This is a genomic window from Pedococcus ginsenosidimutans (assembly GCF_039544395.1).
Lineage (GTDB): Bacteria > Actinomycetota > Actinomycetes > Actinomycetales > Dermatophilaceae > Pedococcus > Pedococcus ginsenosidimutans.
Window position 1 is genome coordinate 680552 of the sequence record NZ_BAABLO010000011.1, and the last position, 57473, is coordinate 738024.

The following is a 57473-nucleotide window of genomic DNA, read 5'->3' on the forward strand; positions in this document are numbered from 1 at the left end:
GCGCAGGATGCGGGGGTAGATGGAGCTGCGTGCCGGCGAGGCGACGGCGAACGCACCGTTCCACAGGGCCACGAGCAGGTAGAGGACCCAGACCTCGGTGTTGCCCAGCCAGGCCTGCGTGGCACACAGGATGCTGGTCGCGAACGCGACACCCTGGGCCACCAGCCCGACCACCCGGCGGTCGAAGTGGTCGACGAGGGTGCCCCCGTAGAGCCCCATCACCACGAGCGGGACCAGGGCGCACAACCCCACGATGCCGACCGCCGCGGTGGAGCGTGTGAGCTCGTAGACCTGCAGGCCGATCGCCACCACCGCGAGCTGCGAGCCGACGTTGGAGAGGGTGAACCCGGCGTACAGGCGGCGGTACGGCACGTTCTCCCGCAACGGGGCCAGGTCGAGCAGCAGCGGCACGACACGGACCCTATGCCGCCCCGCGTGCCGTAGCGTCGCCGCCATGGAAGCCCGTGCGCGCATCGCGCTGCTCATCGACGCCGACAACTCGTCGGCCAAGAAGCTCGACATCATCCTCAGCGAGCTGTCCAAGCACGGGGAGACCAGCATCCGCCGCGCCTACGGCAACTGGACCAAGGCGAGCCTGCGGCCGTGGACGGAGATCCTGCACCCCAACGCGATCCTGCCGATGCTGCAGTTCGACTACAGCCGCGGCAAGAACGCCAGCGACATGGCGATGGTCGTCGACGCGATGGCCCTGCTCTACACCGACCACCCGGACGCGTTCGGCATCGTCTCCTCCGACGCCGACTTCACGCCGCTCGTGATGCACCTTCGGGCCAAGGGCGCGCAGGTGTACGGCTTCGGCGACAGCAAGACACCCGAGGCGTTCCAGTCGGCCTGCACCACGTTCCTGCTGCTCGACCAGCTGCCCGAGCCGGACGAGGACAGCTCCAACGGCGTTGCCGAGGAGATGCAGCCCGCCCAGGCGACGCGCCCGGCGGCTGCGAAGGCCAGGGCTGCGGTGAAGTCGGCGGCGAAGGCCGCCTCCGCGAAGACCGCAACGGCGTCGTCGGCTCCCGCGGCTTCCACCGCCCCGGCGACGACGACTTCCACCGCCTCGACCGCGTCTGCGGCCAAGGCGACGAAGGCGACCAAGGCCGCCACCGCGGCGCGCAAGACCGCCGCCGAGCTGAAGGGCGACGCGAAGCTGGTGCGCCTCCTGCGCAACGCGGTCGATGCCGCTGCCGACGACGACGGCTGGGCCTCGGTCAGCACCGTCGGCAACCGCATCGCCAACCAGTCGTCGTTCGACTCGCGCAACCACGGCTACGCGTCGCTGACCAAGCTGCTCAAGGCGATCGAGCTGTTCGACCTCCGCGACGAGGGCACCTCCAACCTCGCCGTGCGCGACCGTCGCCAGTCCCGGGGCTGACGACAGGGGCACGCCCACCGGGGTCTGCCCGGCGAGCTGGAGCCGACGGGAGGGTCAGTCGACGACGGTGAGGTCGAGCTCCACGGCGAACGCCTCCGCGAGGTCGATGAGCTGCAGCCGGGAGATCCGCGCGCCGGCGAGCCCCGAGACCCCGCGGGGCGCGGTCACCAGCGAAGCGCTGAGGTCGACGTCCTTGAGCCGGGCCCGCCCGAAGTCCGGCGTCACGACCCGGCCCCCCTCGAAGCGGACCCGCGTCATGGTGGCCTCGGCGAAGTCGGGCTCCACGAGCTGGCAGTCGACGAACTCGACGTCGGTCAGCCGCGCCCCGCGGGCGTTGAGGAACTCGATCTTGCACCCCTCGAACCGCACCCTGCGCAGCTCCGCGCCGTACAGCTGGACGGCCCCGAGCCGCGCTCCACGGATGGTGCAGTCCTGCCACGACGTCTCGGCGAGGTCGGTGCCCGCCCCGTGCACCCCCTCCAGCCGGCAGTCGCTGAAGCGTGCCCGCGGCGCCGACAGGCCGGTGAGCCCGCAGCCCTCGAACGTGCAGTCGAGGAACCTGGCGTTCGCCGCCCGGGCCTCGGAGAGGTCGTCGCCGAACGTGTCGCCGTCGTAGTCGCCGTCGGGAGTGAGCATGACGACATGGTGGCCCATGCCGCCGACGGTGCAGAATGATCCGCACCGGGCCGACGGCGCAGCACCACCGCACCTCGCCCTGCCCCATCCCTCGCCGACGACGCCGACCAGATAGGGGACCCCGTGTCCGACAGTGACTTCAAGCCCGGGCTCGAGGGCGTCATCGCCTTCGAGTCGCAGATCGCCGAACCCGACAAGGAGGGCGGCTCGCTGCGCTACCGCGGCGTCGACATCGAGGACCTCGTCGGGCGCATGTCGTTCGGCCGGGTCTGGGGGCTGCTCGTCGACAACTCGTTCGACCCCGGCCTGCCGCCGGCCGAGCCGTTCCCGCTGCCGGTGCACTCGGGCGACGTGCGCGTCGACGTGCAGTCGGCCCTGGCCCAGCTGGCGCCGCTGTGGGGGTTCAAGCCGCTGCTCGACATCGAGCCCGAGGAGGCCCGGGACAACCTGGCGCGCGCCTCGGTCATGGCACTGTCGTTCGTGGCACAGTCCGCGCGCGGCCAGGGGCAGCCGATGGTCCCGCAGCGCGAGGTCGACAAGGGCCGCACCATCACCGAGCGGTTCATGATCCGCTGGCGCGGTGAGCCCGACCCGGCGCACGTCGAGGCCGTCGACGCCTACTGGGTCTCCGCCGCCGAGCACGGCATGAACGCCTCCACCTTCACCGCCCGTGTCATCGCCTCCACCGGTGCCGACGTCGCCGCCTGCCTCTCGGGCGCGGTGGGCGCCATGTCCGGGCCGCTGCACGGCGGCGCCCCGTCCCGTGTGCTGCACATGATCGAGGGCGTCGAGGAGACCGGCGACGCCACCGCCTACGTCAAGGGCGTCCTCGACCGCGGCGAGCGCCTCATGGGCTTCGGCCACCGGGTGTACCGCGCGGAGGACCCCCGCGCCCGCGTGCTGCGCGACACCTGCAAGCGGCTCAACGCCCCCCGCTACGAGGTCGCCGCCGCCCTGGAGCAGGCGGCCCTCACCGAGCTGCGCGAACGCCGCCCCGACCGCGTCCTGGAGACCAACGTGGAGTTCTGGGCGGCGGTGGTCCTCGACTTCGCCCAGGTGCCTGCCTCGATGTTCACCCCGATGTTCAGCTGCGCCCGCTCGGCCGGCTGGTCGGCGCACATCCTCGAGCAGAAGAACACCGGCCGCCTGATCCGACCGAGCTCCCGCTACGTCGGCGAGGCCCCCCGCGGCGTCGAGGCCGTCGCCGGCTACCGCCCCTGACCCTCACCTGCCGCTGGGACCCCGGGCACGCCGGGGTCCCAGCGCGGGACCGGGACGACGCGGGTACCGCGCGCTGCACCGGATCCTCACTGGCGTCCGTTTGGTGGACCTGACGTCCCACGCCTCGGGACGTGGTGCCAGACTGTGCCCGTGACCCAGACTGCCGCCCAGACGATCCCCGCCGACCTGCTCCCCAAGGACGGGCGCTTCGGCTCCGGCCCCTCGAAGGTGCGCCCCGAGCAGGTCGAGTACCTCGCGAGCCTCGGCACCACCCTGCTCGGCACCTCCCACCGCCAGGCCCCGGTGAAGAACCTCGTGGGCGCCGTGCGCGAGGGCCTGTCCGAGCTGTTCAGCCTCCCCGAGGGCTACGAGATCATCCTCGGCAACGGCGGGTCGACCGCGTTCTGGGACATCGCGGCGTTCGGGCTGGTGCGCGAGCGCGCCCAGCACCTGGCGTTCGGCGAATTCTCCAGCAAGTTCGCCAGCGTCACCGGCAACGCACCCTTCCTCGGCGACTCGACGGTCATCAAGGCCGAGCCCGGCACCCTGGCCAGCCCCGTCGCCGAGCCGGGCGTCGACGTCTACGCCTGGCCGCACAACGAGACCTCCACCGGCGTCATGGCACCGGTGAAGCGCGTCGAGGGCGCCGACGCCGACTCCCTGGTGCTCATCGACGCCACCTCAGGCGCAGGTGGCCTGCCGGTCGAGGTGAGCGAGACCGACGTCTACTACTTCGGCCCGCAGAAGTGCTTCGCCTCCGACGGCGGCCTGTGGCTGGCCGCCTTCTCCCCCGCCGCGCTCGCCCGCGTCGACGAGATCGCGGCGACCGGCCGCTGGGTCCCCGACTTCTTCAGCCTGCCGACCGCCATCGACAACTCGCGCAAGAACCAGACCTACAACACCCCGGCGCTGGCGACCCTGGCGCTGCTGCGCTCGCAGATCGACTGGATCAACGGCAACGGCGGCCTCGACTGGGCGGTCGCGCGCACCGCCGACTCCAGCGGCCGCCTCTACGACTGGGCCGAGCGCACGAGCTACACCACGCCGTACGTCGCCGACCCCGCCGCCCGCTCGCAGGTCGTGGCGACCATCGACTTCGACGACGCCGTCGACGCCTCGGCCATCGCCAAGACGCTCCGGGCGCACGGCGTCGTCGACGTCGAGCCCTACCGCAAGCTGGGCCGCAACCAGCTGCGCGTGGCCACGTTCCCGGCGACCGAGCCCGACGACGTCTCTGCCCTGATTGCGTGCATTGAGCACGTCGTGGGGTGATTGGCGCGCGGTGACGCGCCACCCCGCGTAACCTCGGCCTCCACCACTCGTTGTCCCCGTAGACCACCCGAGTGGTGGGGGATGACGGAGCCGAGGAGCCGAGGACATGACCCGCGTGACGCGACTGCACTGGCGCAGAGCCGCCGCCGCCCTGCCTGCCGTGGCGCTCGTCGGGACGGGTATCGCGCTCGCATCGACCGGGGGCCACCCCAGCACCGACGTGGTCGCCGACTCCAGCCCCCTCATCACGGTCCCCAAGGTGGCGGTCACGCAGCCGGAGTCCCCGACCGTGCCCGCCCTCCCGGAGCTGCCTGCCCCGGCTGAGGCCGCACCGACACCGGTGGTGGCAGCCGCGGGCCTGCCCGCCTCCTCGGTCGCGAGCGCCAACGGCATCCCCGCGGCCGCGCTCGCCGCCTACCGGCGCGGTGCCCAGCTCGTCGACGCAGCTGACGCCGAGTGCAAGGTCGACTGGGCCCTCGTGGCCGCCATCGGCAAGGTCGAGTCCAACCACGGCCGCTACGGCGGCAACGGCATCGACACCAGCGGCACCGTCCGCCCCGGCATCTTCGGCATCCCGCTCAACGGCAGCAACGACACCGCCGCGATCCGTGACACCGACCGCGGGGTCTTCGACCGCGACACCACCTGGGACCGTGCCGTGGGGCCGATGCAGTTCATCCCTGGCACCTGGCGCTCGGTCGGCGTGGACGCCAACGGCGACGGCAGCAAGGACCCCCAGAACATCACCGACGCCGCCACCGCCACCGCCGTGTACCTCTGCTCCGGCCCCGGCGACCTCAGCACGGAGAGCGGCGCCCGCTCGGCCGTGCTCCGCTACAACCAGAGTGACGCGTACGCCGACCAGGTGCTCGCCATCGCCCGCGCCTACCGTGGCGGCTTCACCGTCGTGCCGGACTTCGCCCTCACCGACCACCAGCGCACCGACGCACCGTTCCTGCCCTCGGGCGTGGCCCAGCCGGCAGGTGCCCGGGCTACGGCCGCCGGCAAGCCCTCGACGAAGCCCTCCTCGGGCAAGCCGTCCTCCAAGCCGTCCGCGGGCGGCGCAGGCAGCGGCTCCGGCAGCGCGGCCGCAGGGTCCGGTGGCACGGCCTCCGGCGGCTCGACCCCCGCGCCGTCGTCCACGGCCGGCACCGGCGTCGTCGGGACCGTGACCGGCGTGGTGGGTGGCGTCGTCGGCGGCCTGACGGGCCAGACCCCGACGCCCAAGCCGTCCCCCTCGACCCCGGCGCCGAGCACGACGACGACCCCGGCCCTGCCGCTGACCGTCCCCCTGCTGGGCAACGGGACGTGCCCGGCAGGTTACGAGCCGGTCCTGCAGCTGGGCATCCCGATCCTCTGCACCCGCTCCTGACCGAGAGCTGAACCGCCCGTCAGGCCGTCGGACCGCTGGTCGAGCGGCACACCCCGCGGCGGTCGGCCGCAGCCAGGCTGCCCGCGCCGACCTCTGAGTCCTCGAGCTCGGTGCCCGAGCTGTCGAGCACGGCGACGTGCCCTCCCCCGCCGTCCGACAGGTGAAGGCTTGCCCAGCGTCGGGCCCCCTCCAGCGTGGCGAAACGGCGCACGACGCCGGGCCCCGAGACCTGCCAAGCCCCGGGCCCCAGCGGCCGGACCCTCAGGCATGCCGGCGACGGTTCGCCTGCCACCCCGACAGCATCCCGCCGACCCCGGCGCCCCGCCTCAACCAGATGGCGGAGGCAAGCGGGTCAGCGGACCAGGCTGGCGACCACCGCGACCGCGACGACGATCACGAGCACCGCGATGGTCACGCGACGGCGGAAGACCGGCGTCACCGTACGGCCTCGGGCACCGGCTCCGACACAGGGGCCGGCACGGTGCGGATGCGCAGGCGCGGGCGGCGCTGGGACTCGTACGTCACCTGCACATTCTCGTGCCTGACGAGCCAGCCCGACACCACCACGGTGATCAGGCCGACGGCGATGGTGCCGATGCCGATCGTCCACCGCGGTCCCCACACGTCACCGACCCAGCCGATGACCGGCGCTCCGAGCGGCGTCCCGCCCATGAAGATCGCCATGTAGAGAGCCATCACCCGGCCGCGCATCGCCGAGTCCACGCTCAGCTGGACCATGGCGTTTGCCGTGGTCAGCGCGGTGAGGGCCGACAGGCCGACCGGGACGAGCGCCAGTGCGAAGAGGGCGTAGGTCGGCGCGAGGGCCGCGAGCCCGCTCGAGATGGTGAACCCGGCGAAGGCCACGAGCAGGATGCGCAGGCGGGGTCGGGCACGGCGGGCCGACAGCAGGGCAGCGGTCAGGGAGCCGATGGCCATGATCGAGCCCAGCAGGCCGTACTCCTCGGGACCCTTGCCGAACTCCCGCGTGGCCATCAGGGCGGTGGTGATCTGGAAGTTCATCCCGAACGTGCCCAGGACGAACACCAGGGCCATGACGAGCATGATGTCCGGACGGCTGCGGACGTAGGCGACGCCCTCGCGGATCGCGCCGCTGCGACGGCTGAGCATCGGTGCCGGGCGCAGCTCGGCCCGGGCCATCGAGGCCAGCGCGACGAGCACCGCCACGAAGGTCAGCGTGTTGAGCAGGAGCGTCCAGCCGGTGCCGAACGCCGCGATGGTCAGGCCGGCGACACCGGGGCCGATGAGGCGGCCGGCGTTGAACGAGGCGCTGTTGAGCGAGACGGCGTTGGCGAGGCGGTCGCGCGGCACCATCTCCGAGACGAAGGTCTGCCGGGCTGGGTTGTCGACGGCCGTGGCCACGCCGGTGAACAGGGCGATGGCGTAGACCATCCAGAGCTGGGCCGTGCCGGTGACGGCGAGCAGGCCGAGGGCGAGCGAGGACACCGCCAGCGCCGACTGGGTGATCGCGAGGATGACGCGCTTGGGATAGCGGTCGGCGATCATCCCGGCCCACGGGGCCAGCAGGAGGAACGGCAGGAACTGCAGGCCGGTCACGATGCCGAGGGCGGTCGAGGAGTGGTTGGTCAGCTCGGTGAGCACCAGCCAGTCCTGGGCCACCCGGCCCATCCAGGTGCCGATGTTGGAGATGAAGGCACCGGTCGCGTAGATCCGGTAGTTGCGGACGCGCAGGGAGGAGAAGGTCGGGCTCACTCGTTGGCCACCCTCGTGAGGATCACGGCGGCCTGCCGCAGGATGTCCTGCTCGGCGGGGGTCAGGTGGCCGACGCGCACCGACATCCAGGCGTCGCGCTTGCGGCGGATGTCCTTGAGCAGGGCCGTCGCGGCGGGGGTGAGCGACAGGATCACCTGCCGCCGGTCGGAGGGGTCGTCCGTGCGCTCGACGAGCCCGAGCTCGACGAGGCGGGCCACGGTACGGGTCATGCTGGGGGCGCTCACCCGCTCGATCTCGGCCAGCTCACCGGGGGTGCAGGGTGTGTGCTCCAGACGGTTCAGGACCGAGAACTGGTGGGGCGCAAGCTCGTCCGTGCTCTCGAACCGGACCCGTCGGGAGATGCGCATGCACGCCAGGCGGAGCTCGCCGGCGAGACGCGACACTGCAGCGGGGGTGAGACCGGCCTCAGCGGTGCGGCGGGTGGCGCGCGCAGGCGGTGGGGTCATGGTGTCTCCTAGGTCAGGTACTTAGCATAACTCATTACCTGTGCTAAGTATTTCCCCGCCTCTGACAGACCCCCGGACGACGTGTGCCGCGTGACCCCGGGGAGAGGTCACGCGGCACACGGTGCAGCGGCTGGGTACGGGGGTCAGGCCCCGAACAGCTCCTTGATGGGCGTGATCGCGAAGTACAGGACGAACAGCGCGGACACCGTCCACAGCAGCGGGTGGATCTGGCTGCTCTTGCCACGGACCGCCTTGATGACCGTGTAGACCACGAAGCCCGCGCCGATGCCGGCGGTGATCGAGTAGGTGAACGGCATCAGGACGATGGTGAGGAACGCCGGGATCGCGATCTCCAGGTCCTCCCAGTCGATGCCACGGACCTGCTGCATCATCAGGAAGCCGACCACGACCAGCGCCGGGGTGGCCGCCTCGTACGGCACCACCTTGACCAGCGGGGCCAGGAACGTCGCGAAGAGGAACATCACGCCGGTGACCACCGAGGCCAGACCCGTGCGCGCACCCTCGCCGACCCCCGCCGCGGACTCGATGTAGGAGGTATTGGACGACACCGAGCCGGCGCCACCGGCGATCGCGGCGACCGAGTCGACCAGCAGGATCTTGTCGGAGTTCGGGGGGTTGCCGTTCTTGTCGAGCAGGCCACCCTCGGCACCGACGGCGACCATCGTGCCCATGGTGTCGAAGAAGTCGGCCAGCAGGAGCGTGAAGACCAGCAGCACCGCGGAGACGACGCCGATCTTGGAGAACGAGCCCAGCAGGTTGAAGTGGCCCAGCAGCGAGAAGTCGGGGACGTCGACGACCTGCTTCGGGAGCTTCGGGACGTTGAGGCCCCACCCGGCGGCGTTGACGAACTTGCCCGTCTGGTCGACCTGCGGCCCGATGCCGGCGATGGCCTCGACGATGATCGCGAGCACCGTGCCGCCGAGGATGCCGTAGAGGATCGCGCCCTTCACGTGCAGGACCAGCATGATGATGATGGCCAGGACACCGACGACGAAGACGAAGGTCGGCCAGCCGTTGAGGGCGCCACCGATGCCGAGCTCGACGGGGACCGGGCCGGTGCCGGTGCGCCGGACGAACCCGGCGTCGACGAGGCCGATGATGGTGATGAACAGCCCGATGCCGACCGAGATCGCGGTCTTGAGCTCGGCCGGGATGGCCCGGAACACCGCCTGCCTGAACCCGGTGAGCACCAGGACCAGGATGATGATGCCCTCGATGACGATGAGCCCCATGGCGTCTGCCCACGTCATGTCGGGCAGCTTGGCGATGCCGAACGTGACGAACGCGTTGAGCCCCAGACCGGTCGCCAGGGCCAGGGGGTAGTTGGCCACGACGCCCATGAGGATGGTCATGACGCCGGCGATGAGTGCCGTGCCGGCAGCCACGAGCGTCTGCGCCTTGACGATGTCACCCCCGCCGAGGAAGTGGCCCGTGCCGTCCTGCTGGGTGCCGATGATGAGCGGGTTGAGGACGACGATGTAGGCCATCGTGAAGAACGTGACGAGGCCACCGCGGATCTCCCGCCCGGTCGTCGAACCGCGTTCGCTGATGCGGAAGAACCCGTCGAGGCCACCGGCCCGCGGGGCCGTTGCCGGGGTGGGGGATGGCCGGGGGGACGTGGGTGAGGGCTTCGCCATGGGCAGCAGAGTAGGGCCTGCGTGTTGCCGGGGTGTGAAAGATAGGCTGGCGCCGTGAACGAGTCGCCGGGGGAGCTGCAGCCGCTGTCCGTGAGCAGCGCGACGGTGACCCTGTGGGGGCTCGCCTGCTGGGCCGTGGCCCTCGTGGTGACCCTGGTCGTGCCCTCGCTGCACGAGGGCGACCGGCACTGGTGGCCGTGGACCTGCGTCGCCGCCATCGTGATCGGCTCGCTCGGGTACGGCTTCATCCGCCGCGGCCGCGGCAACGCCGCCGGCGCCACCTAACCCCGCTCCGTACCCAACTCCGCGCCCTCCCCGTACCCACGCCGCCCCGTACCCGCCCCTCCCGCCCCGGCCCCGCCCGGTAAAACGCTGGTTGCCCGGCAACCCGCGGGACGACAACGCGAGGTGTGCCGGGCAACCAGCGTTTTGCGGGGCCGTTCCGTCAAGCGGCTGTACGGCGCAGAGCCAGCTCCACGCGTCGGCGGACCTCCTGCGGCCGGTCCAGGTCGGCCCACGTCAGGCGGACGACCACGTACCCGAGCTCCCGCAACCTGTCCTCACGCACCTTCTCCGCGACGAGTGCTGCCTGACCTTCCGCGCCGGCATACTTCACGGCCCCGTCGAACTCGACGACCACCCTTCCCGCGACGAGGAAGTCGACCCTCGCCACGAGCCGGCCCCATCCGTCGCGCACCTCGTGCTGCGGCTCGACCGGGAGCCCCAGGGCCGACAGCACGAGGCGGGTCCGGCTCTCACCCGGTGACTCGCTCGACCCGTCGACCGCTGCCAGCACCCGCCTCGCCCGGGCCCGTCCGCGCAGCCCGGGGAGCAACCTGTCCCCCGCGTCCTCGAGCTCCTCCGGTGAGCACAAGCCGTCGCGCAGCGCCGCGTCGGCGGCGACCACTGCAGCCTCGACGCTGAAGGACGCCGTGGTCACGAGGGCGTCCGCGACGGCCTGGACCTGGAGGCCCTCCACGGGCTCACGCGCCACCAGCCCCCGGAGCGGGGTGACCCGCAGTCCCGACCGAGTCGCCACCTCCTCGACGTCACTCGACAGCACCACCAGCCCCCGGTCGACGTCCCACAACGGCAACCGCCACAGGGCCAGCGCACTGTGGCGGCTCACCACCTCCGACCCGCCACGTGCTCGGGCCACTGCCATGACGGTCAGGCGGTAGCGCTCGTCGACACCGGCCTGCGACCACAGGTCGCCGTCGACGAAGGCGCCTCGACGAACGCGGACGAGCAGGCCACGGCGCACCCACGCTTCGCGGTCCTCGGGGGAACAGCCCAGCGCCTCGACCTCACCCGCACCGATGACGCCGCCGTTGGCCGCCATCCGGGTGATCGCCTGTCGGTCCATGGCTGCACCTTGGCGCCGTTCGGACGCGCCATACCGAGTCGTGCCGCCTCCTGTGGACGGCGGACCAGGGCATGGCACTCCTGTGGACACGCAAGACGCCGGTTGCCCGGCGAAGCGCGCGGAATCGTCCCGAGGAAAGCCGGGCAACCGGCGTTTTGCCGAAGCCGGCAGGGGCAGAGGGGTCAGACGAGGTCGTAGCTCAGCTCGTCGACGATGGGCTCGCCGGTGTGGACGTGCTCGGCGGGCTCGGCGTCGACCTCGGAGTGGGCGCCGCAGCCGTGGTCAAGGCTCACGACGCGACCGTCGGAAGGCGACCAGGCGTTGGCGCACACGCCGAAAAAAGAGCGCAGCGCACCTGCCATCGGCAGGAAGTAGCCGCAGGAGGAGCACGGCGCCGGCGCCTTCTCGGCGACGTCGGCGTGCGGGCCGTTCTCACCCTCGTACCAGCGCTGGGCCGCCGCCTCGCGACCCTCGGCCGACAGCACGCGCTTCCGCCCGAGGCCGAGCTCGTAGGTCGCGAGCTCGTCGACCTCCTCGTCACCGGTCGCCTCGAACCCGGGCTCGAGCAGGGGGTCGTCCTCCTTGTAGGGGAGCACGTCGCCGGCACCGAGGTCGCCGGGGGCGATGCGGTCGGCGTAGGGCAGCCACTCCGGCGACAGCAGGGCGCCGTCGCCGGGGACGAGGTTGGTCTCGCAGACCGTGGCGACCTTGCCACGCGGCACCCTGGCGACGGTGATGGCCCAGCGCCAGCCGGGGTACGACCGCGCGGTGCAGTCGAAGTAGTGGGTGGCGAGGCGCTCCTCGTCCATCTCCATGCCGAGGTGCTCGCCGACCGTGCCGGACTCGGCGATGGACTCGGCGGCCTCACGGGCCAGGTCGACGGCGCCCTGAAGGACCAGGTCTCGCTTGACGGCGGCCATCCTCACGGCTCCAGCTGGTCGGCGAGGAACCGCAGGACCTGGGCGACCTTGGTGCCGTGCTCCTTGTCGAGGCGACGGCCCCGGCGCAGGGAGTTGGACGCGTTGTCGAGGAGCTTGATGGCGTCCTCGACGAGCGGCGCCAGGTCCTCGGGCGACTTGCGGGACTGCTCACGCTTGCCGGCGGCGACGCTCGGGGCGGGCTCGAGCAGGGTCACCGCGAGCGCCTGGGTCCCGCGGCGCCCCTCGGCCACGCTGAAGTCGACCCGCGTACCGCCCTTGAGCGTGGAGACGCCCTCGGGCAGCGCGTTGGCGTGCAGGAACACGTCACTGCCGTCGTCGCCGGAGATGAAGCCGAAGCCCTTCTCCGCGTCGTACCACTTGACCTTGCCAGTGGGCACTGTCCACCTCTACATCGAAAAAGTCTGGGTGCGCTCGGTGCGCATCGCAAGGCTATCTCGTGGTGCCAAATCCTTTACCGTGCGCGCTGGCGCCCGAGCGGATATCCGATGTCGGGCTGTCGGTGGGGTGCGGGAGGATGGGCGGGTGAGTGAGTCCTCGACCCCGAGACCGGGCGTCCGCCAGTTCTGGGCCGACCTGCCCGTCGAGGGCCGCTGGCTGCTGTCCACCGTGGCGGTGCAGACGCTCGGGCGCGGCCTCACGCTGCCGTTCACCGTCATCTACCTCAACGAGGTCAGGGGCATCTCCCTCGACCTCGCCGGCGCCCTCATGGCGTTCATCGCCGTGGTCGCGCTGGTCGTCACCGGCCCCGGCGGCGCGCTGACCGACCGGGTCGGGGCGCGGCGGATGCTGCTGCTGGCGACGGCCGCCCAGCTCGTGGGCTGCGTCGTGCTCGCCTTCGCGACCACCCCCGTCACCGTGGCCCTGGCGTTCACCTTCCTGGGGTTCAACTTCGGGGTCTCGTGGCCTGCGTTCAACGCGCTCGTCGCCGCCATCACCAGCGGGCCGGCCCGGCAGCAGTACTTCGGCATCAACTTCGCGCTGGTCAACCTCGGCATCGGCCTCGGAGGGATCGTCGGCGGCCTCTACGCCGACGTCCACCAGCCCTCGACCTTCACGGTGATCTTCCTCGCCGACGCCGCCAGCATGCTCGTCCCCATCGGGCTGCTGCTCGGTCCGCTGCGCCACGTCCACGGGCGCGCCGAGAAGCCCGAGGGCACGCAGGGATCGGGCGGCTCCTACCTCGAGATCGTCCGCAACCCCGTCGTCATCTGGATCACGGTGCTCACCTTCCTCGGCACCTTCGTCGGCTACGGCCAGATGGAGGCCGGGTTCCCCGCCTTCGCCCGCAAGGTCAGCGAGGTGCCGACCGAGGTCATCGGGTTCGCCTTCGCCCTCAACACCGCGGTGATCGTGGGGCTGCAGTTCGCCGTCCTCCACCGCATCAGCGGACGCCGCCGCACCCGGGTGCTCACCGTCATGGCCGGCCTGTGGGCGCTGGCCTGGGTGGTGCTCGGCTCGACCGGGTTCGCCCCGGGCACGATGCTGGCCGCGGCCGGGGTCCTGGCGTTCCACGCGTTCTTCGCGCTCGGGGAGACGCTGCTCCAGCCGACCATCCCCGCGATCACCAACGACATGGCGCCCGACCACCTGCGTGGCCGCTACAACGCCGTCAGCGCCGGCGCCTTCCAGGGCGGCACCATCCTCGGTCCCGTGGTGGCGGGCTTCATGCTCAACCACGGGTGGTCCACCGAGTTCGTGGTCATGCTCGTCGTCAGCTGTGGCCTCATGGTCCTGCTGGCCAGGGTGGTCGAGCGGCGCATCACGCCGTTCGTCAACGGCATCCAGCCCCCGCTCACGTCGACCGGGGCCGCCGAGGCTGCGCCGGCGCCCTCACCCAGCCTGGCTGCTCAGCCCAGCGCCGCCGGCGCGATGCCCCACGCGGCCGACCACGACTGACCGGGTTCGAGCACGACGAGCCCGTCGCCGGAGTTGAACGCGTTGCTCGGGCACGACATCGGCTCGACCGCGATGCCGCGGGTCCCGTCGACGCCCGAGTCGGCTCCCTTGGCGGTGAAGACCTGGGCCCAGTCCAGCCCAACACCACCCCAGACGGTCACGTCACCCGTGGCGAGGCCGCCCACGACGACCTCCCACGCGCCGTCGCGTCCGGTCCGTTCCAGGTCCGTGTACGCCGTGTCCAGGCTCGTGCCCCCCAGCGCCCGCCCGGCGCGGAAGTCCATCTCCGTGCGGACCGGCGCGGTGCCGGTGGGGATCATCTGGTCGTCGACGAGGACCTCGCGCTCCGCCGGCACCGTCAGCACGACGTCCGCGAGCCTGGTCTCCCCGAGCGCGATGTACGGGTGCGCGCCATACCCGAACGGCGCCGGGACGTCGCCGACGTTGGCGGCGTGCGCGCTCACGGTGAGGCCGTCGTCGTCGAGGACGTAGTTGACGCTCAGGTCCAGCGTCCAGTCCCACCCGGGTGAGGGGTGCAGCCTGGTCCGGACGGTGAGCGCCGACCAGTCGTCGGAGTGCCAGTGGAGCTGCCACGGCAGCCACCTGACGAGGCCGTGGTTGGAGTTGGACAGCGGGACCTCGGTGATCGCGAGCTGGTGGTCGACCCCGGCGAAGCCGTAGCGGCCGTCCCGGATCCGGTTGGGCCACGGCATCAGCACCTGGCCACGGCCCGACAGGCACACCTCGTCAGCGGCGTACCCGGCGAGGACGTCGACACCGTCGAGCGTGTAGGTCCGCAGCCCGCCCCCGACCTCGACGACGGTGGCCTCCTGCCGACCGCTGCGGAGGGTCCACTGCTCGCCACTGGGGAAGGTGCTCACCCGGCCCACGCTAGTGGCCGGGAGCCACCGCCGCCCCCGGCCACTGCGCCCGCTGGTGGGGCGCCCGCTGGTAGGGGACTCAGGGCGTGCGGATGACCCGGACGAGCACCGCGGAGCCACCCGACTTCTTCGCGACGACGAGCGCGACGTCGCCCTTGGCCAGCGACCCGCTCGCACCACGGGTGGTCGACTCCAGCGAGTAGGTGGCCGTGAAGCCGTCGGCGCTCTTCACCGTCACCGACGAGGCGCTCGCCGCGGTCACCGTGCCCCGCTGGACCGTCATCACGACGGCGGAACCGGAGCTGTCACGCACCGTCACCTCTCCGTGCTGCACCGTGCCCAGCGCGCCACCGAGCCGCCCGCCTCCGAGCGGGTCGGCACCGGCGCCCGGACCACGGCTGCCGTTGCCCATCGGCATGCGCCCCGGGCCCTTGCGCCCCAGGCCGCGCTGGCCCGGGCCGACCTGCTCGACCTGCGTGCCACGGTCGTGACCAGCCCAGTGGCGGACCGCGACGGCCGCGCCGAGACTGAGCACCCCCACCACGAGCAGCAGGCACAGGCTGGCGGCGACGATGACGGCGACGAGGCCACCGGTCGTCGAGGTCGCCTGCCGCCAGAAGCCCGGTCGCCCGGGTCCGGACGCCGGCGCGCCGTATGCCGCGGCCTGCGGCTGGGGACCCGCGTGAGGCGGCGTACCCGGCGTGGGCCACCCCTGCTGCGCGCCGGGCGGTCCCTGATGCGGCCCCTGGGGCGGCCCCTGACGGGGCCCTTGAGGTGGTCCCTGAGGCGGCAGCCCCGGGGGCGGCCCCTGGGGCGGTGGCCCCTGGGGCGGGTTGGTGGGTCCTGTCGGCTCCGACATCACGGCTCCTCTCGCGAGCACGAGTCTGGATGGGGAACCTGTGACGGTGCTGGGAAGCGGCTGGGACCTCGCGGCGAGAGATCGCCGGGGAACGCGAAGGGCGGCATGCTCCTCACCCGGGCCCCCTGCGCGTGACCGCGCCCGACGCGGGGTGCTCGCGCGGACTACCGTGGACCGGTGCCCACCTCGACCCGACCCACGCAGGTCGCCGCGCGGTCGATGGCCGACGACGTACGGGCACGCACCGACGCCGAGCTCCACGACCTGCTGCACCGACGCCAGGACCTGGCCCGGCCCGCCCCCGCCGACCTGTCCGCGCTCGCAGCCCGGGCGAGCACCCGCGCCAGCGTGCAGCGGGCCGTCGACGCCCTCGACCTCGCGCACCTGCAGGTCCTCGAGGCCGCGAGCGCCACACCCCAACCGGTCACGGCCGAGGCGGTCGCCGCCCTCCTCGGCGCCACGACCCGGCTGGTCTCCCCGACGCTGGAGGACCTCTGGTCGCTCGCCCTGCTCTGGCGAAGCCCCGAGGGGCTCCGGGTGGTGCGGACCGTCGGCGAGGTGCTCGTGCACCCGGCGGGGCTGGGCCCGAGCACCACCGACCTCGCGGGCCGTCCGACGCCGCCGGACGACGTGGTCGCCCTGGTCGACCAGGCACCGCCGGCAGCCCGGGCCATCCTCGACCGCCTCACCTGGGGACCCCCTGTGGCCGTCCTGCCCGCCGGCACACCCGAGCGGGTGGCCACCGGCGCCCGGTGGCTGCTCGAGCACCACCTCGTCGCCTCGGTGGGCACCGAACAGCTCGTCCTGCCTCGCGAGGTCGCCCTCGCGCTCCGGGGTGGGCGCAGCCACGCCGAGCCCGCCCTGACGGCACCCAGCCCGGTCGGTGACCAGCGCGAGATGGCCGCCGTCGACGCAGCAGCCGGCCAGCAGGTCACCGACCTGCTCTCCCTCGTCGACGAGCTGGCGGCCGAGTGGGGGCTGAGGCCACCGCGCGTGCTGCGCTCGGGTGGCCTCGCCGTGCGCGACCTCAAGCGCCTCGGGACGGTCCTCGACGTCGACCAGCTCCGCGCCGCGTTCGTCGCCGAGCTCGCGTACACCGCGGGGCTGGTGGCGGACGACGGCTCCCTGGAGCCGTCGTGGGCGCCCACCCCGGCGTACGACGAGTGGCAGCAGCAGCCGGGCGACCACCGGTGGGCCGTGGTGGCCCGGGCCTGGTTGCTGACGACCCGTGCGCCCCACGTCGTGGGCACGACGCCTCCCGGCGCCACGAGCACCGTCAACGCCCTCGGTCCCGACGCCCACTGGCCGCCCGCCCGCGGGTTGCGCCGCGACGTCCTCGACCTGCTGGCCACCGTCCCCACCGGACTCGCGCCACGGTCGGAGGAGGTCGTGGCCAGCCTCCGGTGGCACCGCCCCCGCCGCGTCCCCGGCACCGTCGACACGGTGGTCGCCGCGGTGCTGCGCGAGGCCGAGTGGCTCGGCGTCACCGGGCGCGGCGCGCTCTCCAGTGCCGGGCGCGCGCTCCTCGAGGGCCGCGACGAGTCCTCCCTGGCCGCGGCCATGCACCCGCACCTGCCCACGCCCGTGGAGCACGTCCTGCTGCAGGCCGACCTCACGGCCATCGCGCCGGGTCCGCTGGCCGGTGGCCTCGCGACGTTCATGCGCCTGGTGGCGGACGTCGAGTCGCGCGGCGGTGCCACCGTCTACCGCTTCACCCCGGACTCGGTACGGCGCTGCCTGGATGCCGGCTGGTCGGTCGACCAGGTCCTCGGAGGCCTCGGCGACGCGAGCCACACCCCGGTCCCCCAGCCGCTGGACTACCTCGTCCGCGACGTGGCCCGGCGCCACGGACAGGCACGGGTGGGCGCCATGCGCGCCTACATCCGGTGCGACGACGAGACCACGCTGGGGGCGATGCTCGCCGAGCGGGAGCTCTCACCCCTCCAGCTGCGCAGCGTGGCACCCACGGTGCTCGTCTCCCCCGTCGCTGCAGAGACGGTGCTGGACTTCCTGCGGGAGAACGGTTTCGCCCCGGCAGCCGAGACCCCCGACGGCGGCATCGTCGTGCCTCAGGCGGGACGGCACCGTACCCCGCTCCAGCGCCGCTCCGCGCCCGTCACCGCGACGGGCGTGGACGACGAGCTGGTGACCACCCTCGTCGGCGCGCTGCGGGCGGGCGAGGAGGCCGCGCAGTACCACCGCGACCAGCTCGCGAGCCGGCCCGGACCCAGCCTGCCCAGCACCGACCCGACCACCACGCTCGCCGTGCTGCGCGACGCCGCGGCCGAACGCCAGCCGGTGTGGATCGGGTACTCCGACGCCGACGGCCGAGTCCAGCGCCTGCTGTTCCAGCCCGAGCGCGTCGAGGGCGGCCGGGTGCACGGGACCGCGGAGGGTACGGCGCGCACGCTGTCGATCCACCGCGTCACCGGCGCGGTCCCGGGCTAGCGCCGGCAGCGGTCCAGCCCCACCCGACGACCCAGGATCGACGGGCCCTTCGACGGTCAGTCGTCGCTGCCGGCGAGCGCCTTGACCACCCGCGAGGGCGACGGCCGCCCCAGCTGCCCGGCCATCCACACGCTGGTCTCGACGAGCGCGCCGAGGTCGACCCCGGTCCGCACACCGGCTCCGTCGAGTGCCCAGACCAGGTCCTCGGTGGCGAGGTTGCCGGTCGCGCTCTTGGCATAGGGGCACCCGCCCAGTCCCCCGGTCGAGGCGTCGACGACGGTCACGCCGTGGCGCAGCGCCGTCATGGTGTTGGCGAGCGCCTGGCCGTAGGTGTCGTGGAAGTGCACCCCGATGCGTTCGACGGGTATGCCGCGGGCCATCAGCGCGTCGAGGAGCCGGCTCACGTGGCCGGTCGTGCCGACCCCAATCGTGTCGCCCAGGGAGAGCTGGTCGGCGCCGAGGTCCATGAGGCGGGCAGCGACGTCGACCACCTGGTCCACCGGCACCGGGCCCTCCCACGGGTCGCCGAAGCACATCGACAGGTAGGCCCGCACCCAGAGGCCCGAGTCGCGGGCGCGGGCGACGACCGGGGCGAACATGTCGAGGGACTCCGCGACCGAGCGGTTGAGGTTCTTGCGGGCGAACGTCTCCGTGGCACTGCCGAACACCGCGACTGCTCCGACCCCCGCCTCCAGCGCCCGGTCGAGCCCACGCTCGTTCGGCACGAGGACCGGCCGGCGCGGGCCGAGGCCCTCGGCGCCGAGGAGGTCGAGCACCTCGGTCGCGTCGGCCAGCTGCGGCACCCAGCTCGCAGGCACGAACGAGGTCGTCTCGATGGTGTCGAGCCCCGCCGCCGCGAGCCGTCGCACGAACTCCGCCTTCACCGTCGCGGGCACCACCGTCTTCTCGTTCTGCAGCCCGTCCCGGGGACCGACCTCGTAGATGGTCACGGTCGGGGGCAGGTCGGTCGCAGGCTCTCGCTGGGGCAGTCCGGTGCTCACGAGCCGATCCTGCCACTCCCCGCGGACGGGCACGGACCGGTGCGGAGCTGCGCGGGTGGGCGGGGTGGGAGCCGACTGGGCACGCGAAGGCAGGGGCGCAGGTTAGATTTGGCGCAGTACCGGACCAGCGAAGGACTGCTCATGAGCGACACCCCCAGGCACGACGACCACGAGGGTCAGCCGTACCGCGACCCGACCGCCCCCGCCGACGAGTCGTTCACCAGCAGCTCCTCGACCAGCGACTCCAGCAGCTCCTCGGCGGGCGACTCCCAGGGCGACTCCCCCGAGGACGCCGGAGCGGTCGACGAGTCCGGCACCGAGCACACCGAGCAGCTGCCCACCAGCGGCGACACCCAGCAGGTCCCGACCACGGCCGGTGCCGACGTGCCGCCGCCCAACCCGTACGGGCAGGCGTACCCGACCCAGGGCGAGGTCCAGCAGCGTCGCGCCGAGGACCAGGGCGCCGCACAGCCGGGGTACGGGCAGACCGCTCCCCAGGGGAGCTACCCGCCCCCGCCGCCCCCGCCCGGGTACGGCTCGGCGTCGCCGTACGGCAGCGCCCCCGGCGCCCAGCCCCCGCCCGGCGCCCAGCCGGGGTACGGCGCCACGCCGTACGCCAGCGCGCCCCAGCCCGGGTACGCCCCCGCTCCCGGGTACGGGCCCACACCCGCGCACGGCAGCCCCGCGTCCCTCAGCGGCAGCACCATCGCCCTGCTCATCGTGTCCGGACTGCTCACCATCGGTGGCTGCGGCACCGGGATCCCGGCACTGGTCTTCGCGGTCCTGGCCGTCACCAAGAAGGACCAGCCGGCCGAGGCGTCGAAGTGGACCCGCTGGGGCTGGATCGCCCTGGGCATCAGCATCGCCCTCGTCGTCATCGCCCTGGTCGGCGTCTTCGCCCTGGCCCTCTCCACCGGTTCCACCAGCTCGGGGTACTGACGCGTGCCCGACGGCCCACTGATCGTCCAGAGCGACAAGACGCTCCTGCTGGAGGTCGACCACCCCAGCGCCGAGGAGGCGCGGCGGGCCATCGCGCCGTTCGCCGAGCTCGAGCGCGCCCCGGAGCACATCCACACCTACCGCGTCACCCCGCTGGGGCTGTGGAACGCGCGGGCCGCCGGGCACGACGCGGAGCAGGTCGTCAACGCGCTCATCACCCACAGCCGCTACGCCGTGCCGCACGCCCTGCTCGTCGATGTCGCCGACACGATGGACCGCTACGGCAGGCTCACCCTCGAGAAGGACCCCGAGCACGGTCTGCTGCTGCGTACGACCGACCGCCCGGTCCTCGAGGAAGTGTTGCGGCACAAGAAGATCAAGCCCCTCGTCGGTGAGCGGATCGACCCCGACCGCGTGCTCGTGCACCCCTCGGAGCGCGGCCACCTCAAGCAGGAGCTCCTCAAGGTCGGCTGGCCGGCCGAGGACGAGGCCGGCTACGTCGACGGCGAGGCCCACCGGATCGACCTCGACAACAGCGACTGGTCACTGCGGCCCTACCAGCAGCAGGCGGTCGACGGGTTCTGGCACGGCGGGTCCGGGGTGGTCGTGCTGCCGTGCGGCGCCGGCAAGACCCTCGTGGGGGCCGGGGCGATGGCGCAGGCGAAGGCCACCACCCTCATCCTCGTCACCAACACCGTCTCGGCCCGGCAGTGGCGCGACGAGCTGCTCAAGCGGACCAGCCTCACCGAGGACGAGATCGGCGAGTACTCCGGCGCCCGCAAGGAGATCCGGCCCGTCACCATCGCGACCTACCAGGTGCTCACGACCCGCCGGAAGGGTGTCTACACCCACCTCGACCTGCTCGACGCCCGCGACTGGGGCCTCGTGGTCTACGACGAGGTGCACCTGCTCCCGGCCCCGATCTTCCGCATGACGGCCGACCTCCAGGCGCGACGCCGGCTCGGGCTCACCGCGACCCTCGTGCGTGAGGACGGCCGCGAGGCCGACGTGTTCTCCCTGATCGGCCCCAAGCGCTACGACGCGCCGTGGAAGGACATCGAGGCGCAGGGCTACATCGCGCCCGCGGACTGCGTCGAGGTGCGGGTCACCCTCCCCGACTCCGAGCGCCTCGCGTATGCCACCGCGGAGCCCGAGGACCGCTACCGGCTGGCCTCGTGCAGCCCGGTCAAGATCCCCGTGGTCGAGAAGCTCGTCGCCCGCCACCGGGGTGAGCCGACGCTCGTCATCGGGCAGTACCTCGACCAGCTCGACGAGCTGGCCCAGCGCCTCGGGGCCGACGTCATCACGGGCGAGACCCCGGTCGCGCAGCGGCAGAAGCTGTTCCAGGCGTTCCGCGTCGGGGAGATCGACCTGCTCGTGGTGTCCAAGGTCGCCAACTTCTCGATCGACCTGCCGGAGGCCAGCGTCGCCATCCAGGTGTCCGGCACGTTCGGCTCGCGCCAGGAGGAGGCCCAGCGCCTCGGCCGCGTGCTGCGCCCCAAGGGCGACGGCCGCACCGCACACTTCTACACCGTGGTGTCGCGCGACACCGTCGACGCCGAGTTCGCCGCGCACCGCCAGCGGTTCCTCGCCGAGCAGGGCTACGCCTACCGCATCGTCGACGCCGACGACCTGCCGACCGCGAGCTCCTGACGCCCCACGCAGGAGGGGAGCACTCCCCTCCTGCGTGCCGCGGAGTCGAATGCGTAACGAGCAACGTTGCACTGCAACGTATTTCGCTCTTCCGACATGCGTCACACCGTCGCGGGGCGGGGAGCTCTCCCCATCGCCGGGCCGACCACGTCGCCCCTACCTTCGGGTCAGCAGCCGGCCGCACGAGCCGGCTCCACCACACCGAGGGGACACCGCAATGCTCAGCACCGTCATCACCCGCAAGCCCGTCCGCGTCGCCGTCGCGTCGATCGCCGGCCTCGGCCTGGCCGGAGGCATCGCCCTCGCCGCCGACGCCGCCACCGGCACGATCAGGACCTCCGGCGCCAGCCTGGCGGTCCGCAAGGGCCCGGGCACGAGCTACGCCAAGGTCGGCACGCTCGCCAAGGGCACGAAGGTCGACATCATCTGCCAGACCACGGGCAGCAGCGTCAAGGGCACCTACGGCACCTCGAACATCTGGGACAAGATCGGCACCGGCCGCTTCGTCTCCGACGCGTACGTCTACACCGGCTCCGACGGCCGGGTCGCCCCCAGCTGCGGGTCCACCCCCGCCCCGAGCACGCCGGGCGGTGTCATCGGCAACAACTACCCCTACAGCGGCCAGACCTCGGGCGTCGACCCGTGGAACTTCTACAAGGGCCAGTGCACCTCCTTCGCCGCCTTCCGCGCCCGCTCGGTCAAGCACGTCGGCTTCACCAACTCCTACAAGGGCCAGCACTGGGGCAACGCCAACCACTGGGACGACGCGGCCCGCGCGGCAGGCGTGACCACCAGCAGCGTCCCGCACGTGGGCGACATCGCGCAGAGCGACGCCGGCAGCTTCGGGCACGTCGCCTACGTCGCGAAGGTCAACAGCAACGGCACCTTCGTCGTCGAGGAGTACAACTGGGCCCACCCGGAGCACTACGGCACCCGCACGGTCAGCCGCGGTTCCGCCCACGGCCAGTTCGACACCTTCATCCGCTTCTGAGCCGTCGAACCACTCGCGGCGCCCTCCCTCCCGGGAGGGCGCCTTGCGCGGCCCCGACGGAAGGGCGCCGTGCCAGGCTCGACGGGAGGGCGCCGTACCGGGTTCGACGCGCCCAGACGACATACAGGGAACTCCCAGACTCGGCACGGACACTGGTGGTCGTGACCACCGCAGAACCCGAAGCACGCCTGCTCGTCGTCGAGGACGAGCCGAACATCCGTGAGCTGCTCGCGACCTCGCTGCGCTTCGCGGGGTTCGAGGTCCACGTCGCCGGCGACGGCGCCACCGCCCTCAACGTCGCCTCCGCGCACCAGCCGGACCTGGTCGTCCTCGACGTGATGCTGCCCGACATGGACGGCTTCACCGTCACCCGCAAGCTGCGCGACAGCGGCCGGCAGGTGCCGATCGTCTTCGTGACGGCCCGCGACTCCCTCGACGACAAGATCAAGGGCCTCACCGTGGGGGGCGACGACTACGTCACGAAGCCGTTCAGCCTCGAGGAGGTCGTCGCCCGCATCCGCGCGGTGCTGCGGCGCACCCGCGGCGAGGTCGACGAGTCGGCGGCGCTGCGGTTCGAGGACCTCGAGCTCGACGAGGACTCCCACGAGGTGCGCCGGGGAGGCCGCTCGATCGACGTCTCCCCCACCGAGTTCAAGCTGCTGCGCTACCTCATGCTCAACCCCAACCGGGTGCTGTCGAAGGCGCAGATCCTCGACCACGTGTGGGACTACGACTTCCGCGGCGAGAGCGGCATCGTGGAGTCCTACATCTCCTACCTGCGACGCAAGATCGACGTCGACGGCGTCCCCGCCCTGATCCACACCAAGCGCGGCGTCGGCTACGTGCTGCGTCGGCCACCGGAGGCCTGACGGATGTCCCACCCCACGCCGTCGGTCGCCCCACCCGGCCGGCCCGAGGCGTCGCGACCCGTCGTGCCCGAGCGGTTCACGCGGCACCTGGAGGCGCTCCCCCTGCGGCTGCGGCTCATCGCGATCATGCTCGTGCTGCTGCTGCTCGCGCTCACCCTCTCCGCGTCGGCCACGGCAGTCCTCATGCGCCGAGACCTCCTCGGCCGGGTCGACCAGCAGCTGCGCCTGGCCGCCGACCCCGTCGCCGAGCAGGCCTTCAACGACCTCGGGTCGGCCATCAGCGAGGGCATCCCGAACGGCTACGCCTTCATCGTGCTGCCCAACGACGGCCGTGCGCCCATCACCGCCAACCCCGTCGGCGAGTCGATGCACCCCCGGGTGCCCTCGCTCACGGCGTCGAGCACGCAGGTCCGGTCCGGCCAGCCCTTCACCATCGGGTCCTCCGACGGCCCCATGCAGTGGCGCGCCGTCGCCGGCCAGATCCGGCGCACCCAGGCGGTGGTCGTGGTCGCCGTGCCACTGGGCAGTGTCGACCGCACGGTGCGCAAGCTCGTGCTCGTCGAGCTGCTCATCGGGCTCGCGGTCCTCGTCGCGTGCGCCGTGGGCGGGTGGTACGCCGTGCAGCGCGCCTTCCGGCCCCTGCGGCAGATCGAGGACACCGCGGCAGCCATCGCCGACGGCGACCTCACCCGACGCATCCCGACGCGCACCGCCAAGGACGAGGTCACCTCCCTGTCGCGCTCGCTCAACGTCATGCTCGCGCAGATCGAGCAGTCGTTCAGCCAGCGGGAGGCCTCCGAGGAGCGCATGCGGCAGTTCGTGGCCGACGCCTCCCACGAGCTGCGTACCCCGCTCGCGGCCGTGCGCGGCTACGCCGAGCTCTACCGCCAGGGCGCGGTCCGTGAGCCCGCCGACGTCGCCAGCGCGATGGCGCGCATCGAGGGTGAGGCGGGACGGATGGGTGGGCTCGTCGAGGACCTGCTGATGCTCGCCCGGCTCGACGACCAGCGGCCCCTGCGGTTCACCGACGTCGACCTCATCGTCCTGGCTGCCGACGCGGCGCAGGACGCCCGCGCGATCGACCCGCAGCGCGCGATCACCGTGACCGGCCTCGACGGACCACTCGCCCCCACCCTGGTGCCGGGGGACGAGGCCAAGCTGCGCCAGCTGCTGGCCAACCTCATGTCCAACGCCCTGAACCACACCCCTGCCGGCACCCCCCTCGAGGTGGCGGTCGGCGTGCGCCGTACCGATGGCATGGGCGTCCTCGAGGTGCGCGACCACGGTCCGGGCGTCGACCCCGACAAGGCCAAGAAGGTGTTCGAGCGGTTCTTCCGCGCGGACCCCTCCCGGGTGCGCGGGTCCGGGGGCGGCAACGGCCTCGGACTCGCGATCGCGGCGGCCATCGTCGCAGGCCACCGTGGTCGTATCGGGGTCGCCCAGACGCCCGGCGGCGGGGCCACCTTCGTCGTGGAGCTGCCCACAGCAAACTCCCAGCCGGCGCCCAGCACCCCTTGACGTCGGCCGGGTTGACTGACGTCACCAAGCCACACCGAGGAGTGCGAGAGCCATGACCCAGACCCACCACGACACCCACACGGGCGCGAACGGCGAGGGCGAGCAGCCTCCACAGCAGCCCGTCCCCGACCAGGGCACCACCCCCGCGTCTGCGCCGAGTGGCTTCCCGGGTGCGCACGAGGAGGCGGCCCGCCCGGACGACACGGCGCCGGTCTGGTACGGCCAGACCCAGTCCTTCCCCCACCAGGGCGGCGTCTTCGGTGACCCCCACCTCGGCGGGTACGGCGCCGGCACGACCTACCCCCCGACCGCACAGCCACCGGCTGGGCCGCCCCCTTCCGCGTTCACACGGGATGGTGCAGAGCCTGCCCAGCCGGGCAAGCGGCGCCGCTGGACGGAACTCACCACCGTCGCGGCGCTCGCCGCCCTGCTCGCGAGCGGCGGCACCTATGCCGCGGCCCAGCTCACCCACGACACGCAGTCCTCCTCCGCTGCGTCGTCGACGGTGCTGGGCCGCGGCACGAACAGCGCCCCGGTCGTGCAGGCTGACGCCACCAACCCCAACTGGACGGCCACGGCCGCCGCGGTCTCGCCCAGCGTCGTGTCCATCACCGTCGCGTCGAGCTCGGCCGAGGGCCAGGGCTCCGGCGTCGTCATCGACGGCAAGGGCCACATCCTCACCAACAACCACGTCGTGAGCGGTGCCGGCCAGAACGCCAAGCTCACCGTCACGCTCAACGACGGCCGCACCTACGCGGCCACCGTGGCGGGCACGGACCCGAGCACCGACCTGGCCGTCATCACCCTCACCAACCCGCCGAGCAACCTGACGCCCATCGCCATCGGCAACTCCGACGACATCAAGGTGGGCGACCCGGTCATGGCGATCGGCAACCCGCTCGGCCTCGCCGGCACCGTCACCACGGGCATCGTCAGCGCGCTGAACCGCCCGGTGACCACGGCTGCCGAGGACGACAACAGCCAGCAGCAGAACCCCTTCGGGCAGGGCCAGCCGCAGACGCAGACCGGCGGCACGGGTGACGTGGTGACGAACGCGATCCAGACGTCCGCGGCCATCAACCCGGGCAACTCCGGTGGCGCCCTCGTCAACGCCTCGGGCCAGCTCATCGGCATCAACTCGGCCATCGCCAGCCTGGGCCAGTCCAGCGGCAGCAGCCAGAGCGGCAGCATCGGCATCGGTTTCGCGATCCCGGCCAACGAGGCGAAGTCGATCGCCGGCCAGCTCATCGACAAGGGCACCGCGGAGCACGCGTTCCTCGGGGTCAGCCTGGCCGACGGCACGGCCTCCGACGGCACGAGCCAGCGTGCCGGCGCCGAGGTGTCGCAGATCTCGCAGGGCACCCCCGCCGCCCAGGCCGGGCTGCAGAAGGGTGACGTGGTCGTGGCGGTCGACGGCGAGCGCGTGGACTCGGCCCTGGCCCTGGTCGCCAACATCCGTGAGCGCGGTGTGGGCGACAAGGTCTCCCTGACGGTCCTGCGCGGCGGCAAGCAGCTCGACCTGACCGCGACCCTCGTGGCCAAGTCCGGCGCCACCCAGTAGGCCGGCGCCACCCAGTAGGCCGGACAGGCCCTCAGCCCGACCCAGCCCCACCGCACACCTCCTCACTTTGGGGGCGGGAGCGCGCGCCACGTGCACGCGCTCCCGCCCCCAAAGTCGTGTGTGAGGGTGAGACGGCAGAACCCGTTCGACCTGGCGGCCCTCCGGTGGCAAGGTGGACCCTTGTGTCTGCGGTCCCGGAGCTGAAGCGAGAGCAGGACTACCTCAGCACCGCCAGGGCAGCCCTGGCCCGCATGCGGGAGCAGACCCTCTCCCTCAAGGTGCAGGCCCACGACCCGATCTCGGCCGAGCACCTGGCCCGGACCCTGCACCTGCGGGCGGCGTCCCTCGAGGACGACCCGTCGACCACGCTGTTCTTCGGGCGGATCGACACCGACACCGACGAGCGCTGGTACGTCGGCCGGCGCCACGTCGCCGACGATCGGGGCGACCCGCTCGTCATCGACTGGCGCGCGAACATGTCCACCGCGTTCTACCGCGCCTCCCGGACCGAGCCCATGGGAGTGGTCCTGCGGAGGCGGTTCGGCCTCGACCGCGGCGCGATCACGGCGTACGAGGACGAGCACCTCCAGGACCGCGCCGAGCACGAGGTGCGCAGCCAGATCCTCGCCGAGGAGATCGAGCGTCCCCGCGTGGGGCCGATGCGCGACATCGTCGCGACGATCCAGCCCGAGCAGGACGAGATCGTCCGGGCCGGGGTGGAGCAGACGATCTGCGTGCAGGGGGCGCCCGGCACCGGCAAGACCGCGGTCGGCCTCCACCGGGCCGCGTGGCTGCTCTACGCCTTCCGCGACAAGCTTGCCCGGTCCGGTGTCCTGGTGATCGGCCCCAACCGCGCCTTCCTCGAGCACATCGGCGCGGTGCTCCCCGCCCTGGGCGAGGTGGCGGTCGGCCACACGACGATCGAGGAGCTCGTCGCCTCCGTACCCGTGCGCGGAACGGACTCCACCGCGACGGCGGTCCTCAAGGGTGACGCGCGCCTGGCGGAGGTGCTCCGGACCGCGGTCTGGTCCCAGGTCCGACCGGCCACGGAGGCCCTCGTCGTACCCCGCGGGGTGCGCAAGTGGCGCGTCCCCGCCTACGAGGTCAACGAGATCCTCGACGAGCTGCGCACCCGCGGGGTGCGCTACGACGCGGCCCGGCAGATGCTCCCGCAGCGCCTCGCCCACGCCGTGCTGCTGCAGATGGAGCGCGCCGGGGACTCCCCCGACGACCGCGTGCAGGACACCGTGGCGCGCAGCGCGGTCGTGAAGAAGTACGCCGCCTCGCTCTGGCCCGCCCTGGACGCGAAGGCCGTGCTCTTCTCCCTGCTGTCAGACGCCGAGGAGCTCGCGCAGCACGCCCGGGACCACCTGGCTCCCGAGGAGCAGGCCCTGCTCGTGTGGTCGGCGCCTCCCCGCAGCAAGGGCGCTGCCCGCTGGTCGCGGGCCGACGCGGTGCTGCTCGACGAGCTCGCCGACCACATCGCCCGCACCCCGTCCCTCGGCCACGTGGTGCTGGACGAGGCGCAGGACCTCTCCCCCATGCAGCTGCGGGCCGTCGGCCGCCGCTGCTCCACCGGCGCGGCCACGGTGCTCGGCGACATCGCCCAGGGCACCACGCCGTGGGCCACGGACTCGTGGGAGTCCTCACTCGCCCACCTGGGCAAGCCCGGCAGCCACGTCGAGGTGCTCGACCGCGGCTTCCGCGTGCCCGCGAGCGTGATCGAGTACGCCGCGCAGCTGCTGCCACACATGGCCGCCGGGCTCGGTGCGCCGGTCTCGGTCCGCGACAACCCGGGGCGCCTCGACGTCGTCGAGGTGGCGGAGCGCGAGGTGCACGACCGGACGGCCTCGGTGGTGGCCACCGAGGCCTCCGAACCGGGGTCCATCGGTGTGATCGTGCCCGACGAGTGGGTCTCCAAGGTCTCAAAGGCTCTGCAGCACAAGGGGATCGACCACGGCGTCCTCGGCCAGGACCACGGCGACATCGACCACCAGGTCGACGTCGTGCCGGCCACGGTGGCCAAGGGCCTCGAGTTCGACAGGGTCGTGGTCGTGGAGCCGACCGCCATCGCCGCGGCGGAGCCCGACGAGAGGACGGGGTTGCGCCGCCTCTACGTCGTCCTCACCCGAGCGGTCTCCGCACTGACGGTCGTCCACTCGCAACCTCTGCCCGCGGCACTGGCCTCGGCTGACGGCTGAGGCCCCAGACGAGCGGGACACCGACGGAGACGAGCACCGCGGCCCCTGCGAGCAGGCGGTGGGCACCCGCTGCCACGACCGCCCCCGCCACGGCTGTTCCGGCAGACGAGAAGGCCACCTTGGTGCCGGCGACGGTGACGAAGACGGAGCCCCGCACCTCCCGCGGGGCGAGCTCCTCCCGGGCGGCGAGGCTGAGTACGGTCTGGGGCGCCACGAGCAGGCCGAGCAGGACATAGGTGGCCAGCAAGCCGGCGAAGAGCCCCGCGCAGACGACCACCATGAGCAGCGCCGGGGCCAACAGGGCCGTGAGGACGGCCATGCCGCGCTCGGGCCGCACCCGTGGCGGCACGATGCTGAGCAGGAGCGCGCCGGTGAGGTTGCCGAGTCCGAACGCGCCCGCCACCCAGGCCCCGCAACCAGTCCCGTGCGACTCGCCGAGGCTGACGCCGGCGAGCACGGCGGCGGCGACCACCCCAGCCGCCAGCCACGTGAGCAGCGCCACGCGTCGCAGGGGACGACGCCGCCACACGGCGAGCAGCCCCGCCCGGACGCCGGGTCCGCGACCAGCCGTCGCCGGTCCAGGACCGGCGCCCGGGAGGCCGAGCACGCCCAAGCCCCCGACCACCCCCGCAGCACTGAGGGCCAGGAGGCCACCGAGCGCCGAGAGGGCACCGGACGCGGTCGCGACGAGGAGGGGCGCGGCGGCGCCCGCCACGCCGTAGGTGAGGGCGTCGACGGCCTGGATCCTGCGCGGTCCACCGGCTCCCCTGCTGCTGGCGACCACGCTGCTGAGGCCACCGGTGAGGAGGGGCCCCAGTGCTCCGGCGGCCAGCACGAGCAGCACGACCAGCAGCAGGGAGACCGTTCCGAGGAGCAACCCGGCGCCACCCAGCAGGACCGCGAACACCACGGCAGCGACGGCCACGACCACACGCGGTTCGCGTGCCCGGTCGAGGACCGGCGCCACCAGGAACCCGAGGGCGTGCGGAGCGGTCAGGGCCGCCCCGAGCAGGCCCGCCGTCCGCAGGGGCGACGCCAGGTGGGCCGCCGAGCACAGCAGCACCAGCGCCACGGTCGCGCCAGCATCCATCGAGCGGACCAGCACCGCCGCCACGACGAACCCGGAGACCTGCCGCCTGTGCATGACACTCCTCTGACCGGTTACACCGACGACATTGCCACCGCCTCGGTAACCAGTCAAACTGGTGACATGTCGATGGTGCACGTGGCAGGCAACCCCGCGCTCGACCTCGTGGGCACGGTGACGAGCCGGGGGACACTCGACGCCGACGAGCTCACGACGCCGGACGTCCTCGCGCAGTGGTACGTCGACGCGGGGATCGTCACGCGGCGCCCCATGGTCGACGAGAGGCACCTGGCCGCGGCCGTTGCCCTGCGCGAGCACCTCTTCCCGCTCGTGGAGAGCCTGGCCGGCGGCACCGCCCTGCCTGATCGGCACCGTACGGCGCTCAACCGCGCGGCGCGCGGACCCGTACCGGTGGTCGCAGTCGGCCCGGACGGGCGCCGGACCACGAGCGGCGACGCCGACGCCTGCCTCGTCGCCGTGGCGCGGGCGGCGGTCGAGCTGTTCGACCGGGCCGATGGCGCGGTGGTGCGGTTCTGTGCCGACGAGACCTGCACGCACCCGTTCCTCGACCGCTCGCGGACCAGGCGTCGCCGGTGGTGCGACATGGCCTCGTGCGGCGACCGCGCCAAGGTCCGCCGCTACCGCGCCCAGCCGTCCGGCTGACTTCCGGCTGTCGGGGCGGCGCCTCTGCGACACTCGTCCCCGTGCCCGCGCTGATCACCTGGTGGAAGCTCGACCTCGCCGAGCTGGCCCCCGACGCCCACCACGACGCCGTGCTCGCGATCGGCTCCGACCTGCTGCAGCGGTGGACCGAGCCGCACCGCCGCTACCACTCCACCCGCCACCTCGTCGAGGTCTTCTGGGCGCTGGAGGACCTCGAGGAGCGGCACGAGATCTCGGCTCGGGAGGGCGCGCTGGGTCGGGTGGCGGGGTGGTTCCACGACGCCGTCTACGACCCGGCTGCGGGCGGTGGGGCCAACGAGGCCGACAGCGCCGACCTCGCCGTACGCGACCTGCAGGCCCTGGGACTCGCCCGGGGCGACGTGAACACGGTGCGCGACCTCGTCCTCGCCAGCACCACCCACGATTCGCCGACCGACGGCTTGCCCGCGGCGTTCCACGACGCCGACCTGTGGATCCTCTCCTCCGAACCGGCTCGCTACGCCGACTACACCGCGGCCGTGCGCCAGGAGTACGCCGCCGTCCCCGACGACGCGTTCCGGTCCGGCCGTGCGTCGGTGCTGCGACCTTTCCTGGAGCGGGACGCCATCTACGCGACCCGGACGGCGCGCAAGCTGTGGGAGGACGCAGCCCGGGCCAACCTTGCCCACGAGCTCGAGGCCCTGACCTCGATCTGACCCCGCCCTGCCTGGGCCTGGGCCTGGGCCGTGGCCTGGGTCATGGCCTGGGTCAGGCCGCGAGCCCTGACCCGGCCCCGGACGTCAGTCGCGAAGGGCCGCCTCGACCAGCGGCCACCAGAACTGCCGCCCGGATCGGGCCCGGAACTCCTCCGGGGTCACCCACTGGGGGTCGCGCGCGTCGTCCTCACGCGCCTCGAGGCGAGGTCCGACCTCGGGCCAGGTGGCGGCGTACAGCTGCATGTGACCACCCCGGCGCGGCCAGCGTCCGGTGCTGCTGACCGGCTCGAAGAGCTCGTGCCCGACCGGCACCAGCAGCGAGGGGTCGAGGTCGAGGCCCACCTCCTCCGCGACCTCCCGCAGGACGCACTCGGTCACCGACTCCCCGGGCTCACGCCAGCCGCCGGGAGGACCCCACTCGCCCCGACGCGGGCTCCAGGTGACCGCGCACCAGCCGCGGGCGTCCCGGAGCACGACCATCGCGGCGAAGACACCGGCCTCGGGTGCGGGGTCGGCCGCCGGGGTCAGGACGACGTGGGCGACGGAGCCGTCGGCGAACTCGACCCCCTGCAGCCGCACCGGGAGCCCGGTCACCGGGGCGACTCGTCGAGGTGGGTGACCAGCGGCCACCAGTGGCGCTCCCCCAGGACCGCGGCCGCCTCGTCGCGCCGGACCCAGCGACCCACGCCGGTGGCCAGGTCGTCGCCGACCGGGATCGAGTCGTGCCAGACCGCGAAGCAGGCCTTCGGCACCGGCCACGGGTAGCCGGCGTCGGGCTGCGGCACCGTGTTGCGGACGTAGCCGAGCAGCTGTGGGGCCAGCCCGTGTCCCGGACCGGCGACCACCTCGAGCAGCCGCGTGAGCGCACCGCCCGGCGTGAGGTGGCCCACCGGCGCCGAGGGCAGGTCGAGGCCACCGGTGAGGCGCTCGAGGACGAGCAGGTCCGGGCCGCGCAGCAGGGCCAGCCGCACCACCACGGTGCTCGCCGGCGGTTCGGGTTGGCGGGAGGCGATGACGTCGGCCCGCGACCCGGCCGGCAGCCAGGGGGCGTCGGGGACGGCGCGGACGACCCGCTCGTGCTTGCGCTTCTGGACCCGCAGGCCGCTGCGCTGCAGGATGCGGACGATCTCCTTGCCACCCACCTCGACCGCTCCTGCGGCGACGAGCGCGGCGTACCGCTCCTGTGGCACGTCGTAGTGGTCGCCCTCGAACCCACGCCGCGGGATGCCCTGGGCCTCGGCGAAGTCGTGCAGCTCGGCGTACGACGTGTCGCTGACCAGGTGGGACCACAGCCGTCCGTGGGCGGGCCACGCGGGTGGGTCGATCCAGATCGTCACGGGCCGACGCTACCCCGGGCGGGGCAGCCCTGTGGAAAACCCTCCGGCCGGTCGGGCGGTCCGTCCTAGCCTCCCGGCAGGAGGTGTCGCACCGGCACCCGAGACCTTTCAGGAGGAGCCATGGCGGCACAGTTCCAGGTGGACACCGAGCAGATCCAGGCCGCGTCCGGCGACATCGCGCGGATCTCCGGCGAGATCGACGCGCAGGTGACGGCGATGATGGGCCGCCTCAACGGCCTCCAGGGAGCGTGGACCGGCACCGCGTCGGCGAGGTTCCAGGCGCTCGTCGCCGAGTGGCAGGGCACCCAGCGACAGGTCCGTGCCTCGCTCGACTCCATCGGCGGCGTGCTCGCCGCGGCGGGCGCGCAGTACGCGGAGACGGAGGCCCAGACCCTGCGCATGTTCAGCTGAGCGAGGCGGTGGGGTGGCGGTGCCGTGGCGCCCGCCACCCCATCGGCTACTCGGTGGTGATGGCTCGCAGCACGTCCAGACGTGCCGCCCGGCGACCCGGCCACAGGGCGGCCAGCACCCCGACGAAACCGGCCAGCACGACGAAGACGGCGAGCTGCAGACCCGGGATCGACAGCACGTCGATCCCGTCGTCGGCGAGGCTGCGCTGCAGGGCCCAGCCGGCGGCCAGCCCGAGGACGACCCCGAGGACGGCTCCGAGCAGGGCGATGGCGACCGACTCGAGGCGCAGCATGGTCCGCAGCTGCCGCCGGCTCAGCCCGACCGCGCGCAGCAGCCCGATCTCCCGGGTGCGCTCGATCACCGACAGGGCGAGGGTGTTGACGATCCCGAGCACGGCGATGACCACGGCGAGCCCCAGCAGCGCGTAGATGATGTAGAGCAGCTGGTCGATCGGCTTGCGCTGCTCGGCGGCGAACTCGTCCTGGTTCTTCAGGGTCACCGTGGGCACGTCGGCGATGACCTTGTCGATGCCGGACTCCACGGCCGAGGCCTTCGCACCCCGGTCGCGCACGACGAACACGGCGCTGTCCTGCACCGGCACCCCGGCCTTCTCGGCCGCCGCCAGCGTGACGAGGATCGAGTTGGGCAGGGCCGCGGAGCTGACGAAGACCCCACCGACCTTGGCCGTGCCCTGCTGGCCCGAGATGTCGGTGCGGACCGTCGAGCCCACCACGAGGTGCTGCTTCTTGGCGCGGTCCTCGGACACGAGCACGGTGCCGTCCTTCAGCCCGGCGAGCGAGCCGCTGCGGAACTCGACCGGCACGGCCTTCCCGAACGTGCCCGGGTCGACCGCTGCCGCGAAGCCCCGGTCCTGGTCGACCGACACCGGCAGGTAGCGGACCGCGGCGACGGTGGCGACACCCGGCACCTTCGCGACGTCCGCGGTCACCGTGGTCGAGAACGGCAGGCCGACGGCGTTGGACAGCACGTAGTCGGCAGCGAAGTTGGCGTTGATCGACTTGTCGACGCTGGCCTTCGCCGAGGCGCCGAAGACCGACATCATCGACACCAGCGTGAGGCCGATCATCAGCGCCGAGGCGGTGGCTGCCGTGCGCCGGGGGTTGCGGGTGGCGTTCTGCTCGGCCATGACGCCGACCGCACCGAAGCCGCGGCGGTAGCCCCAGCCGAGCAGGGCGATCACCGGACGGCCCACGACCGGGCTCGTGAGGATGGCCGCCAGGACGATGCCGAGCACACCACCGCCGACCCAGTAGGCCGAGTTGGAGACGGACGTGAAGGCGCCGAGGTAGCCGGCGACGAGCCCACCGGCGAAGAGCACGGCTCCGACCCACACGCGTTTGTGCAGCGCCGACTCCGGCAGCGCCACGTCGTCGCGCATGGCGGCGACCGGAGGCATCCTGCCCGCGCGGCGAGCCGGCAGGTAGGCGGCGACCATCGTCACGACCAGCCCCACGGCATACGCGATGAGGGCCGTGCTCGGGCGGAAGACGAGCGGCGACCCGCTCAGGTCCAGCCCGAACTGGGCGAACAGCTTCTGGATGCCGATGGCCAGGCCGAAGCCGAGTCCGAGGCCGACGGTGGACCCGACGAGCCCCACGACGAACGCCTCGAACAGCACCGACCGTGTCACCTGGTGGCGGCCTGCGCCGAGGGCACGCAGCATGGCGAGCTCGCGGCTGCGCTGCGCGACGAGGATCGAGAAGGTGTTGATGATGAGGAACGACCCGACGAACAGCGCGATGCCGGCGAAGACGAGCAGGAAGATGTTGATGAAGTTGAGGGCCTTGTTGATACCGGTCGCCGACTCCTTGGCGACGGAGGCGCCGGTGACGGCCTCGTAGCCGGCCGGCAGCTTGGCCTGCACCGCCTTGGCGAGGTCCTCCGCGCTGGTGCCGTCCTTGGCGGTGACCCAGGCGTCGCTGTACTCGTCCTTGCCGCCGAGGAAGAGCTGCTGGGCGGTCCTGGTGTCGAAGAAGGCCAGCGTCGCCCCGACCGTGCCGCCCTTGAACTCGGCGATGCCGACCAGCCGCGCGGTGACGACCGGCTGCGCGCCGCTGGTCACGAGCTTCACGGTGTCGCCGACCTTGTACCCGGCCCGCCTGGCGGTGCCGGAGTCGAGGGCCACCTCACCCTTCGTGGTCGGCCAGCGACCCTGGGACAGGGAGGCCGGCGGCTCGCCAGCGGAGGTGGGGGCGTCGTTGTGGCTGAGGCCGAGGCCGGGCGGGCCACCCCCGCCGACGAGCTTCCCCTTCGTCGACACGACGAACGTCGTGGGGTTGCTGACGTTGCCGTCGGCCCTTGCGACCCCCGGCAGGGTGGCGAGGGTTCGCACGAGGGAGCCCGGCACCGTCTTGGAGGTCTGCCCGGAGTCGAAGTCGGAGCTCGCCACCTCGGGGCGGACGACCACGTCACCGACCGTGTTGACGATGCCGTCGAACGCGCGCGCGAGGGTGTCGGTGAAGATGAACGACCCGGAGACGAACGAGACGCCGAGGATGATCGCGAAGGCGCTCATGAACAGCCGCAGCTTGCGGCCGAGGAGGCTCTTCCAGCTGGCCTTGAGCACGCTCAGTCACCCGCCACAGGCGTGCCGTGGCCGGACAGCCGGGTGTCGAGCCGCTTCATGCGCTCGAGGATCTTCGCGGCCGTGGGCTCGCGCATCTCGTCGACGACCTTGCCGTCGGCCAGGAAGACGACGCGGTCGGTGTGGGCCGCCGCGACGGGGTCGTGGGTCACCATGACGATGGTCTGGCCGAACTCGTCGACGCTGCGGCGCAGGAAGTTCAGCACCTCGGTGCCCGAGGTTGAGTCGAGGTTGCCGGTCGGCTCGTCGGCGAACACGATCTCGGGCTTGCTGACCAGGGCCCGGGCGCAGGCCACGCGCTGCTGCTGGCCACCCGAGAGCTCGCTGGGGCGGTGGTCGAGGCGGTCGCGCAGCCCCACTGTGTCGATCACGGTGTCGAACCAGGCCGGGTCCGGCTTGCGTCCGGCGATGGCGAGCGGGAGCAGGATGTTCTCCTGCGCGTCGAGCGTCGGGATGAGGTTGAAGGACTGGAAGACGAACCCGATCCGGTCGCGGCGCAGGGTCGTCAGCTCCTTGTCCCGCAGGGCGGTGATGTCGACGTCGCCGACGAAGACCTCCCCCGACGTCGCGGCGTCGAGCCCGGCCGCGCAGTGCATGAGCGTCGACTTGCCCGAGCCGGACGGGCCCATGATCGCGGTGAACTCGCCGCTGGCGAGGTCGACGCTGACGCCGTCGAGGGCGCGGACCTGCGCCTCCCCCTTGCCGTAGACCTTGGTGAGGTCACGCACCCTCGCCGCCGGGGCGGCCTTCTCGGTGGGCTCCGTGGTGGACACAGGCGTGCTGGCGGTCATGGGCTCTCCCGGGGACAGGGCGTGGGGTCTCACGGGTGTCAACGCTAGGGGCGCCCACATTGCTCCGCCCTCAGGTGACTCCCCCATACGCCCCTGACCGGACCCTGAGGGGTCGGCTCAGGAGATGACGACGCGGGCCACCTCGCGCAGGTCCGGTTCGTCGTACTTGTCCCCCTCGACGACCCCGAGGTCCCAGCGCATCACGAGGCCACGGCCGCGCACCTGCAGCGTCGCGAGGTTGTTGTCGAACCACGGGCCTTCGGTCATCGGCCACTGGTACGGCGCATTCGGCACCTTCGAGGTCCGTCCCACGAGGAACTGCAGCGGGCGGGCCAATCCCTTGCCCAGCATCGCCTGGGCGATGCGCGCCTGCCGGGGCAGCGGGTTGCGGATCGGTGAGCACACCGCCTGGATGATCCGGCTGGCCCCGGGCCCCAGCTGGTCGTGGTCGATCTCGGTGACGTACGAGTTGTGCACGTCACCGGACAGGAACGTGATGGTGCCCGGCGCCGCACCCCGCTCGCCGTGCGCCACCTCCACGACCATGGCGAGCACCTTCGCGAAACCGTCCTGGAACGCGGCCCAGTGCTCCAGGTCGAGGGCGCGGCGCATCTTCTCGCCCCACTTCGCCACGCGGGGCCCCCAGGCGCCGTTGGACATCGCCTCGTTGATCGCCTCCAGGTCGTGGATGCCCTGCGCCATGAGGAAGGGCAGCGACGTACCGATGAACAGGTGGTCCACGTCGCCGCGCAGCTGGCCGTCGAGCCACGCCATCTCGTCGTCGTCGAGGATCGAGCGGCGGTCGGGCGTGAGCAGCCGGGCGGCCCGGGAGTCGACGACCACGAGCCGCGACTCGCCCAGGTCGCGGGCGTAGCTCCAGCGGTAGGTCTCCGGCTGGGCATCGACGCGCGCGGCCAGGCTGTCCAGCACCTCGGTGAGGTCGAGCTCGCCGGCGGCGCCCGAGGCGGCGTACTCGGTGATGAGCTGCCACACCTCGTCCTGCGCCAGGTCCTCCGGGCTGAGGTTGCCCACGTGCTGGTAGACCCAGTAGGACGACAAGCCGCCCACGATCCGCTCGTGCCACCAGGGCTTGGCGTTCATCTCGCGGTGCCAGTCCTGGGAGGTGTTCCAGTCGTCGCGGATGTCGTGGTCGTCGAAGATCATCGCGCTCGGCAACGTGGACAGCAGCCAGCGGTTGAGGGGGTCGGTCCACGCGAGCCGGTAGAGGTGCGCGTACTCCTCGTAGTCCTTGAGCTCCTCGCCCGGGGGCTCCTCGAGGCTGCGGCGGGAGGCGATGAACTCGCGCATCGCCTCCGAGGTCTCGTCGGCGTAGACCTGGTCGCCGAGGAAGACCACGAGGTGCGGCCACTCGGACGGGTCGGTGCGCGACATGTGGAAGGCGTAGGCACGCAGGGCGTCGACGCCGTTGCTCTTGTTGCCCTCGGCGTCGTGCGGCACGGAGGTGCGGCACGAGCCGAACGCCATGCGCGTGGGCTCGCTGTGCGCGTGGGTCGTGATCCGGCTCGGCGGCAACGAGGCCGTCACGGCGTCGACCCCGGGCCCCTGCGGCGGCCAGGCCGTCGCGCCGTCGACCTCGACCTCGTACTCGCTCGACGCCCCCGCCTCGAGGCCGTCGAGGACCACGAGCGCGTAGTGGTGGCCGTGGGCGGTGAAGGTGGGCGCGTCCCACGACCGGCCGAACGCCCGCACGGTCACCTTCGCCCGGTCACGGGTCTGCACCCACACCGTGGCGCTGGTCTCACCCACGTAGCGCAGGAGCGGGCCGAGCGTGAGCGGGTTGTCTTCGAGTTCGGGCACGCACTGTTTCTACACGTCGCCCCTGTCCCGTGGGTGGCAAACCCCCTGAGCGCCACCTGTCCGGACGTGCGGTACGGCGCCCGCACGTCCCCACGGGTGGCGGGCCGTACGGCGCCCGCACCGGGTACGCCGAAGGGCGGCTCCCCTGGTGGGGAACCGCCCTCCGTCAGTGCGTCGTGCCGGTGAACCTGCTGACGCGGTGGGGAGCCGGGCTCAGAAGCCCATGCCACCCATCTCGTCGCCACCGGGCGCGGCGGGAGCAGCCTTCTCGGGCTTGTCCGCGATGACGGCCTCGGTGGTGAGGAACAGCGCGGCGATCGACGCGGCGTTCTGCAGCGCCGAACGCGTCACCTTCGCCGGGTCGATGATGCCCGCGGCGATGAGGTCGACGTACTCGCCGGTCGCGGCGTTGAGGCCCCAGCCGGACTCCAGGTTGGAGACCTTCTCGGAGACCACACCGCCCTCGAGGCCGGCGTTGATCGCGATCTGCTTGAGCGGGGCGGACGCAGCGACGCGGACGATGTTCGCGCCGGTGGCCTCGTCACCCTCGAGCTCGAGCTTCTCGAACGCGGCCTTGGTCGCCTGGAGCAGGGCCACGCCACCACCGGCGACGATCCCCTCCTCGACGGCAGCCTTGGCGTTGCGCACGGCGTCCTCGATGCGGTGCTTGCGCTCCTTGAGCTCGACCTCGGTCGCGGCGCCGGCCTTGATGACCGCAACACCGCCGGCCAGCTTGGCCAGCCGCTCCTGCAGCTTCTCGCGGTCGTAGTCGCTGTCCGACTTGTCGATCTCGGCGCGGATCTGGTTGACCCGACCCTGGATCTGGTCGTTGTCGCCAGCACCCTCGACGATCGTGGTCTCGTCCTTGGTCACGACGACCTTGCGCGCACGGCCGAGCAGGTCGAGCTCCGCGGTGTCGAGCTTGAGGCCGACCTCCTCGGAGATGACCTGGCCACCGGTGAGGATGGCGATGTCGGCCAGCATGGCCTTGCGACGGTCACCGAAGCCCGGGGCCTTGACGGCGACGGACTTGAAGGTGCCACGGATCTTGTTGACCACCAGGGTCGACAGGGCCTCGCCCTCGACGTCCTCGGCGATGATGAGCAGCGGCTTGCCGGACTGCATGACCTTCTCGAGGAGGGGCAGCAGGTCCTTGATGCCGGAGATCTTGGAGTTCACGACGAGGACGTAGGGGTCCTCGAGCACGGCCTCCATGCGCTCGGTGTCGGTGACGAAGTAGTGGCTGATGTAGCCCTTGTCGAAGCGCATGCCCTCGGTGAGCTCGAGCTCGAGGCCGAAGGTGTTGCTCTCCTCGACGGTGATGACGCCTTCCTTGCCGACCTTGTCCATGGCCTCGGCGATCATCTCGCCGATCTGGGGGTCAGCGGCGGAGATCGAGGCGGTGGAGGCGATCTGCTCCTTCGTCTCGACGTCCTTGGCCATCTCGAGCAGCTGAGCGGAGACGGCCTCGGTGGCCTTCTCGATGCCGCGCTTGAGGGCCATCGGGTTGGCGCCGGCCGCGACGTTGCGCAGGCCCTCCTTGACGAGGGCCTGGGCCAGCACGGTGGCGGTGGTGGTGCCGTCGCCAGCGACGTCGTCGGTCTTCTTGGCGACCTCCTTGACGAGCTCGGCGCCGATCTTCTCGTACGGGTCGTCGAGCTCGATCTCCTTGGCGATGGACACGCCATCGTTGGTGATCGTGGGGGCGCCCCACTTCTTCTCGAGGACGACGTTGCGGCCCTTCGGGCCGAGGGTGACGCGGACGGCGTCGGCGAGGATGTTCATGCCTCGCTCGAGACCGCGGCGAGCCTCTTCATCGAATGCGATGATCTTGGCCATTCGGGTGGTTCCTCCCACGCGAATCGTGTGTGGCGGCCTCGCCGTGCCCGCGACGGACGGCCCGGTTCCCGCGGCTCACGTCGCGCACGTTCCCCGGACCTCACTTTGAGGCCATGATTGTCACTCTCATGGCGAGAGTGCTAACGCCATTATTGGCACTCCCCCCGGGAGAGTGCAAACGCCTCCCAGCCCGCGATGGTGGTGCGCGTCCCCCTCCCCCTCCCCCTTTTGCGGCTCCCCCTCCCCCCTTGCCCCCTGACCCTTGCGCCGAAGTCTGGGACTTCGGGCCATACGGGCCGGGCTTGCGCCGAAGTCTGGGACTTCGGGCCACACAGGCCGGGCTTGCGCCGAAGTCTGGGACTTCGGGGCACGGCGCACCACCGCGTGGGCGGCTACCGGGCCCGGTACGCGGCCGGACCTGTGGACAACTCGAGGGACGTGGGTACGGAGCGCGGCAGCCTGAGTACCGTGCCTCTCTCGCTCCCACCGCTGCCCGCCTCCCTGCAGGGACGCGCGTTCACGCTGGTGGAGGCCCGGGCGGCGCTGGTGAGCCAGGCGCGGCTCGAGGCGGCGGACCTGGTGCGGCCCACCTGGGGCGTCCGTGCCCACGACCACGCCCGCACCGTCGACGAGCTCGCCCACACCGTCGGCCTCGCCCTCGAGGGCACCTACGCGTTCTCGCACCTGACGGCTGCCCGGCTCTGGCGGCTCCCACTGCCCACCGCGTGGAGCCGCGAGGAACCACTCCACGTCATGCGCGACGCCACGCCGCTGCGCCGTGCCGGCGTCGTCGGGCACCGCGGCCTCGCCGGACGCCGTCACGAGACCCTCCGCGGCCTGCCGGTGACCTCACCCGTCGACACCTGGGTCGACCTCGCGAGGGTGCCGGGCCTCACCGCCGAGGACCTGGTCATCGCCGGAGATGCCTTCGCCACCCGCACACCGGACCTCCTGGAACCCCTGGTGCACGCGGCGGCCGAGGCAGCCGGCCGTGGGCGGCGCCTGCTCAGTGAGGCCTGGCCACTGCTCCGTCGCGGGAGTGGCTCGCCCATGGAGACCCGGGCCAGGCTGGCGTTCGGTCGGGCCGGCCTCCCGGAGCCCGAGCTCAACGCCGACGTGTTCGCCGAGGACGGCCACTTCCTGGCCAGGGTCGACTTCCTGTGGCGGGAGGCGCGGGTCATCGTCGAGTACGAGGGCGACCAGCACCGGACCGACCGCCGCCAGTGGCAGAGCGACATCCAGCGCACCCGGTTGCTCGAGTCACTCGGCTGGCGGGTCGTGCGGATGACTGCCGCCGACCTGTACGGCGCCGGCCTGTCCCGGTTCGTCGCCGAGCTCGCGACCCTGGTCGCCTGACCGAGGTCCCAGACTTCGGCGCAAAGGGAGTCGTGTAGGCCCGAAGTCCCGGACTTCGGCACTCAACTCGGGGTCTTGCCCCGAAGTCCCAGACTTCGGGGCTCAAGTGGGGGTCTTGGGCCGAAGTCCCAGACCTCGGCGCTCAAAGTGGGGGTCTTGGGCCGAAGTCCCAGACTTCGGGGTATGGCGCGGCCACGCGACCGGGTGGGAGCCTGAGCCATGCCCGGTACGGTGCACGGTCCGGTCGCAGCCTCCAGCTTCCTGGTGGAGGTCGGCGGACTGGCCAGCGCCTTCTTCTCGCGGGTCGAGCTGCCCGAGGCGGTGGTGACCGAGGTGACCCACCGGTCGGGCGGCGGCCTCTCCCCCGCGTCGCACCTGGAGCCGGGCACGTCGCACCACTCCCACCTCGTGCTCAGCCGCAGCCTCACGGCCGACCTCGAGCTGTGGAACTGGTGGAAGCAGGCCCGCGACGGCGACATCGGCATGCACCGCGAGGTCGTCGTGCGGCTGCTCGACGGCGCCGGCGAACCGGTCATGGCGTGGAGGTTCCGGGGCGCCTTCCCGGCGGTCCACCGGCTGAGCCCGCTCGACACCACGACGCGGGCCCCCGTCATGGAGACCGTCGAGCTGGCGTTCGACACGATGGACGCTGAGACCTGACCGCCGCTCGGCGAACCGGGCTCAGCCGCGGGTGAGGCGCAGGGTCACCACCTGGAACGGGCGCAGGGTTAGGCGCGCCCCGCCCTCGACCGGCTCGACCCCGGCGGTCTCGAGCGGGCGCTCGATGAGGTCGACCGCCTCCACCCCACCGAGCTCGAACCCCGCGCGCACCGTCGCCGCGGACCGGGCACCCAGTGACTCGTAGAGCCGGACCACGACGTCGCCCGAGCCGTCGTCGGCGAGCTTGACCGCTTCCACGACCACCCCGCCACCGTCGACCGACACCAGCGGCTCGACCACGCCACCCGAGCCCCACACCACGCGCAGCGGGAGGTTGACCCGGTACCCCTCCCGGATGGCGTCGGCGATCCCGGCGCCGGGGACGACGGCGTACCGCATGCGGTGCACACCGAGGTCGGCGACGGGGTCGGGGCTCTGCGGCGCGCGCAGGAGCGACAGGCGCACCTGCGTCGTCGTGCCACCGCCGTCGCGGTCGCGCCGGCTGACGTCGTGGCCGTAGGTCGAGTCGTTGACCACGGCCGCGCCGTACCCGGGCTCGCCGACGTGCACCCAGCGGTGCGCGCAGATCTCGAACTTGGCCGCGTCCCAGGAGGTGTTGGTGTGGGTGGGGCGGTGGACGTGCCCGAACTGCACCTCCGCGGTGGAGCGGTCGGTCGTGACGTCGAGGTCGAAGCCGGCCTTGAGGATCTTCTCCCGCTCGCGCCAGTCCACCTCGGTGTCGACGTCCACTCGCGCCTCGCCCACGGGCACGGTGACGACCTGGGTCACCGTCGAGTCGCCGAAGCGCCGCACCACGCGGACGCCGCCGTCCACGGGCGTCACCGACTCGGCCTCGGTGAGGTCGGTCCAGGTGCGCCGGTAGTAGGCGTCGACGTCCCACGCGTCGAAGTCGACGGGGGTGTCGGGGTGCAGCTGGAGCAGGTTGCCGACCGACCCCGGGGCCAGCGCCTCACGCCCGGTGGCCGTGTCGACGACCGACGTGAGCAGGCCGCGGGCGTCGACGACCGTACGGACGAGCCCGTTCGACAGGACCCAGCCGTCCCCGTCCGGAGAGACCTCGACCTCGGCGTCGTCGGCCGACCGGGGTCCGGCGCCCAGCGCCGCCACGCCCGCCCGCGCACCAGGGCTGGCGTTGAACACCATCTCGGTGTCGCCCTCCCCGGCGAGGGCAGCCTGCGCCGTCTCGATGATCGTGGTGAGCTCCCGGGCGACGGCCTCGTAGTCGGCGACGGCCTCGCGGTGGACCCAGCCGATGGACGAGCCGGGCAGGATGTCGTGGAACTGCAGCAGCAGCACCACCTTCCAGATCCGGTCCAGCGCCTCGGCCGGGTATGCCGCCCCGGTGCGGACCGTGGCGGTGCTCGCCCACAGCTCGGCCTCGCGGAGGAGGTGCTCGCTGCGGCGGTTGCCCTGCTTGGTCTTGGCCTGCGAGGTGTAGGTGCCGCGGTGCATCTCGAGGTAGAGCTCGCCGACCCAGACGGGCGCGTCGGGGTACTCCGCCTCGGCCTGCTCGAAGAAGGCGTCGGGCCGCTCGACCTCGACGCGCGGCGAGCCGTCGAGGTCGCGGAGCCGCTTGGCCCGGGCGAGCATCTCGCGGGTGGGCCCGCCACCGCCGTCGCCCCACCCGAACGGCAGGAGGGAACGGGTGGCGTCTCCCTTGTCGGAGAAGTTGCGGGCGGCGTGGGCCACCTCGGCCCCGGACACCTCCGAGCCGTAGGTGTCCGCCGGCGGGAAGTGCGTGAAGATGCGCGTGCCGTCCAGGCCCTCCCAGCGGAACGAGTGGTGCGGGAAGCGGTTCGTGGTGTTCCACGAGATCTTCTGCGTGAGGAACCACTGCGACGCCGAGAGGGCGATGAGCTGGGGCAGGGCGGCGGTGTAGCCGAACGAGTCGGGGAGCCACACCTCGCGCGTCTCGATGCCGAGCTCGTCGAGGAAGAAGCGCTTGCCGTGGTTGAGCTGGCGGGCCAGCGCCTCACCACCGGGCATGTTGGTGTCGGACTCGACCCACATGCCCCCGACCGGCACGAGCCGGCCCTCGCGGACCCGCTCGACGACGCCCTTCCAGACCTCGGGGCGGTGCTCCTTCAGCCAGGCGAACTGCTGGGCCGACGACATGGCGTAGACGAGGTCCGGGTCCTCGTCCATCAGCGCGAGGACGTTGGAGCAGGTCCGGGCCACCTTGCGGACCGTCTCGCGCACCGGCCACAGCCAGGCCGAGTCGATGTGGGCGTGGCCCACCGCGGAGATCCGGTGGGCGCTCGCCCGCGCGGGGTCGGACAGCACGCCCTCGAGCTCGGCCCGGGCCCGCGCGGCGGTGCCGGCGATGTCGGAGGTGTCGAGCCGGTCGAGGGCCCGGTCGACCGCGCGGAGCACCTGCCACCTGCGCGCGTCGGACTCCTCGAGCTCCGCCGCGAGCTGGCCGAGGACCTCGAGGTCCTGCTGGAGCTCCCAGACCTCCTGCTCGAAGACGGCGAGCTCGGCCCGCACCACGCGGTACATCGGCTCGCGGCCGGCGGTCTCCGGGTCGCCGAGCGGCGACGGGCGGAAGTCGAAGCCGCCCCCGCCGAGCAGCAGGGGGTTGGAGGCCGACTCCACGAACAGCTCGACCACCTCCCCCGCTGCGGCGTCGCTGACGCGGACCCACTGGTTGCGCGGGTTGAGGCCCTTCACCGGGGTGCCGTCGGCGCGGTAGACGAGCCCCTCAACGTGGAAGCCGGTGCGCAGCGGGTCGAACCCGAGGTCGAGCCGCAGGTCGACGGGGCGCCCCGCGTGCTGCTCGGGCACCTCGGCGCGGACGCGCCACCACGTGGTGCCCCACGGCGGCCCCCACGGCTCCCCCACCCGGGCCGGGGCGTACGGCGCCGCCAGCCCCTCCGCGACAGGGACCGGCTCCCCCGGGGCGTCCCACCGCCCGAGGTCGACGGGGACGGGGGCGGACCACACGGCGTCCTCCAGACGCTGGAGGGTGCGGCGCAGCCGGCCTTCGATGAGGCGGCGGTCGTCGTGCATGGGGGCTCCTTCTCGGTGGGGCGAGGGGGACGAGGGAGGTGGGACGGTCAGGTGGGACGGTCAGGTGGGACGGTGCGGGACGAGGGTCGCGGTACGGCGACCGCGTGGCTCAGTGGGCGATGGACACGATGCTCCTGTCGTCGCGCTCGAGCAGGTGCGGGCCGTCGTGGCCACCGAACGTGGCCAGCTCGCCGCGCACGGGGGTACGGCGTCCGTCGGGGCACACGAGCATCGCGCCGTCGGCCTCGACGGCGACCCACTCGTCGCCGACGCGCAGGAGCACCGGGGCGTCCGGGCCGGCCGCCACCGAGGTCCGCCCGGCGAGCATGCCGCCGAGGACGTCACCGTCGGCGCAGGCCACCCACGTGGTCGGCGAGCCGGGCAGCCCACCCTCCTCGGGGTGGTGGAAGTCGCTGCCGCCCAACGGGATCGGGTGACCCGCTGCCGTCCACCAGGCGAGTGGCCCCCCGTCGGCGAGGTCGGCCCACGGCCAGTGCCACACCTCCGCCGCGGGGGCGGGGCTGCCACCCACACCACCGTCGACCGACGGGTGTCGCCACGAGCAGTCGCCGGCCACGGGGTGGTTGACCGAGAGCAGGCCTCCCCGGGCCGCCACCTCCGCGGCCCAGGTCCCCCCGGGTCGCCGGAAGTCCACCCAGCCGATGTCGCCGAAGGCGTTGGCGTGCCCGTCGGCCGTGGTGACCTCCTGGCCGGGCAGCAGGTCGATGCCGTAGCGGCGGCCGGCTTCGGCGAGGTGGGGGTGGTGGCTCGTGGTGTTGTGGTCGGTGACCCAGAGGAAGTCCAGGCCCCGGCCCGCTGCCAGCGCCGCCAGCTCGTCGACGGTGAGCGAGCCGTCCGAGTGGACCGTGTGCGTGTGGCAGTCGCCCGCGAGCCAGCGCAGTCCCGCCACGCTGGGCAGCTCGCGGGGAGGTCGGCGCTCGGGCACCGGTGGCCGCGGCACGTCGACGGTCCCACCGCCCACCGTGGCGTCGGTGTCGACCGTGACCTCGTAGGCGAGGCCGCCCTCGGGCACGCGGTGCAGGCCGAGCACGACCTCCCACCTGCCGGGCGGGAGCCCCCGGTCGAGGTAGCCCGGGGTCGCTCCCTCACGCCCGATGGCGACGACGCTCCGGGCACCGCCCGACCACCCGCGCCACCCCAGGGGGTCGACCAGGCCCAGGTCGAGGACCCCGGCCGAGCCGTGCGACCGGTCGAAGTCGAGGGTCATGCGGACGCCGGGGCACGACTCGGGCACGTCGAACGGCATGTGGTGCCAGACGGACTCAGCCCGGTGCGCCGGGGTCCACGTCCCGGCGAAGACGGTCACGACCCGATCAGCTCGCCGTCACCGTCCGCCCGGTAGAGCAGCACCCGGCCGGGCACCGGCGTGACGGTCAGGGCGTCGCCGAGGTCGGGCTCGTCCGCCTCGGGGATGACCGCCCGCAGGGACTGCTCCCCGACGTCGAGGGTCACGAGGACGTGGACCCCGAGGTTCTCCACGGCGCTCACGGTCCCGACCACCGAGCCGTCGGCCGGCCCGTCGCCGGCTGCCCGGCGGCTGTCGCCGGCCGGCCCGCGGCCGTCTGCAGCGGGGGCGGCTGTCACGTACTCGGGCCGCACGCCGTACACGACCTTGTCGCCCTCCTGCACCGGCTCGAAGCCCTCCGGGACCGGCAGCGAGAAGCCGCCGAGCTCGAGGCGCCCACCCACCACCTGCGCGTCGAGCAGGTTCATGGGCGTGGCCCCGATGAAGTTGGCGACGAAGGTGTTGGCCGGACGCTGGAACACCTCGCGTGGCGTGCCGATCTGGCGGATCCGGCCGGACTCCATGACGGCCATGCGGTCGGCCATCGCCAGGGCCTCGGCCTGGTCGTGGGTGACGAACACCGTGGTGACGCCGAGCGACTTCTGGAGCTGCTTGAGGAAGGTGCGTGCCTCGAGCCGCAGGCGTGCGTCGAGGTTGGACAGCGGCTCGTCGAAGAGGAACACCTGCGGGTGGCAGGCGATCGCCCGCGCGAGGGCGACGCGCTGCTGCTGCCCACCCGAGAGCTGCGCCGGGCGCCGCTGCATGAGGGCGCCGAGGCTCAGCCCCTCGGCGGTCTCGCGGGCCCGTGCAGCCCGCTCCTCCTTGCCGACCTTCTGGATCCGCAACGGGTAGGCGACGTTGTCGGTCACCGTCATGTGGGGGAAGAGCGCGTAGTCCTGGAAGACCATGGCGACGTCGCGGTCGCCGGGGTCCAGGCCGGTCACGTCGCGGTCGCCGATCGCCACGGTCCCCTCAGTTGCCGCCTCGAGGCCGGCCAAGGTGCGCAGCAGCGTGGTCTTGCCGCAGCCCGAGGGGCCGAGCAGGGCGAAGAACTCGCCGTCGCCGATCTCGACGTCGACGCCGTCCACGCCGCGCACACCGCCGGGGTACTCCTTGACCAGCCCGGTCAGGGTCACAGATGCCATCAGCCCTTGATTCCTCCTTGGAAGGCGAACCCGTAGCGTCGGTTCACGACGAGGTAGAGCACGACGACCGGCACGGAGTAGACCAGCGCGAACGTCGAGATGAGCGCGAAGTTCGGCTGTCCGCCGGCGTCGTAGAACGTGTACATGACTACTGCCGCAGGCTGTTTCGCCGGGTCGGACAGCAGCACGTAGGGGACGAGGAAGTTGCCCCACACCTGCACCAGCGCCCAGACGCCCACCGTCGCCATGCCGGGACGGATCACGGGCAGGACGATGTGGCGCAGGATCTGGCCCGGGGTGGCCCCGAAGACCCGGGCCGACTCCTCGTAGGACTTCGGGATCGAGTCGACGAAGTCCTTGAGCATGAACACCGCCGCCGGCAGCAGGCCGCCCGACAGGACCAGGATGACGCCCACCTGCCGGTCGATGAGCCCGATCTGGAACAGCATCAGGAAGATCGGCACCATGGCAGCGGTCCCCGTGACGATGGAGCTGAGGAGCAGCAGGGCGTAGAGGAGCTGGTCCCGCCCCGGGATGCGGACACGGCTGAGGGCGTAGGCCGCGAGCGCCGCGAGTGCGATGACCAGGACCGAGGACCCGATGGCCAGCACGAGGGAGTTGCGGATCGAGGGCCAGGTCTGGGGGTTGTCGAACAGCTTGGCCATGTTGTCGAACGTGAAGCCCGACAGCGTCGCCCGGTAGGACGGTGCCGGGGAGAACGGCGTGAGCACCAGCCACAGCAGCGGCAGGGCGAAGAAGACCACGAGCACGCACACCCCGGCGTACACGAGCGAGCGCGTGGCGACCGTCCTCACCGGACCCGCGGCCCGGGAGCGCGCGGAAGGCGGGGAGGGCGGGGAGGCAGAGGGCGCGGAGGGCGCTGGGGACACGGCGGCGCTCATGTCGTGGCCTCCTCGGGGTCGCGGGTGCGCAGCAGCCGGATGTAGGCGACGGCGATGACGAGGTTGGCCACGAGCAGCAGCAGCGAGATCGCCGAGCCGTAGCCGAGGTGGCCGCCGATGATGGCCTCCTTGTAGATGTAGACCGGCAGGATCTCGGACTTGTTGTCCGGCCCACCGCCGGTCAGCAGGTAGGGCGAGAAGTCGTTGAACGTCCAGAGCGTGATGAGCAGCGTGTTGGTGAGCACGTGGCGCCTGACCGTCGGCAGCACCACGTCGCGCAGCTGCTGCCACGGGCGGGCTCCGGCCATCCGCGCCACCTCGAGGTGCGAGCGCGGGACGGTGTTGATCGCGGCGGAGTAGAGCAGCATCGAGAAGGCCGTGCCGCGCCAGATGTTGAACACGATGATGACGGCCATGGGATGGTCGATCGCCCAGGCGAAGTCGGTCGTGCCGAGGATGGCATTGAGCGTGCCGTCGCGCCGGTCGAGCAGGGCCTGCCACAGGAACGCCACCACCGAGCCCGGCAGGATCCAGGCCAGCAGCACCAGCACGTTGAGGACGTTGCGGACCACCGCGTTCGTGGTCCGGAAGAACCACGCCAGGAGGAAGCCCAGCACGTTCTGCCCGACCACGGCGGAGAACCCGACGTAGAGCAGGGTGAGGTAGAGCGACCGCGTGAAGGCAGGGTCCCCGAGCGCCGTGACGTAGTTGCCGAGGCCGACGAAGGTCGGCGCCTGCGCCGCTGAGCCGGTGAGGCTGTAGTCGAGCAGACCGAGGTAGATCGTCCACACCGCGGGGAAGACGAGGAACACCCCGACCAGCACCAGCGCGGGGGCGACGAAGGCCATGGCGCGGCCACGGCCCAGCCCCACGACGTCGCCGTCGCGTCCGGCCACCCGCCCGCGTCGGCCGCGACCGCCATGGTCAGCGGGCCCGGGAGGGGTGGACGCCGCCGGTCCCGGCTGGGCCGGGACCGGCGCGGTGTCAGCCGCCGGAGACGTGGTCGGCACCGACGGCCTTCTGCAGGGACGCCTGGTAGGTCTTCGCGGCCTCGTCCGGGCTGGTGCCGGTGACGACCTGTCCGGTCGCCTCCTGGATCGCCAGCGACACCTCGTTGTACTTCTCGTCGGAGGGCCGGTAGGTGGTGATCGGCAGCACCTCCTTGGAGATGAACGTCAGCAGCGGGTCGCCGGAGAGGGTCTGGTCGTTGACGTCCGCCCGCGCGGAGATGCGGATCTGCGCCTTGGACAGCGCCGTCTGCATGTCCTTGGAAGCCATGAACGCCATGAGCTCCCACGCCTGCTGGGGGTACTTCGTCTTGGGGCTGAGCAGCCAGCCCGAGCCACCGGAGACGCTGACGAAGTCCTGCCCGTTGACTCCCTTGCCCGGGGCCATCGCCGGGATCTTGGCCCAGCCGACGACGTCGTTGCGGTTGGCCATCGAGGTCGTGCCGCAGTCCTTCTTCGAGGGGCAGATCACCGAGCGCCAGAAGTAGTCGCCCTCGGCGAGGATGCCGATCCTGCCCTTGCTGAAGTCGGCGAACGACTGGTCACGGCCGGCCTTGTCCTGCTGGACGCGCTTGTCGCCCAAGCCGCCGCCGTAGACCTGCTTGTAGAAGTCGAGCACGTCCTTGACGCCCGCCGTGGCGCCCTGCCACTTGGCGTCGGAGTCGTTGTACAGAGGCTGGCCCGTGCCGGCGAGCAGCGGCAGGAAGCCCTGCGCGCTGGTCGCCTCGCCCATGGGCACGCCGGCGTTGATCTGGATGGGGTTCACCCCGGGCAGCTTCTTGAGCGCCTGGCCGGCCGCGATGATGTCGGCCCAGGACTTCGGCTGCCAGTCGGCCGGCAGCCCGGCCTTCGAGAACAGCGACTTGTTGAAGTACAGGACACGTCCGTCGGTGCCGTTGGGGATGCCGTACAGCTGGTCCTTGTACGTGAGGTTCTGCTGCACCGCCTTGGAGATCTGCTGCCAGCCGTCCCAGCTCTTGGCCGGGGCGCCCACGACGTCGTCGAGCGGCTTGACGTAGCCGGCGCTGGCCAGTTCGCCGAGCCAGATGCCGTCCGCCGCGAAGACGTCGGCGCCGCTGCCGGTCTTGAGGTTGAGCTCGAGCTTGGTCTTGTACTGCTCGTCCTCCACGCCGGAGCCGTTGAAGGTGACCTTGGCCGTGACGCCCTTGGCCTTCTGCGCGGCGACGAAGCCCGGGATCACCGAGTCGGTGATCCAAGCGGCCTCGGCGGCGTTCTTGCCGCCCGCCACGTCGTTGGCGCTGATCACGAGGGTGACGTCCTTGGCGCTCGCATTGGCGCTCGGGTTGGCTTTGGTGCCCGAGTCCTTGGCACCGACGCAGCCGGTCAGGAGAAGGGATACGGCGGTGCCGCTGGTGAGCAGCACCGCCCGGCGGGAGAGACGCATCGAGGTGACCTCCGGGGGATGAGGTGCCGGTGGCGACCAACCCAGGGGCCCCGGGGGTGGTCGACGCCGACCGCGGGTCCGCGTTGACCCGCACCAGCACCCTTCCACACCGGGGCAAAAGGTTCCACGGTGACAATCTGGCGCTTTGTCAGGCCAAAGTCGGTCAGGACGGTGGCGGTTGCACGAGGGTGCGCAGGGTGGCGTCCGCCGCGGAGGTCACCGGGTCGTCGAGGTCGCCGACGAACACGGCGTACGCGGTGCGCGCGGGGTTGGAACCGAGCTCCTCGAGGACCTCGCGCCAGGCCGCGAGGTTGGGGTGGGACAGGGACGTGCACGCCTCGGCCGGGGCGAGCGTCTCCACCGCCTGGGACAGCTGCTGCGCCGACAGCTCGTACGTCGCGCTGCCGTGGGCGTGCCCCACCACCGCGGCCAGGATGACGCAGGGCAGGCCGTGCGTGCCGCCCGGCGGGTTCACGTGGGGGAACTCGACCTCGGGTGAGCTCGACGCGGGGCTGATCCCGACGGCGTAGGCCACCGGGCTGCGCCAGCCCTCGATCGTGGCGGCGAGCGCGGCCTTGATCTCGGCAAGTCCCTCGGGGGTGCTCCAGTCAGCCGTCATCGCCCCATCCTGACAGCAGACGGGAACGCGTCGCGGTACGAGCGGAGGTCCACTGCGCCGTTCGAGACCGAGGTGGCGCAGAGCAGGGCGTGCGCCACCGCCCGGGTCACGCAGTCACCGGCCGCCACCATCAGTGCGTGCAGCGCGGGGAGGTCGGGGGCGGGTCGCCGACCCGTGGCGAGGGTGAACAGGGTGTCGCCGTCGAGCAGCGTGTGCACCGGGTGCAGCGCCCGGGCGAGTCCGTCGTGCCCGAGCCCGCACACCTTCTGGCACTGCGCCTTGTCGAGGGTGGCGTCGGTCGCGACCACACCGATGGTGGTGGCCGTCCCGGCCCGGACGGGCTGGTCCGCGTGGGCCACCGCGGCCCGCTCCGCCGCCGCGTCGACCTCGGCGCGCTCCGGCGCCCGGAGCCACGCGAGCTCCTCCCCGAGGCCGTGCCGGGCGGCGTACAGCTCACCGGTCGACGGGTGCACCGCGTCACCGAGGGCGTTCACGACGACGAGGGCGGCCACCGTGGTGCCGTCCTCCAGGACGGCACTGGCCGACCCGACCCCACCCTTGAGCCCGCCGGCCCTCGCTCCCGTGCCCGCGCCCACGCACCCCTGCTCCACCGCGCTGCCGTGTGCCGCGTCGAGCGCCGTGGCGCCGTCCTCGGCGTCCGGGACGTGGTCGAACACGCCCCCGCGCCCGAGGTCGAACAGCACGGCGGCCGGCACGATCGGCACCACCTCCCCCGGGGCACCCATGGGCCAGCCGCGCCCCGCGGCGTACAGCCGTCGCAGGACGCCGTCGGCGGTCGCGAGCCCGAAGGCGCTGCCGCCGGTGAGCACCACCGCGTCCACGCGGTCGACGAGGTTCCGGGGGTCCAGCAGGTCGGTCTCGCGGGTGCCCGGGGCGCCACCGCGCACGTCGACGCCGGCCACCGCCCCTCCGTCCGGCGCGAGGACGACGGTGGTCCCGGTGAGCCAGCCGGGCTCGGTACGCGTGGCGTGGCCGACCCGCACCCCCGGCACGTCGGTGAGCGTGTTGGTCGGGCCGGGCTGCACGGCCTCAGTCCTGCGACGCGTCGACGACGCAGAACCGGTTGCCGTCGGGGTCCTCGAGGACGACGTAATCGAAGGGGTCGTCGGGGTAGGGCCAGTCCTCGACCCTGACCGCGCCGAGAGCGACGAGGCGCTCGACCTCGGCGGCCTGGTCGCGGGCGTAGAGGTCGAGGTGGACGTGCGGGACCGGGTCAGGTCTGGTCGTCCCGAGGTTGAGGGACAGGTTGGGCCCGCCGCCGTCGAGGGGCTGCAGGACGACCCAGTCGGGCTCGGGTTCGTAGCGGGGCTCGTAGCCCAGGGCGGCCGTCCAGAACGCCGTGGCCCGGGGGACGTCGGCTACGTTGACCACCACCGACCCCACCCGCAGCCTGCGACTCACCGCAGCCCCAGGTGGTAGGCGGCCTCGTGGGGACGCAGGCCGACCCGCTCGACCATGGGACGGGTGTGGGTGCCGGCGGCCATCCGGACCTCGTCGAGGTCCTCCGCACGTGCCCAGTCGACGGCCGCGCGCAGCAGGTGCTCGCCCACGCCGATCCCGCGGTGGGTGGGCCGGACGAAGAACGTGTCGACCACCAGCTGGCCGCCCCCGTCGCGGCGCCCCGGCCAGGGCAGGGCGGGGAGGAGGGACGCCTGCAGGTACCCGGCGTGCTGGTCGCCGACCTCGGCGATCCAGGTGGGGCGGCTGCGCAGCTGGGCGGACCACGACCGCGCGTAGCGGTCGAGGAAACCCGGCTCCGTCGACCCGCCCCGGTGCAGGGCGCACTGGAGCGTCAGGCCGGCGACGACCAGGGCGTCGTCAGCGCCTGCGGGACGGGTGCGCACGTCTGCCACGCCGGAAGTCAAGCACGCCGGGGTGCGGGGCGCGACGGCTTCGGACACAGCAACGCCCGTCCAGTCGATTCTGGACGGGCGCTCCTGTGCTTGGGGGGCTACAGCTGGATGCCGAGCCGGCGGGCGCTGCGGGCGCGCTGCCGGGAGGCGCGCAGCCGGCGGAGCCGCTTGATGAGCATGGGGTCGGCCTCGAGGGCCGCCGGGGAGTCGATCAGGGCGTTGAGCACCTGGTAGTAGCGCGTGGCGCTCATGTCGAACAGCTCGCGGATGGCCTGCTCCTTGGCCCCCGCGTACTTCCACCACTGCCGCTCGAAGGCGATGATCTCGCGGTCGCGCTCGCTCAGTGTGGCTGAGGCGCTGACGTGATCCTGCTCGTGTGCGGCGTTCACTCTCGACCCTTCGTGACGGTGCGTGCAGGGCCAACTATACGGACCGAATCACACGCTTGTCATTCCACTCCGGCCAATTGGCGGCAGCGTCCACGACGGGTTCGTCCCACCGGTCCCAGCAGCCTCAGGACGCCCGCGGCGCCACACCTGCGGGTGCACGCGAGCCCCCGGTCCTCGCCCCCAGGGCCACCCTGGCCGAGGGCACGAGCGGGAGCGCGACGAGGGCCAGCCCGACCGCGCCGTACAGCGGGTGGAACCACGAGACGGCCGGCAGGTACACCAGCTCGAGGGCGATCCAGGCCACCTGCCCGGCCCCCAGGACGACCGCGGCCAGCCACGACCAGTGCTCACCGGTCAGTCGCTCGACGGCGCCGAGCCACGCCCAGTGCGGGCGCCGCAGCATCCCCCAGGCGGTCACGAGCGACCCGACGCCGAACCCCAGGCTCAGCACGAGCCCCGGCACCACCCAGCTCGAGACCAGCGGTATGCCGTCGAGCCACTCCCGCGGCGGCCGCACCTGCTCGCCGCCGAGTCCCGTGGTCATGACGAAGCCGCCGGCTGCGGCGGTCAGGCCGAGGAAGACCAGCAGCCCGACCGTGACCCGCACCGCCAGGGGCTGCCGTCTCCTCGTGCGCACCGTGGTCGCCATGGCGCTCCTCCCGTCGGCTCCACCCTCCTGCGCCCGGGACGGACAGGGCAGGGCCCAAGGTCACGCAGGGCGACGGCCGACGGTCAGGCCATGGTGTCGAGGATGGCGACGATGTCGTCCTCGGAGGTGCGGGGGTTGACGATGGCGAACCGCGTCAGCGTCTCCCCCTCGTGCGACGTCGGCACGACGAACGCGAACTCCTCCGCGAGCAGCCGGTCGGACCACGCCTGGTAGTCGGCGGCGCTCCAGCCGAGCCGGCGGAACACCACCACCGACAGGTCGGGCTCGCGCACGACCTCGAGGTGGTCGCGCCGGGCGATCTCGGCCGCGGCGAACCGCGTGACCTCCAGGGTCCGCTCGACCGCCTCGGTGTAGGCGTCGGTGCCGTGGGTGGCGAGGCTGAACCAGAACGGCAGCCCACGGGCGCGCCGGGTCAGCCCGACGGAGTAGTCGGTGGGGTTCCAGTCCGGGGCGGCCGTGAGGACGTCGAGGTACGAGGCGTGCTGGGTGTGGGCGGCGCGGGCCAGCGCGGGCTCGCGGTAGAGCAGGGCACAGCAGTCGAACGGCGCGAAGAGCCACTTGTGCGGGTCGACGATGAAGGAGTCGGCGTGCTCGATCCCGTCGTACAGGTGACGCACGGAGGGGGCGGCGAGGCCGGCACCGCCGTACGCACCGTCGACGTGGAACCAGATCCCGAACTCGCGGCACACCTGGGAGACCGACGCGAGGTCGTCGACGATCCCGAAGTTCGTGGTCCCCGAGGTCGCAACCACGGCGAAGAAGGTCTCCGGGCCGTGGGCGAGGATCGCCTCCCGCAGGCGCTCGCCGGTCAGCCGCCCCTGCTCGTCCACCTCGACACCGACCATCTCGGCGTCCATGACGTCGCAGGCCGACTGGATCGAGGAGTGCGCGCCGTGCGTGGCGGCGACGCGCCAGGGGCGTCCACCGGGGCCCTGGCGGCCCTCGTGGGCGGCGTTCATCCGGGCAGTGTGGCGGGCCGCGACGAGCGCGGACAGGTTGCCGATGGTGCCGCCGGGGACGAAGACGCCGCCGGCCTCCGGCGGCATCCCGACGAGGTCGGCGATCCAGCGCAGCGCCTGGTTCTCGGCGTAGACGGCACCGGCGCCCTCCAGCCAGGAGCCGCCGTAGATCGACGACGCCCCCACGACGAGGTCGAACATCGCGGCGGCCTCCGTCGGCGCGCACGGGATGAAGGACAGGTACCGCGGGTGGTCGGTGGAGATGCACGCCGGGGCGAGGTCCTCCTCGAACAGCTTGAGCGCCGCGAGGCCGCCGATGCCCTGCGGCGTGATCGTGCGGCCCGCCGAGACGTCGAGCTCGGCCAGGGTCCGCGGGCCGTCGAGCGGGACCGGGTCGAGCTTCAGCCGGTCGGCGGAGTAGGCGAGGATCGCGTCGCCGAGGGTCTCGAGCTGCTGGTCGCTGTAGCCGTGCACGCCGCGAAGTCTAGGCCCGCGCCGCGGCGAACAGCTCAGCCCTCAGGGCGGCCACGTCGTCGACCGTGGCGACCGGTCCCGCGGCCTCCAGCGCTGCGCGCAGTCCCGCACCCCAGGTCACGGCCAGGGCACCCATACCGGCTGCCAGCGCCGCCTCCACGTCCACCGTCGCGTCACCCACGTAGACGCAGTCCTGCGGCGCGGCGCCGAGCTGCTGCGCGGCGTGCAGGAGCGGGGCGGGGTGCGGCTTGTGGTGGGGCGTGGCCTCCTGGCCCGCGAGCACGTCGATGCGGTCGGCCAGGCCGACGGCGCGCAGCCCGAGGTGCACGGTCTCCGCCTTCTTCGATGACACGACCCCGGTCCGCGCGCCGGCGGCGTGCAGGTCGTCGAGGAGGGCCGGCACCCCGTCGACCGTGCGGATGAGGTCGTCGTGGTTGGCGAGGTTCCAGGCCCGGTAGGCCTCGGTGAGCTCGGCGCCGCGGCCGGGGTAGCGCTCCTCGAGCACCGGTTGCAGCGGCCGGCCGATCCACGACCGCACCTCGTGCTCCGGCGCCTCCTCGCCCAGCACGGCCGTCAGCGTGTGCCGGTAGGAGGCGACGATGAGGGGGATGGTGTCGGCGAGGGTGCCGTCGAAGTCGAACAGCACCACGGGCCAGCGGAGGGAGGTCACCGCTCCAGCGTAGGGAAGCGCGGTGCCCGGACGCGTCCGGGGTGACCGGCCCCGTGGGGCCGTGGTGGGGCGGCAGGGATACGTTCTGGGTATGCCGCCTGCTGCCCTCGCCGAGCTCGTGCACCCCTCGTGGGCGGCCGCCCTCGAGCCCGTGTCCGGGACGGTCGCGGCGATGGGCGAGTTCCTGCGTGCCGAGACGGCCGCGGGCCGGGGCTACCTCCCCGCCGGTGGTCACGTGCTGAGGGCGTTCGAGCAGCCCCTGGACGCCGTGCGGGTCCTCATCGTCGGCCAGGACCCCTACCCCACCCCGGGCCACGCGGTGGGGCTGTCGTTCTCGGTGGCCCCGGACGTGCAGCCGGTCCCGCGCAGCCTCGCCAACATCTACACCGAGCTGCAGTCCGACCTGGGCGTGGAGCGGCCCACCACCGGCGACCTGTCGCCGTGGGCCGACCGTGGCGTGCTGCTGCTCAACCGGGTGCTCACGGTCCGCCCGGGAGCGCCGGCCAGCCACCGTGGCAAGGGCTGGGAGACCGTGACCGCCCAGGCCATCTCGGCGCTCGTCTCACGCGGGGGACCGCTCGTGGCCGTGCTCTGGGGCCGGGACGCCCGCAGCCTCGTGCCCCACCTCGGCGAGGTCCCGTGCGTCGAGAGCGCCCACCCCTCACCCCTGTCCGCCCACTCGGGGTTCTTCGGCTCCCGCCCGTTCAGCCGGGCCAACGAGCTGCTGACCCAGCAGGGCGCAGACCCGATCGACTGGAGCCTGCCGTGACCGAACTGCCCGAGAACGAGACGCACCTGCCCGTCAGCGGCGGCAAGGTGTGGCACCGCTACGTCGCGATCGGCGACTCCTTCACCGAGGGCATGTCCGACGCCGACCCCAGCCGGGACAACGC

The 57473-nt window shown here is 72.6% G+C and carries 53 protein-coding genes (2 of these 53 running past the window's edge); 21 read left to right on the top strand and 32 right to left on the bottom strand.

Translation table 11 applies throughout. From position 1 onward, the window contains the following. Positions 1-456 carry the 5' portion of an MFS transporter gene (locus tag ABEA42_RS14150; protein ID WP_425572086.1) on the bottom strand. 867 nt of this gene lie to the left of the window's left edge, so 456 of the gene's 1323 nt are visible here — the first part of the coding sequence; its start codon is at positions 454-456; its stop codon lies off the left edge, out of view. Here ABEA42_RS14150 and ABEA42_RS14155 point away from each other — a divergent pair. Next, the gene (locus ABEA42_RS14155) at positions 455-1387 is read left to right on the top strand and encodes an NYN domain-containing protein (RefSeq protein ID WP_345504284.1); all 933 of its coding nucleotides are present in this window, start codon (positions 455-457) and stop codon (positions 1385-1387) included. The genes ABEA42_RS14150 and ABEA42_RS14155 overlap by 2 nt on opposite strands. 54 nt (positions 1388-1441) lie before the next feature. Here ABEA42_RS14155 and ABEA42_RS14160 read toward each other — a convergent pair whose 3' ends face one another. Further along, on the bottom strand, positions 1442-2041 hold the full coding sequence (locus tag ABEA42_RS14160; RefSeq protein WP_345504286.1) for a pentapeptide repeat-containing protein: 600 nt from the start codon (positions 2039-2041) through the stop codon (positions 1442-1444). 105 nt (positions 2042-2146) lie between these two features. Here ABEA42_RS14160 and ABEA42_RS14165 point away from each other — a divergent pair, with 105 nt between their 5' ends. The 3 genes from ABEA42_RS14165 (at position 2147) to ABEA42_RS14175 (ending at position 5888) form a co-directional block, all read left to right on the top strand. Next, the gene (locus ABEA42_RS14165; protein ID WP_345504288.1) at positions 2147-3244 is read left to right on the top strand and encodes a citrate synthase 2; all 1098 of its coding nucleotides are present in this window, start codon (positions 2147-2149) and stop codon (positions 3242-3244) included. Positions 3245-3394: 150 nt separating this feature from the next. Continuing rightward, the gene (gene serC / locus ABEA42_RS14170; protein WP_345504290.1) at positions 3395-4516 is read left to right on the top strand and encodes a phosphoserine transaminase; all 1122 of its coding nucleotides are present in this window, start codon (positions 3395-3397) and stop codon (positions 4514-4516) included. Between the two features lie 106 nt (positions 4517-4622). Next, a complete protein-coding gene (locus tag ABEA42_RS14175; RefSeq protein WP_345504292.1) occupies positions 4623-5888 on the top strand; it encodes a lytic transglycosylase domain-containing protein in 1266 nt (421 codons plus the stop codon). 435 nt (positions 5889-6323) lie between these two features. On the opposite strand, the gene ABEA42_RS14180 is transcribed toward ABEA42_RS14175, so the two are convergent. The 3 genes from ABEA42_RS14180 to ABEA42_RS14190 form a co-directional block, all read right to left on the bottom strand. Continuing rightward, positions 6324-7619, bottom strand: a complete 1296-nt coding sequence (locus ABEA42_RS14180; protein ID WP_345504294.1) for an MFS transporter — start codon at positions 7617-7619, stop codon at positions 6324-6326. After that, on the bottom strand, positions 7616-8086 hold the full coding sequence (locus tag ABEA42_RS14185) for a MarR family winged helix-turn-helix transcriptional regulator (protein WP_345504296.1): 471 nt from the start codon (positions 8084-8086) through the stop codon (positions 7616-7618). The genes ABEA42_RS14180 and ABEA42_RS14185 overlap by 4 nt, the downstream gene beginning before the upstream one ends. Before the next feature lie 143 nt (positions 8087-8229). Beyond that, positions 8230-9744, bottom strand: a complete 1515-nt coding sequence (locus ABEA42_RS14190) for an NCS2 family permease (RefSeq protein WP_345504298.1) — start codon at positions 9742-9744, stop codon at positions 8230-8232. 54 nt (positions 9745-9798) lie between these two features. On the opposite strand from ABEA42_RS14190, the gene ABEA42_RS14195 reads away from it, so the two are divergent. Continuing rightward, positions 9799-10029, top strand: a complete 231-nt coding sequence (locus tag ABEA42_RS14195; protein ID WP_345504300.1) for a DUF2530 domain-containing protein — start codon at positions 9799-9801, stop codon at positions 10027-10029. A gap of 160 nt (positions 10030-10189) precedes the next feature. On the opposite strand, the gene ABEA42_RS14200 is transcribed toward ABEA42_RS14195, so the two are convergent. The 3 genes from ABEA42_RS14200 to ABEA42_RS14210 all read right to left on the bottom strand — a co-directional run bounded on the left by ABEA42_RS14200 (position 10190) and on the right by ABEA42_RS14210 (position 12428). Beyond that, positions 10190-11110, bottom strand: coding sequence for a hypothetical protein (locus ABEA42_RS14200; RefSeq protein WP_345504302.1), 921 nt, complete (start codon positions 11108-11110; stop codon positions 10190-10192). A 182-nt stretch (positions 11111-11292) separates the two neighbouring features. Next, the gene (locus ABEA42_RS14205; RefSeq protein ID WP_345504304.1) at positions 11293-12030 is read right to left on the bottom strand and encodes a DUF3027 domain-containing protein; all 738 of its coding nucleotides are present in this window, start codon (positions 12028-12030) and stop codon (positions 11293-11295) included. Positions 12031-12032: 2 nt separating this feature from the next. Next, positions 12033-12428 (bottom strand): cold-shock protein, encoded by a 396-nt coding sequence (locus ABEA42_RS14210; RefSeq protein ID WP_345504306.1) that lies wholly within the window; start codon positions 12426-12428, stop codon positions 12033-12035. A gap of 145 nt (positions 12429-12573) precedes the next feature. Between ABEA42_RS14210 and ABEA42_RS14215 the strand changes: the two genes are divergently transcribed. Then, positions 12574-13947, top strand: coding sequence for an MFS transporter (locus ABEA42_RS14215; RefSeq protein ID WP_345504308.1), 1374 nt, complete (start codon positions 12574-12576; stop codon positions 13945-13947). On the opposite strand, the gene ABEA42_RS14220 is transcribed toward ABEA42_RS14215, so the two are convergent. Together ABEA42_RS14220 and ABEA42_RS14225 are read right to left on the bottom strand one after the other, a co-directional pair. Continuing rightward, positions 13899-14828 carry an aldose 1-epimerase family protein gene (locus ABEA42_RS14220; protein WP_345504310.1) on the bottom strand — a complete coding sequence of 310 codons (930 nt, stop codon included), beginning with the start codon at positions 14826-14828 and terminating at the stop codon, positions 13899-13901. The genes ABEA42_RS14215 and ABEA42_RS14220 overlap by 49 nt on opposite strands. A 79-nt stretch (positions 14829-14907) precedes the next feature. Further along, the gene (locus ABEA42_RS14225) at positions 14908-15369 is read right to left on the bottom strand and encodes a hypothetical protein (RefSeq protein WP_345504312.1); all 462 of its coding nucleotides are present in this window, start codon (positions 15367-15369) and stop codon (positions 14908-14910) included. A 495-nt stretch (positions 15370-15864) separates the two neighbouring features. Here ABEA42_RS14225 and ABEA42_RS14230 point away from each other — a divergent pair, with 495 nt between their 5' ends. Next, on the top strand, positions 15865-18135 hold the full coding sequence (locus ABEA42_RS14230; RefSeq protein WP_345504314.1) for a helicase-associated domain-containing protein: 2271 nt from the start codon (positions 15865-15867) through the stop codon (positions 18133-18135). A gap of 56 nt (positions 18136-18191) precedes the next feature. Here ABEA42_RS14230 and ABEA42_RS14235 read toward each other — a convergent pair whose 3' ends face one another. Continuing rightward, positions 18192-19136: a hydroxymethylglutaryl-CoA lyase gene (locus ABEA42_RS14235; protein WP_345504316.1), complete on the bottom strand. Its 945-nt coding sequence runs from the start codon at positions 19134-19136 to the stop codon at positions 18192-18194. A 141-nt stretch (positions 19137-19277) separates the two neighbouring features. On the opposite strand from ABEA42_RS14235, the gene ABEA42_RS14240 reads away from it, so the two are divergent. The 7 genes from ABEA42_RS14240 (at position 19278) to ABEA42_RS14270 (ending at position 28868) form a co-directional block, all read left to right on the top strand. Continuing rightward, positions 19278-20075 (top strand): hypothetical protein, encoded by a 798-nt coding sequence (locus ABEA42_RS14240; RefSeq protein ID WP_345504318.1) that lies wholly within the window; start codon positions 19278-19280, stop codon positions 20073-20075. A gap of 3 nt (positions 20076-20078) precedes the next feature. Continuing rightward, the gene (locus ABEA42_RS14245) at positions 20079-21728 is read left to right on the top strand and encodes a DNA repair helicase XPB (RefSeq protein WP_345504320.1); all 1650 of its coding nucleotides are present in this window, start codon (positions 20079-20081) and stop codon (positions 21726-21728) included. Between the two features lie 217 nt (positions 21729-21945). Then, the gene (locus ABEA42_RS14250) at positions 21946-22719 is read left to right on the top strand and encodes a CHAP domain-containing protein (RefSeq protein ID WP_345504322.1); all 774 of its coding nucleotides are present in this window, start codon (positions 21946-21948) and stop codon (positions 22717-22719) included. A 161-nt stretch (positions 22720-22880) separates the two neighbouring features. Beyond that, positions 22881-23588: a response regulator transcription factor gene (locus tag ABEA42_RS14255; protein WP_345504324.1), complete on the top strand. Its 708-nt coding sequence runs from the start codon at positions 22881-22883 to the stop codon at positions 23586-23588. 3 nt (positions 23589-23591) lie between these two features. Further along, positions 23592-25106, top strand: a complete 1515-nt coding sequence (locus ABEA42_RS14260; protein WP_345504326.1) for a sensor histidine kinase — start codon at positions 23592-23594, stop codon at positions 25104-25106. Positions 25107-25158: 52 nt separating this feature from the next. Then, positions 25159-26667, top strand: a complete 1509-nt coding sequence (locus ABEA42_RS14265) for a S1C family serine protease (protein ID WP_345504328.1) — start codon at positions 25159-25161, stop codon at positions 26665-26667. A 182-nt stretch (positions 26668-26849) separates the two neighbouring features. Next, a complete protein-coding gene (locus ABEA42_RS14270) occupies positions 26850-28868 on the top strand; it encodes a HelD family protein (protein ID WP_345504330.1) in 2019 nt (672 codons plus the stop codon). Here ABEA42_RS14270 and ABEA42_RS14275 read toward each other — a convergent pair. Then, on the bottom strand, positions 28792-30012 hold the full coding sequence (locus ABEA42_RS14275; protein WP_345504332.1) for an MFS transporter: 1221 nt from the start codon (positions 30010-30012) through the stop codon (positions 28792-28794). The two genes, ABEA42_RS14270 and ABEA42_RS14275, sit on opposite strands and share 77 nt — an antisense overlap. 66 nt (positions 30013-30078) lie before the next feature. On the opposite strand from ABEA42_RS14275, the gene ABEA42_RS14280 reads away from it, so the two are divergent. Beyond that, entirely contained in the window at positions 30079-30618 is a 540-nt protein-coding gene (locus ABEA42_RS14280; protein ID WP_345504334.1) for a CGNR zinc finger domain-containing protein, read from the top strand. Positions 30619-30659: 41 nt separating this feature from the next. After that, complete coding sequence (locus ABEA42_RS14285; RefSeq protein ID WP_345504336.1) at positions 30660-31313, top strand: HD domain-containing protein; 654 nt, start codon at positions 30660-30662, stop codon at positions 31311-31313. 84 nt (positions 31314-31397) lie between these two features. Here ABEA42_RS14285 and ABEA42_RS14290 read toward each other — a convergent pair whose 3' ends face one another. Together ABEA42_RS14290 and ABEA42_RS14295 are read right to left on the bottom strand one after the other, a co-directional pair. Continuing rightward, positions 31398-31907: an NUDIX hydrolase gene (locus tag ABEA42_RS14290; protein ID WP_345504339.1), complete on the bottom strand. Its 510-nt coding sequence runs from the start codon at positions 31905-31907 to the stop codon at positions 31398-31400. Beyond that, on the bottom strand, positions 31904-32650 hold the full coding sequence (locus tag ABEA42_RS14295; RefSeq protein WP_345504341.1) for a DUF4031 domain-containing protein: 747 nt from the start codon (positions 32648-32650) through the stop codon (positions 31904-31906). Before ABEA42_RS14295 ends, ABEA42_RS14290 begins: the two co-directional genes overlap by 4 nt. A 120-nt stretch (positions 32651-32770) precedes the next feature. Here ABEA42_RS14295 and ABEA42_RS14300 point away from each other — a divergent pair, with 120 nt between their 5' ends. Next, complete coding sequence (locus tag ABEA42_RS14300; protein ID WP_345504343.1) at positions 32771-33061, top strand: WXG100 family type VII secretion target; 291 nt, start codon at positions 32771-32773, stop codon at positions 33059-33061. A gap of 46 nt (positions 33062-33107) precedes the next feature. Here the strand turns inward: ABEA42_RS14300 and ABEA42_RS14305 are convergent, their stop codons facing one another. The 4 genes from ABEA42_RS14305 to groL form a co-directional block, all read right to left on the bottom strand. Continuing rightward, a complete protein-coding gene (locus ABEA42_RS14305; protein WP_345504345.1) occupies positions 33108-35648 on the bottom strand; it encodes an ABC transporter permease in 2541 nt (846 codons plus the stop codon). A gap of 2 nt (positions 35649-35650) precedes the next feature. Next, entirely contained in the window at positions 35651-36457 is an 807-nt protein-coding gene (locus tag ABEA42_RS14310) for an ABC transporter ATP-binding protein (RefSeq protein WP_345504347.1), read from the bottom strand. Positions 36458-36574: 117 nt separating this feature from the next. Further along, complete coding sequence (locus ABEA42_RS14315) at positions 36575-38275, bottom strand: alkaline phosphatase D family protein (protein ID WP_345504349.1); 1701 nt, start codon at positions 38273-38275, stop codon at positions 36575-36577. 213 nt (positions 38276-38488) lie between these two features. Then, complete coding sequence (gene groL / locus ABEA42_RS14320) at positions 38489-40114, bottom strand: chaperonin GroEL (protein ID WP_345504351.1); 1626 nt, start codon at positions 40112-40114, stop codon at positions 38489-38491. A gap of 468 nt (positions 40115-40582) precedes the next feature. Here groL and ABEA42_RS14325 point away from each other — a divergent pair, with 468 nt between their 5' ends. Continuing rightward, on the top strand, positions 40583-41470 hold the full coding sequence (locus ABEA42_RS14325; protein ID WP_345504353.1) for an endonuclease domain-containing protein: 888 nt from the start codon (positions 40583-40585) through the stop codon (positions 41468-41470). A gap of 219 nt (positions 41471-41689) precedes the next feature. Beyond that, positions 41690-42130, top strand: a complete 441-nt coding sequence (locus ABEA42_RS14330) for a phage tail protein (protein ID WP_345504355.1) — start codon at positions 41690-41692, stop codon at positions 42128-42130. Positions 42131-42151: 21 nt separating this feature from the next. Here ABEA42_RS14330 and ABEA42_RS14335 read toward each other — a convergent pair whose 3' ends face one another. From ABEA42_RS14335 to ABEA42_RS14400, 14 genes are all read right to left on the bottom strand, one after another. Beyond that, positions 42152-45160, bottom strand: a complete 3009-nt coding sequence (locus tag ABEA42_RS14335) for an alpha-mannosidase (protein ID WP_345504357.1) — start codon at positions 45158-45160, stop codon at positions 42152-42154. A 109-nt stretch (positions 45161-45269) separates the two neighbouring features. Continuing rightward, positions 45270-46487, bottom strand: a complete 1218-nt coding sequence (locus ABEA42_RS14340; protein ID WP_345504359.1) for a CehA/McbA family metallohydrolase — start codon at positions 46485-46487, stop codon at positions 45270-45272. Next, complete coding sequence (locus tag ABEA42_RS14345; protein ID WP_345504362.1) at positions 46484-47611, bottom strand: ABC transporter ATP-binding protein; 1128 nt, start codon at positions 47609-47611, stop codon at positions 46484-46486. The genes ABEA42_RS14340 and ABEA42_RS14345 overlap by 4 nt, the downstream gene beginning before the upstream one ends. Further along, positions 47611-48513: a carbohydrate ABC transporter permease gene (locus tag ABEA42_RS14350; protein WP_345504364.1), complete on the bottom strand. Its 903-nt coding sequence runs from the start codon at positions 48511-48513 to the stop codon at positions 47611-47613. Before ABEA42_RS14350 ends, ABEA42_RS14345 begins: the two co-directional genes overlap by 1 nt. After that, positions 48510-49409: a carbohydrate ABC transporter permease gene (locus ABEA42_RS14355; RefSeq protein WP_345504366.1), complete on the bottom strand. Its 900-nt coding sequence runs from the start codon at positions 49407-49409 to the stop codon at positions 48510-48512. The genes ABEA42_RS14350 and ABEA42_RS14355 overlap by 4 nt, the downstream gene beginning before the upstream one ends. A gap of 88 nt (positions 49410-49497) precedes the next feature. Further along, positions 49498-50925 carry an extracellular solute-binding protein gene (locus ABEA42_RS14360; protein WP_345504368.1) on the bottom strand — a complete coding sequence of 476 codons (1428 nt, stop codon included), beginning with the start codon at positions 50923-50925 and terminating at the stop codon, positions 49498-49500. A 163-nt stretch (positions 50926-51088) separates the two neighbouring features. Beyond that, positions 51089-51544: a hypothetical protein gene (locus ABEA42_RS14365; protein WP_345504370.1), complete on the bottom strand. Its 456-nt coding sequence runs from the start codon at positions 51542-51544 to the stop codon at positions 51089-51091. After that, on the bottom strand, positions 51541-52590 hold the full coding sequence (locus ABEA42_RS14370; RefSeq protein ID WP_345504372.1) for a P1 family peptidase: 1050 nt from the start codon (positions 52588-52590) through the stop codon (positions 51541-51543). The genes ABEA42_RS14365 and ABEA42_RS14370 overlap by 4 nt, the downstream gene beginning before the upstream one ends. A gap of 4 nt (positions 52591-52594) precedes the next feature. Beyond that, the gene (locus tag ABEA42_RS14375; protein WP_345504374.1) at positions 52595-52939 is read right to left on the bottom strand and encodes a VOC family protein; all 345 of its coding nucleotides are present in this window, start codon (positions 52937-52939) and stop codon (positions 52595-52597) included. A 23-nt stretch (positions 52940-52962) separates the two neighbouring features. After that, complete coding sequence (locus ABEA42_RS14380; RefSeq protein ID WP_345504376.1) at positions 52963-53418, bottom strand: GNAT family N-acetyltransferase; 456 nt, start codon at positions 53416-53418, stop codon at positions 52963-52965. Between the two features lie 98 nt (positions 53419-53516). Then, entirely contained in the window at positions 53517-53807 is a 291-nt protein-coding gene (locus ABEA42_RS14385; protein WP_345504378.1) for a DUF3263 domain-containing protein, read from the bottom strand. Between the two features lie 124 nt (positions 53808-53931). Beyond that, positions 53932-54456 carry a hypothetical protein gene (locus tag ABEA42_RS14390; RefSeq protein ID WP_345504380.1) on the bottom strand — a complete coding sequence of 175 codons (525 nt, stop codon included), beginning with the start codon at positions 54454-54456 and terminating at the stop codon, positions 53932-53934. Between the two features lie 83 nt (positions 54457-54539). Further along, positions 54540-55910, bottom strand: coding sequence for a pyridoxal phosphate-dependent decarboxylase family protein (locus tag ABEA42_RS14395; protein WP_345504382.1), 1371 nt, complete (start codon positions 55908-55910; stop codon positions 54540-54542). A 10-nt stretch (positions 55911-55920) separates the two neighbouring features. Further along, on the bottom strand, positions 55921-56580 hold the full coding sequence (locus tag ABEA42_RS14400; protein ID WP_345504384.1) for an HAD-IA family hydrolase: 660 nt from the start codon (positions 56578-56580) through the stop codon (positions 55921-55923). 91 nt (positions 56581-56671) lie between these two features. Between ABEA42_RS14400 and ABEA42_RS14405 the strand changes: the two genes are divergently transcribed. Together ABEA42_RS14405 and ABEA42_RS14410 are read left to right on the top strand one after the other, a co-directional pair. Then, the gene (locus ABEA42_RS14405) at positions 56672-57349 is read left to right on the top strand and encodes a uracil-DNA glycosylase (protein WP_345504386.1); all 678 of its coding nucleotides are present in this window, start codon (positions 56672-56674) and stop codon (positions 57347-57349) included. Beyond that, positions 57346-57473 carry the 5' portion of an SGNH/GDSL hydrolase family protein gene (locus tag ABEA42_RS14410; RefSeq protein WP_425572079.1) on the top strand. 718 nt of this gene lie beyond the right edge of the window, so the window shows 128 of its 846 coding nt (coding positions 1-128); the start codon lies at positions 57346-57348; the stop codon falls past the right edge of the window. Before ABEA42_RS14405 ends, ABEA42_RS14410 begins: the two co-directional genes overlap by 4 nt.

What these genes read in the sequence shown, in the direction of transcription:
- ABEA42_RS14155 (WP_345504284.1), top strand. Translation starts at nt 455, where the DNA reads ATGGAAGCCCGTGCGCGCATCGCGCTGCTCATCGACGCCGACAACTCG.
- ABEA42_RS14160 (WP_345504286.1), bottom strand. Translation starts at nt 2,041, where the DNA reads ATGGGCCACCATGTCGTCATGCTCACTCCCGACGGCGACTACGACGGC.
- ABEA42_RS14175 (WP_345504292.1), top strand. Translation starts at nt 4,623, where the DNA reads ATGACCCGCGTGACGCGACTGCACTGGCGCAGAGCCGCCGCCGCCCTG.
- ABEA42_RS14185 (WP_345504296.1), bottom strand. Translation starts at nt 8,086, where the DNA reads ATGACCCCACCGCCTGCGCGCGCCACCCGCCGCACCGCTGAGGCCGGT.
- ABEA42_RS14190 (WP_345504298.1), bottom strand. Translation starts at nt 9,744, where the DNA reads ATGGCGAAGCCCTCACCCACGTCCCCCCGGCCATCCCCCACCCCGGCA.
- ABEA42_RS14200 (WP_345504302.1), bottom strand. Translation starts at nt 11,110, where the DNA reads ATGGACCGACAGGCGATCACCCGGATGGCGGCCAACGGCGGCGTCATC.
- ABEA42_RS14205 (WP_345504304.1), bottom strand. Translation starts at nt 12,030, where the DNA reads ATGGCCGCCGTCAAGCGAGACCTGGTCCTTCAGGGCGCCGTCGACCTG.
- ABEA42_RS14240 (WP_345504318.1), top strand. Translation starts at nt 19,278, where the DNA reads ATGAGCGACACCCCCAGGCACGACGACCACGAGGGTCAGCCGTACCGC.
- ABEA42_RS14250 (WP_345504322.1), top strand. Translation starts at nt 21,946, where the DNA reads ATGCTCAGCACCGTCATCACCCGCAAGCCCGTCCGCGTCGCCGTCGCG.
- ABEA42_RS14260 (WP_345504326.1), top strand. Translation starts at nt 23,592, where the DNA reads ATGTCCCACCCCACGCCGTCGGTCGCCCCACCCGGCCGGCCCGAGGCG.
- ABEA42_RS14265 (WP_345504328.1), top strand. Translation starts at nt 25,159, where the DNA reads ATGACCCAGACCCACCACGACACCCACACGGGCGCGAACGGCGAGGGC.
- ABEA42_RS14275 (WP_345504332.1), bottom strand. Translation starts at nt 30,012, where the DNA reads ATGCACAGGCGGCAGGTCTCCGGGTTCGTCGTGGCGGCGGTGCTGGTC.
- ABEA42_RS14280 (WP_345504334.1), top strand. Translation starts at nt 30,079, where the DNA reads ATGTCGATGGTGCACGTGGCAGGCAACCCCGCGCTCGACCTCGTGGGC.
- ABEA42_RS14300 (WP_345504343.1), top strand. Translation starts at nt 32,771, where the DNA reads ATGGCGGCACAGTTCCAGGTGGACACCGAGCAGATCCAGGCCGCGTCC.
- ABEA42_RS14310 (WP_345504347.1), bottom strand. Translation starts at nt 36,457, where the DNA reads ATGACCGCCAGCACGCCTGTGTCCACCACGGAGCCCACCGAGAAGGCC.
- groL (WP_345504351.1), bottom strand. Translation starts at nt 40,114, where the DNA reads ATGGCCAAGATCATCGCATTCGATGAAGAGGCTCGCCGCGGTCTCGAG.
- ABEA42_RS14330 (WP_345504355.1), top strand. Translation starts at nt 41,690, where the DNA reads ATGCCCGGTACGGTGCACGGTCCGGTCGCAGCCTCCAGCTTCCTGGTG.
- ABEA42_RS14335 (WP_345504357.1), bottom strand. Translation starts at nt 45,160, where the DNA reads ATGCACGACGACCGCCGCCTCATCGAAGGCCGGCTGCGCCGCACCCTC.
- ABEA42_RS14345 (WP_345504362.1), bottom strand. Translation starts at nt 47,611, where the DNA reads ATGGCATCTGTGACCCTGACCGGGCTGGTCAAGGAGTACCCCGGCGGT.
- ABEA42_RS14350 (WP_345504364.1), bottom strand. Translation starts at nt 48,513, where the DNA reads ATGAGCGCCGCCGTGTCCCCAGCGCCCTCCGCGCCCTCTGCCTCCCCG.
- ABEA42_RS14360 (WP_345504368.1), bottom strand. Translation starts at nt 50,925, where the DNA reads ATGCGTCTCTCCCGCCGGGCGGTGCTGCTCACCAGCGGCACCGCCGTA.
- ABEA42_RS14365 (WP_345504370.1), bottom strand. Translation starts at nt 51,544, where the DNA reads ATGACGGCTGACTGGAGCACCCCCGAGGGACTTGCCGAGATCAAGGCC.
- ABEA42_RS14390 (WP_345504380.1), bottom strand. Translation starts at nt 54,456, where the DNA reads ATGGCGACCACGGTGCGCACGAGGAGACGGCAGCCCCTGGCGGTGCGG.
- ABEA42_RS14405 (WP_345504386.1), top strand. Translation starts at nt 56,672, where the DNA reads ATGCCGCCTGCTGCCCTCGCCGAGCTCGTGCACCCCTCGTGGGCGGCC.